The organism is Dyadobacter sp. CY343, assembly GCF_021390335.1.
Lineage (GTDB): Bacteria > Bacteroidota > Bacteroidia > Cytophagales > Spirosomataceae > Dyadobacter.
In genome coordinates this window covers 1-57,671 of sequence record NZ_JAJUXK010000003.1, presented here as the reverse complement: position 1 = coordinate 57,671, position 57,671 = coordinate 1, and the positions used below count along the sequence as shown (strand labels likewise).

The window sequence follows — 57,671 nt, the reverse complement described above, 5'->3', positions numbered from 1 at the left end:
CAAGCATTATCGCCGCACACGGGGAAACGAAATACAATGATATGATCGCGCATTTAAACGATCCTGACAAAATATCGATGACGGAATCCGTTATTCTTCCTGCGTTTTTGAAAAATGCGCTGAACAAATCTTTCGCTCTCGCCTATGCATAAGCTAGCCCGGGAAGCATTCAATCAATCATTTTCTGAAAAGAAATACCAGGATTTTGCGGCTTACATCGAATCCTCTTTTCCGGGGCAACTGGAATTTCGCATAGCTGAAACGCCGGTTTTTGTGCCTGCGGACCTGAAAGAAAAGATATTGCGAACTTCCGACCAGATTATTGAAACGCTCCGTTCGCCGGATTTTGTGGCGAAAACGGATCGCGCAGTTCCTGGTAATCAATACGTTCCGGGTGAAAACGCACATACTTCCTTTCTGGCGATCGACTACGCAATTTGCAAAAACGAAAATGGAGAGCTCGAACCTCAATTAATTGAATTACAAGGTTTTCCATCGGTTTTTGGCTATCAGGCATTCTTGTCAGAAGCTTTTAAGACGCATTTTGATATTCCACAAGATCTTGAATATCTTTTCGGTTTGGCGAATTACAGTGAATACGCCGCCAAATTGAAATCGCTTATTCTCGCCGGCGAAGATCCGGAATCAGTTATCCTTCTTGAAATTTTTCCGGACAAACAAAAGACAAGGATTGATTTCGCAGTTACGGAGCAAATGCTCGGCATTAAAGCTGTTTGCTATACCAAGTTGATTCGGGAAGGAAGAGAACTATTTTACGAAAAGGATGGGCGGAAGATCAGGATTAAAAGGATCTATAACAGGCTCATTTTTGATGACCTGCTGAATTATCCGGATCTGATTACAAATTATCATTTCACGGACGAAGTGGACGTTACCTGGGTCGGACATCCTAATTGGTTTTTTCGGATCAGTAAATTCTCAATGCCCTTTTTGCAGGGTCCATACATTCCTGAGACGAGATTTGTAAGTGATTACCGGGGAGAATTTCCGTCGGATCTGGAAAATTTCGTTTTAAAACCGCTTTTCTCCTTTGCAGGCTCAGGCGTGAAATTGCACATCACCCAGGCTTATCTGGAAGAACTTGCTGATCCTGAGAACTACATTTTACAGCGCAAAGTGGTGTACGAACCTGTTATTCAGGCGCCCGACGGGCTTGTGAAATGTGAGATCCGAATGATGTACGCCTGGAATGACGACTCCGAAAAGCCAGAACTGCTAATTAGTCTGAGCCGGCTCAGCCGGGGTGAAATGATCGGTGTGCGGTTCAACAAGGATTTCACGTGGGTAGGAAGCAGCGCAACTTTTTTTGAATAATCAGCTCAACGTAAAAGTAAGATACTGCAAAAAAGTATTAATAGTATATAATGTATATTACACATAGGCAGCAGTTCTTTGACCATCTGGCCCAAACTTCGGACTACCCATTGGCACTTGAAATAGAGAAAGCGGAGGGTGTGTACATGTTTGGCGCAGACGGAAAACAGTATATTGACCTGATTTCAGGTATTGCGGTAAGTAACGTCGGCCATCGGCACCCGAAGGTTATCGCTGCGATTCATGAGCAGTTAGAAAAACATATGCATTTGCTGGTTTATGGCGAATTCGTGCAGAGTGCGCAGGTGAGATTGGCGAGCACATTGGCTAAAACACTCGATTTGTCCCCTCCTAACCCCTCGCCCTTTGGCAAAATTGACAATGTGTATTTCACGAACTCTGGAACGGAAGCGACCGAGGGAGCGATGAAACTGTCAAAACGATTTACCGGACGTAGCGAATTTGTTTCCTGCTTCAATGCATATCACGGCGCTACTCAAGGCGCTTTGAGTCTGGTCGGCGCCGAACCTTTTAAACAGAACTTCCGTCCGCTTCTGCCAGGAATCAGACATATTCGGCATGGAGTACTTGCTGATATTGAACAAATTACGGGTAAAACAGCCGCAGTTGTGATCGAGGTGATCGGCGGTGAGTCGGGCATAAGCGTTCCGGAGATTGAATATATGATCCAGCTTCGCAAGCGCTGCTCGGAAGTTGGCGCACTGCTGATCCTGGACGAGATACAAACGGGCTTTGGCCGCACGGGCTCTTTCTGGGCTTTTGAACAATTTGATATTTACCCGGATATTTTACTGAGCGCGAAGGGAATGGGCGGCGGAATGCCGATCGGCGCTTTTATGGCATCACAGGAAGTAATGAGCGTTTTTAAAAATAATCCTATTCTCGGACACATTACGACGTTTGGTGGCCACCCGGTAAGCTGCGCTTCGTCGCTCGCTGCGTTGGAAGTAGTATTGGAGGAAAACCTGCATACCACTGCAATTGCGAAGGGTAGCCTTTTTAAATCCCTATTACAACATTCCGAAATTAGCGAAGTAAGAGGGAAAGGATTGATGTTAGCTGCTCAGATGGCATCTTTTGAAAAACTAAAAAATACAATCGACCGATGCATTGAAAACGGAGTGGTGACCGACTGGTTTCTTTTCTGCGACAACGCAATGCGAATCGCCCCTCCGCTCACCATTACGGAGGAGCAGATTCGGAAAGCGTGCTCGGTGATCATTGATGTTTTGAACAACTAAACCTTGACTTATGGAATATTCGATAGAAAATGACAGTCTTAAAATCAGCGTGAAAGAGACCGGCGCTGAACTGTGCCGCATTCAGTCAAAAGTTACGGGAAAGGATTTTTTGTGGGACGCCGACCCGGCCGTTTGGTCGAGCTATGCACCGGTCTTATTTCCTGTAATAGGCGCGATTAAAAATGGTTTTGTTAAATACAAGGGTCAGGAATATGCAGTACCTCGTCACGGGATTGTTCGCAATAACGACAATGTGAAGCTTGTCGATCGCTCTGAGACAAGTCTTACTTTTGGTTTGAAATACTCCGATGAAACGCTGGCTATCTACCCTTTTGAATTTGAGTTCAGGATAACATATAGTTTGTCAGCGCATAAGCTAATTGTAAATCACGAAATTACAAATCAGGGAACCGGAGAAATGCTTTTTTCCCTCGGCGGCCACCCAGCGTTCAAATGCCCGATGAATGCCGGCGAAACTTATGAAGATTATTACCTTGAATTTGAAGCTATTGAAAATGATTCTACGTGGTTACTAACCAAAGATGGACTGGTAGGAACTGAAACCAAAAAGATATTCGATAACACCAATATCCTGCATTTGAATCACCATTTGTTCGATAATGATGCATTGATCTTCAAGCATTTGGTATCCAAACAGGTAAGTTTGCGAAGTACCGTATCCCCACAGGTAATAACCGTCCATTACGATGACTTCGCCTATCTCGGCATCTGGGCCAAGCCGAACGGAAATTTTGTCTGCATAGAGCCCTGGCTTGGAATAGCAGATAGTGCGGATTCCGATCAGAATTTCGAGACGAAAGAGGGAATATTAAAGTTGCCGGCTGGACAAGATTTTAAGGCGGGTTTCACTATCGAGATAAACGAATAGGCTAGAGTTGAACTGCCAGCAGCTCGCTTCCTAGTTGGTGAAGCGCAGCTTCAATGCGCTTTGCCTGAGCCGGACGCGGCTTTTTCAGTCCGGAAGCATAATGGTTGAGCAATTTCTCGTTTATCCCAGTCAGTTTCGCTATCCCGGTTTGGTTAAAAATTCCCTTATAGTATTGCAAAAAGCTACCAACATCCAATTTCCAAACGAGTTCGTACTCGCCCTTCAACGCTGATGGGATGTTTTTATCGTCAAAAGATTTGACGATCTCAATGCATTCGAGAATAGATTGCTTTACTTCCTCAATTGTGTCCCCACCGCCGTATATCTTGGCAACGTTCTCAGCATATGCTCCGAAATGATCTTTACTACGCCCGATATTTATTTTAATCTTTTTCATAACCGATCTTATTTTTTCAACTTCATATCTTTAACAATCCTCTTACGAAGCATTTCAAACATTTCCTTACCTCCGTGAAACGGAACAGAATAGTTTACACCATCTTTATGATAAGTATAGTGGCTTCCATTTGACCTAATGCAAACCCAGCCATTCCTTCGAATGAGTCTGTGAAACTCCGAGCTTTTCATTGATATAGTGTGCGTGTTAGGTGGATAAAAGTATACAATAATATACCTTTTCGCAAACACTCACAAAAAAAGCCCCCAATCGGGAGCTTTCATTTATCTATCGGTAGAAGGCTGTTTATACAGTAGCTTCGATTTGTGCATTCAACTTGTCTTCAAGCGTTGTCTTAGGAACAACACCTACAACTTTATCAACTAACTGGCCGTTCTTGAAGATCATCAGGGTTGGGATGCTGCGAATACCGAATTTCGCTGGTACCGAAGAGTTCATATCCACATCCATTTTACCGATCACCGCTTTGCCTTCATATTCTCCGGCAAGTTGTTCTACAACCGGCCCGATCATCTTACAAGGTCCGCACCATTCTGCCCAGAAATCAACAAGTACTGGCTTGTCGCTTTGGATCAGTTCTTCAAAGGTGCTATCGGTAATTTCAAGTGCTTTTCCCATGTTACAAAATGTCTAATGTTTTTTTATAAATCTGATATAATAAGGATTTTTAGTATCTAAAAGTTCCTCATTTACTTCCAATACAACTTAGTTCAAAAAGAATTGTACCCCGTGAAATCCGCGCAATACTTTGAAGAGATCATTGGTAGGCGCGACCCTGTAACCGCGCGAAAGCATCTCCACTTCCAAACGCGTATCCGGATCCACAACTGTCATATTCACAGCGCATTGACCTGGGTGACTACTGAATGTATCATTGAGTAAATGAATGAACTGGGCATCAATCTGGTCGAGCGTGAGATTGATCCGAATCTTCCTGCACATTTTCCCCATAATCTCCGGAAGCAGCTGTATTTGTGTAATCTTGAATTCAAACTGGTCTTCCTGTTTCCAGCGATTCTGCACTTTCCCTTTGATATATAGGAACTGCCCGACCTGTAAATAGTTCTTAAATCGAATGTAATCCTCGCCACCCAAAAGCATTTCAATTGAACCTTTATAATCTTCCAATTTGAAAATCATAAAGTAGCTTCCGTTTTTGGACATTCTTTCCTGCGCACTGGTCACAATTCCCGCCACATTTACTTCTTTCCCGAAATACCTCGGCGACCGTTCGCCCTCAGGGATTTCCATTAATTTATCTACGGTACAATTGCAAAAATTATCCATCTCGACACGGAAAGTATCCAGTGGATGCCCGGAAATGTAAAATCCTACTACTTCCTGTTCATAACGCAATTTCGCCAGATCGTCCCAGGGACCTACATCTGCCGCCTTTGGCTTTGCTAACATGGAACCGCCGTCGCCGAGCATTCCAAATAGCGATGCTTGTGCTGACGATTTTTCTGCATGAAAATTGTTGGCATAACGGATCAATTTCTCAATAAAAGTCCCGTTTTCACCTGATTCAACCGCAAAGTAATGCGCGCGATGGTATTCCTCAAAACAATCAAAACCGCCCGCATAAGCCAGACTTTCAATGGTTTTCTTATTAACCGTTCTTAAATTGACCCTCGTTATAAAATCGAAAACATCGGCAAATGCGCCTCCGGCAGCGCGCTCTTCAATAATCGACTCCACGGCTGCGTCGCCACTACCTTTTACACCCGCCAATCCAAAGCGGATTTCACCCCGGCTATTGACGTTAAACTGCCTGTCTGATTCATTAATATCCGGCCCCAATACGGTTATTCCCAGAGCTTTACATTCTTCCATAAAGAATGTGATCTTGTCAATGTTACCCAGCGAACTAGTCAAAACTGCCGCCATATATTCAGCAGGGTAATGCGCTTTGAGGTAAGCAGTCTGGTAAGCGACAAATGCGTAACACGTTGAGTGTGACTTGTTAAATGCATAAGATGCAAATGCCTCCCAGTCGGTCCAGATCTTTTCCAGCTTTTTAGCGTCCAATCCTCTCTCCGCACCGCCTTTCATGAAATCGCCTTTCATCTTGTTTAGCGTCTCAATCTGCTTCTTACCCATCGCTTTCCGCAACGTATCGGCCTGGCCTTTTGTAAAACCGGCGAGCTTTTGCGAAAGAAGCATTACCTGCTCCTGGTAAACTGTAATCCCGTAAGTATCAGACAAATACTCTTCCAACTCAGGCAAATCGTAGGTGATTTCCTCGTGCCCGTTTTTACGACGGATAAAGTTCGGAATGTACGCGATCGGGCCCGGCCGGTACAATGCATTCATCGCGATTAAGTGCTCAAAACGGTCGGGAATGAGGTCGCGCATGTGCTTTTTCATTCCGTCGGATTCGAACTGGAAAATCGCATTCGTTTCTCCTCTTTGAAACAGTTCAAAAACCTTGGGATCATCGAGCGGCACATCGTCGATGATGATCTCAATATTATGGTTCTGCTTGATAAGGCGCAGCGCTTCCTTGATAATAGTAAGGTTACGCAGCCCCAGAAAGTCCATCTTAATAACACCCGCATCTTCAATGATCTTCCCCTGATATTGGGTGATCAGAAAGTCGGAGTCTTTGGAAGTACTAACCGGAATAATTTCTGTCAAATCACTTGGCGCAATGATGATACCAGCCGCGTGAATACCCGTATTCCTTACTGTACCTTCGAGTCGCCGTGCTTCCTGTAAAACGCTGGCCTGCAAATCTTTACCAAGTGCTATCTGCCGCATTTTCTTGACATTATCAAGTTCTTCCGGCGCAATACCTTCTTTCTTTGTCAAACTACCCTCTCCTTCCAGCGGCGCTGTAAAGATCCGGTTTAGCGTCATATTATAGGTAGGCTTATCCGGAACTAGCTTGGCCAGTGCGTTCGCATCTGCCAGAGGAAGATCCATCACGCGGGCCACGTCTTTTATAGCCGATTTTGCGGCCATTGTACCATAAGTAACAATTTGCGCTACCTGGTTATACCCGTATTTTTTAACCACATAATCAATCACTTTCTGCCGGCCTTCATCATCGAAGTCCGTATCAATATCGGGAAGTGAAATACGGTCAGGATTCAGGAAACGCTCGAAAAGCAGGTCATATTTAATTGGGTCGATATTGGTGATACCAGTCGCGTAAGCTACCACAGAGCCGGCAGCAGAACCACGGCCCGGACCGATAAATACGCCCATTTTACGCCCGGCATCAATAAAATCCGCCACGATCAGGAAGTAACCGGGGAATCCCATATTTCGGATCACATTCAACTCAAAGTTCAGCCGGTCCTCGATCTCAGGGGTTATCGTACCGTATTTGAACTTCGCCCCTTCGAAAGTAAGGTGTTTTAAGTATTCCCACTGATTGAGCACATCAGCCGTAAGCTCCTTCTTTCCAGCCATTTCCGACAAAGTATGTGTCTTGAACTCGTCGGGAATCGGGAAGTTGGGAAGCAGAATATCTTTTCTGAGATCAAGTGTTTTGATCTTGTCAACGATCTCATTGGTATTGTCCAGCGACTCGGGTAAGTCGTTGAACAGCTGCATCATTTCACTGGTTTTCTTGAAATAAAACTGATCATTAAAGAATGCAAAACGGGAACCCTTGGGAATACCTTTGTCGTCGTCAAAATCCTTTGCGGAAGGTGTACTTTGCTTGTCTCCGGTATTGATACACAGCAAGATATCGTGTGCATTCCAATCTTCCTGATCCACATAATGCGAATCGTTTGAGCAGATCACTTTTACATTGTATTTCTTGGCTAATTTTAAAAGCGCCTCATTGACAATGTACTGATCGCGGATTTCGTGACGCTGTAACTCCACGTAAAAATCATCACCGAAAAGATCCAGCCACCATTTAAATTCCTTTTCCGCAGCCTCTTCTCCCTGTCTTATAATCGTTTTCGGAATAATCGCCCCGATACAACAGGTAGTCGCGATCAGTCCTTTGTGATATTTGACAATCAACTCTTTATCGATCCGTGGATATTTACCATACATTCCCTCAATAAAACCCAGCGAACACATTTTAACCAGATTTTTATACCCTATCTCATCTTTCGCAAGCAGCAGCTGGTGAAAGCGTACGTCTTTTTTATCCTTGGTAAATTGCCTGATATGCCGGTCTTCGACAACATAAAATTCACAGCCGACAATCGGTTTGATCCCCTGCTTGTTCCCCTCGGCCACAAACTCGAAAACACCGAACATATTACCGTGATCGGTAATCGCGACGGCGGGCATGTTGTCTTCTTTGGCCTTTTTGAAAAGCTTCTTAATATCAGCCGCACCGTCGAGAAGTGAAAATTGGGTGTGGCAGTGTAAGTGGGAAAATTGCATCTGGAATGGGTTGTATTAGATCGGATTGGCTGTGCACGAAATCAGTAAACGGTCAATGCTCCGTAGGCTGTTCATACAATACATAATTCATATAATCGGCAAAAGGTTTAAGGAGTTCGATACCTTTTAAAACCTGCTTTCCGAAATCCCTGGAAGCCACTTCTTTATCTGTAAAACGATGCACGAAAAAAAGTTGCTTGCGTTTGAGCAGCTCTATTTCCGGGTGTTCTTTGGAGTAACCTTTCGGTACAGTCTTCAAAGTGTCACCTTGTATTTCCGGGAAATAGGTCCTGAATTTTTCATCTTCGATGATCGCTTTCAGTTCGTCGGCATTATAATCGATTTCCTGTCGGTACCGGGCAAGCTGCTCAGAGGTAGTCTCCCACATTCCGCCTCCCAGAAAGGTCTGGTCGCCGGGCTGGATCTGTAAATAGTAATCGATCTTTCCCGCACTTTTGCCGCCCGGACCAATGCCGGCTGAAAGGTTATTTTTATAAGGAGCCTTATTTTTCGAGAAACGAATATCCCTGTTGATCCGAAGCAGACATTCTTTCACCTGTAAATTTCCAAGGTCCTGAAATTTCCCGACTTCTTCGATCAGGTAACCCACAAGCTTCTCCATATCCGCCTTCGCAGCATCATAATGCTTTCTGTTTTCCTGAAACCAATCCCTGTTATTGTTTGCTGCTAATTGACTGAGAAAGTGAAGCGTTGCGGATTCCATTATCTGTTTTTGAAGGTATATTATTCGACTTTACTACGATTTCTGATCCAATTTAACGAATTTTGGTATGTTGTAAAAGGCAAAGTTCACTAACCTGTCGAAAACCATGAATGTCCAGTATGTGTCCAATGAGAAGGGAGAACAGACCGGTGTCTTTATCCCAATGAAGGATTGGAAGGAGATCCAAAGCAAATTAAAGAGCACTGATTTCTGGGAAGACACACCTGACCATGTGAAAGATAGCATTGATCGCGGTCAGAAACAGTCCGCCGCAGGTCAGACTAAATCACATCAGGATGTAATGGACAAGTACACCAAGTACCTATGACGTTAACAGTCCAATGGACAGCAGAAGCGGAAAGCAGCTTCGCCGAAATAATCACACACCTGGAACGAAACTGGTCAGAAAAAGAGATCAGCAGATTTATCCAAAAAACGAATAGCGTCCTTAAACAGATAGCTGAATTTCCTTACATGTATGAGGCTTCACAATCAAGGCCCGGTGTGCGGAAAGGATTTATAACAAAACAGTGTGCACTCTTTTATGAGGTTAAGCAAGATCATATTGCGCTGCTCTCGTTTTGGGACAATCGCCGTAAACCTCGAATAAGTAACTAAGAATATCTATTAAATGGCCAGAATCCTTACAGGCATTCAAAGTAGCGGAAGACCGCATTTAGGTAATATCCTGGGCGCTATTGCCCCTGCTATTGAGCTTTCAAAAGACCCAAAAAACGAGTCGTTCTTTTTTATAGCCGACCTGCACTCCCTTACTTCTTTAAAGGACGGCGGCGAACGTCGGGCCTTCGTAAGAGCGATCGCTGCTACCTGGCTCGCTTTCGGTTTTGACTACAAGAAAAATGTGTTTTGGAGACAATCCAGGGTGCAGGAACATACCGAACTGGCCTGGTACCTGAGCTGCTTTACGCCATTTCCAATGCTGGCAAATGCAACTTCTTTTAAAGAAAAATCCGAAAAACTCGCCGATGTAAACGCCGGACTATTCACTTATCCGGTATTACAGGCAGCTGATATCTTACTATATAATGCGAATATCATCCCCGTAGGAAAGGATCAGAAGCAACATCTGGAAATGACCAAGGATATTGCCAGCCGCTTCAATCAACTGGCCGGCGAGGATATATTGGTGCTGCCCGAGCCGCAGATCGACGAGCGGATCATGACAATCCCTGGGCTCGACGGTCAGAAAATGAGCAAATCTTACCATAATTATATCGATATTTTTCTGCCAGAGAATGAATTGAAGAAAGTGATCAAGAAGATCGTTTCTGATTCCACTCCGCTGGAAGAACCCAAGGACCCGGATACAGATATTACTTTCAAATTGTACAGCCTGATCGCATCGCCCACCGAAATTGAAACGATGCGTACCAACTACCTGAATGGCGGCTACGGTTACGGTCACGCCAAACAGGCTTTGCTGGAATGCATGCTGGAAAAATTTGCGGAGCCAAGACGGATATTCAACTATTATATGGAGAATGATCCGGAACTCGAATTGATCCTGGCAGAAGGTGAAGAAAAAGCGCGCGCTATTGCACAGGAAACGATCGTGAAAGTGCGTAAAGTACTAGGTTTCAACTCATGACGGAAACAGTCGAGATGCTCATTCGTTCCGACCAGGAACTTTTCCTCTGGCTGAATGGCTGGCATACACCCTGGCTTGATACGCTTATGGCGTGGATCACATACAAATACACCTGGTTCCCGATGTATGTTGTTTTGATCGCATTCACGCTGGCCTCTGACAGGAAAAAGGGTTTGGCGGAGTTGATCTTTGTTTTACTAGCAGTCGTGATCGCCGACCAGATTACTTCCGGACTGATGAAACCCTATTTTATTCGTTTCCGTCCCTGCCACGAACCTGCCCTGGATGGAATGGTGCATGAAGTAACAGGTTGCGGCGGACTCTATGGTTTCGCATCTTCGCACGCTTCTACCAGTTTCGCACTGGCAATTAGCTGGTTTACGTTTTTGAGAACCAAAGTGAAATATGCCGGCCTGCTGTTTGTGTGGGCTGGTTTGTACGCTTACAGCCGCATTTACGTAGGTGTCCACTACCCTGCCGATATATTCATTGGCGCGCTGGTCGGGTTGCTGGTTGGCTGGCTTTGCGTCCGGTTGTATTACATTTTTTCGAATAAATTCTATCTTAATTAATTGATTTTGCTTAATTTTGCGCAAATTTTAGTCCACCCATGGGTTCATTCAATACGGTAAAAATATTCTCAGGAAGTCAGTCAGAATACTTGGCAAAAGACATTGCCAGATATTACGGAAAAGAACTTGGCGGATATAATTTACGGAAGTTCGCCGATGGTGAGTTGTCGCCAAGCTTTGAGGAATCCGTCAGAGGTTGTGATGTTTTTTTAATTCAATCTACTTTCCCTCCGGCTGATAACCTGATGGAGCTCCTCCTGATGGTCGACGCTGCTCGGAGAGCCTCAGCGCATTACGTTACCGTTGTTATTCCTTATTTCGGATACGCGCGCCAGGACAGGAAAGATAAGCCCAGGGTTGCTATTGCAGCGAAAGTAGTTGCCAATTTACTTACATCTGTGGGTGTAGATCGCTTGATGACGATTGATCTGCACGCGGGACAGATCCAGGGATTTTTCGATTTGCCCGTTGATCACCTTGAAGGAACATCGATTTTTGTTCCCTACATCAAATCACTTGGCCTGAAAAACCTGTTGATCGCTTCCCCCGATATGGGCGGAGCCGCTCGCGCCAGAAACTTTGCCAAATTCCTGAATGTAGATATGATCCTTTGCGATAAACATCGTAAACGGGCCAACGAAATCGCCAGTATGCAGGTAATTGGTGACGTTGAAGGCATGGATGTAGTGCTCGTTGATGATTTGATTGACACTGGCGGAACACTTTGTAAAGCCGCCGAACTGATCCTTGATAAAGGGGCAAGTTCTGTGAGAGCGATCAGTACCCATGCTATTATGTCGGGTAAGGCGCACGAAAACATTGCCAATTCTGTTCTTGAGGAATTGATCATCACAGACACTATTCCTTTAAAGCAGCAAAACGAAAAAATCCGAGTATTGTCGGTTGCAGAGATATTTGCAAAGGCGATCGGGCGGATCAGAGATCATGAATCTATTAGTTCATTATTTATAAATTATCAGTAAATTTTATTTTTTTTAACTTTCTTAATTAATATTCTTATGAAAAAGCATGAGATTGTAGGGTTTAAAAGAGCGAATCTCGGCAAGACGGAAGCCCAGGAACTACGTTTACAAGGTTATGTTCCGTCAGTGCTGTACGGAGGAAACGAGCAGGTACATTTTTACGCACCGGCGATGTTGTTCCGCGAATTGCTTTTCACACCGGATATTTTTGATGTGACTCTCAACATTGAGGGGACGATATACAATGCGATTCTTCAGGAAAAGCAATTCCACCCTGTTAACGATTCGTTGATCCACGCGGATTTCTTACAAATTGTTGACGGCAAGGAAATTAAAGTTGATGTACCGGTTAAATTGACAGGTACTTCCACCGGCGTAATGAAGGGTGGAAAAATGAACCAAAAATTGCGTAAATTGCGCGTACAAGGTCTGGCTGAAAATATTCCTGACTATGTAGATGTAGACGTGACTGACCTGGATTTAGGAAAATCTGTTAAGGTTGGTGCAGTAAAAGCTGAAAATTTTGTTATATTGACAGCTGCAAGCAACCCGATCGCCTCAGTAGAGATACCACGTGCGCTTCGCGGTACGCTTAAATAAGTATTTTATTTTTCATGGCTAATAGATGCAAACGTGCCGACCATTGGTCGGCATATTTGTTTTATAACCATTCTTCAATTTGCTGCACCAGCACTTCATTGATCCGAACGTAGCTTTCGTGCGTCCAGCCTCCGATGTGCGGCGTGAGTACAACATGATCCGAAGCCCGGAGATAATCAAAAGCTTCCTGCTGCGCAGAGGTCAGTTTACCGATTTTCTCATTTTCCAGCACATCCAGGCACGCGCCGCGGATCTTGCCACTTTGCAAACCTTTCACCACCGCATCCAATTTCACGATCTCGCCCCTCGACAAATTCACTAAAAAGAAAGGTTTAGCGCATTTTGCAATAAAATCATCATCGATCAGGTAGCGGCTCAGGTCAGTCAACGGAACGTGCAGGCTGAAAATATCTGCCTTTTGCGTGATTTCTTCCATAGAAGATTCAGTAGCATACTGATCGCCGTAGTGATCACGGTACTTATCATACGCAAGCACTTCGCAGCCAAACCCGCTCAGTCGCTTCGCAGTGGCACTTCCATTGTTGCCGTAACCGATCAGTCCGACAGTTTTACCCATTAATTCTATACCCCGGTTCCCCTCGCGATCCCAGATCCCCTGTCGCACTTCCCTATCGGCTTTCAGCAAATTATTAAACAAACTCAGCAGCATTCCCAGCGCCTGCTCAGCTACTGCGTCACGATTCCCTTTCCCGGCATGAAAAACCTCTATCCGCATTTCTTTGACTACTTTCAGGTCGATCAGATCGAGCCCGGCGCCGGCCCTGGCGATAAAGCGCAGCTTTTTACCAGCAGCAAGCAGTTCCTGATCGAGGAGTGTTTTACTTCGGATAAACAGGCCTTCGTACTCCAGCAACGCGGCTTTAATGTCTTCCCGACGGTATTCAGGATGGTAAGCATATTCCCAGCCACGCGTTTCGAGCATATCAAAAAGAGACGGGTGCATGGAGTCTGCAATGAGGATTTTCATAGGAGCAAAGGATTTTTTGTAACTTGGCGGTTTAAGGCGCTGGCAAAAATAACAGAGATTTGGTCAGCAGAATAGATTCAACCGCATTAAACGTACATGAGCGATCAACACAGCGATAAACCCGTCATAGGAATCACAATCGGGGATTATAATGGAATTGGGCCGGAAGTAATACTTAAAGCATTAGAAGGAAATCAGTTAGCCAAATTATGTACGCCGGTCATTTACGGTTCACTGAAAGTTTTGAACCAATACCGCAACCTGCTCGATATGAAAGACTGGGCATTGCACGGGATTCAAAAAGTGGATCAGGTCAATCCCAAACTGACCAATGTGATCACCTGCTGGCAGGATAACCAGACGGAGGCGCAGCCGGGCCAGGTTACTGCAGAAGCCGGACAAGGTTCGCTTGCTGCTTTGAAACGCGCCGTCGAAGATCTGAAAGAGGGCAGAATCGATGCACTCGTTACCGGCCCGATCAATAAGGATAATATCCAAAGTGAAGAATTCAAATTTCCGGGTCACACAGAATTTTTGGCGCAGGCTTTTGAAAAAGAAGATGCATTGATGTTCATGGTGGCCGGCGAGTTGCGAGTAGGTGTATTAACGGGACATATTCCGCTCGACAAAGTGAAGTCGCAGATCACGCCTGAGAAGCTTTCCGCCAAGATCGAGCAGATATTGCTGTCTCTCAAAGGTGATTTTGGAATAAAGAAACCTAAACTGGCTGTGCTCGGCCTTAATCCGCACGCAGGAGAAAATGGCTTGCTAGGCACAGAAGAGCAGGAAGTGATCCAGCCGGTGATCAAGGCATTTAAAGAAAAAGGAAACCTGGTAGTGGGTCCTTTCCCGGCAGACGGATTTTTTGCCGCAGGCACTTACAAACAATATGACGCCGTACTGGCGATGTACCACGATCAGGGATTGATACCGTTCAAAACGCTTGCATTCAATGAAGGCGTGAATTTCACGGCGGGGCTGTCGGCTGTGCGTACTTCTCCCGATCACGGAACCGCTTATAATATCGCCGGAAAAAACCTGGCGGAACCCGGCTCGCTTTTACAGGCAATTTACCTGGCGTGCGATATAGCTCGTTTTCGGACTTTTAATGGTGAAATGGAGAAGAATGCATTGATATCCAAACCACAACAATCCGAAAGCCAGCACCCGGCGAAATCAGGAGGTAAGCAGAGGTTTAATTAGCCATTAGCTGTTAGCTATTAGCCGTTAGCTGTTAGCTATTAGGTTTTAGCTATGAAATGGGAAGTTGATAACACGTTACTAAATATACAGAAATGCTAAAATCCATGACCGGATATGGTGTATCCAACATCGAGTCCGACTCAATTAATGTAACCGTCGAAATAAAGACGCTTAATTCTAAATTCCTGGATATCTATTGCCGGATTCCCAGAAATTACTCCGAAAAAGAAATCGAGATCAGAAACCTGATCACACAATCGATGGAGAGAGGGAAAGTGGAATTCACGCTGACAGTGCAACCTGTGGGTAAAACGATCGCTTCTACGTCGGTTAACAGGCCACTGATCAATGCATATTACCAGGATCTGATCGCGACTGCGAACGAGCTGCAATTTTCACCCGATCTGACCGAGCTTTTCCGCATTGCGCTGCAAATGCCGAATGCGTACAACAATGAAACGGTCGACGAAACGAGCCGTGAAAACGATTGGACGCAGATTAAAGTAGCGGTAATGAATGCCTTGCACAAGTGTACCGTTTTCAGGGAGCAGGAAGGGAAAATGACCGCTGACAAGTTTACCGACTATATTAAAAATATCGAAAATCTGCTTGCCGGAGTTACCGAGCAGGATAAGCAACGCATTCCGAATGTCCGCGAGCGGCTTGAAAAGCAGGTGCGCGAGTTGCTGTCGGATGACAATTTTGATTCGAACCGGTTTGAGCAGGAATTGATCTATTATGTCGAGAAATTTGATATTTCCGAAGAAAAAATACGTTTGGCGAATCACCTTACCTATTTCATCGAAACGATGAAAGCTTCCGAAAGCAATGGTAAGAAGCTTAATTTTATCGCGCAGGAAATCGGCCGCGAGATCAATACGATTGGTTCAAAAGCGAACGATGTGGCGATCCAGCATTTGGTTGTGCAAATGAAGGATGAGCTCGAAAAGATCAAGGAACAAACTATGAATATCATTTAGCAATATGCAGGAAAGCAAGCTCCCGCTTTCTTTTTATCAGTCAAACGATACGCTCGCGCTTGCCGAAAAATTGCTGGGCTGTGAGCTTGTTCACGAAAGTCCCGAAGGAATTACCTCCGGGATTATCGTGGAAACCGAGGCTTACCTGCGTGACGATCCCGCCTGCCACGCATTCAACCGCCGTACTCCCCGCACTGAGCCCATGTATGGAGAACCTGGTACCATTTATGTGTATCTGATTTATGGTATGTATCAGTGTTTCAATATAGTAAGTAATGTCGTCGGCGTGGGAGAAGCTGTTTTGATCCGCGCTTTGCAGCCAACTGCCGGACTGGACCTGATGCAGCTAAGGCGCCAGGTAGTCCCAAAAACTCCGGTATTGCCCGCAAAACCACAAAAGGAATTTGCAGTGAAAGAGCTTTGTCGCGGACCCGGAAAGTTGGTGAAAGCAATGGGAATTGATCGCACATTGCACAATAATCTTACTTTGACTGACGGCCCGATTTATCTTACAGCTCCTGCCGTAGCCGATTTCGAGGTTACAGTTACTACCCGCATTGGAATCAATGTCGGCGCTACTCTGCCCTATCGGTTTTTTATCAAAAACAATCCTTTTGTTAGTAAAGGGTAGGATAAAAATGCAAATAAAAGAGTATAAAATTCTACTCTGACCGGTCTACAACCCCTGACTTTACAATTGATTTTTTATCTTTGAGTTGCGCAACCCGTTACTCAACGAATACCATGAAATTCTCCCACTCTTTCCTGATTCCCTGGAAGCCTTGCCGGCATGGTATTACATCGTTATGAGGGTAATTTTGAAATTGCTTCCCTTTCTTTCCGTTATACTATTACTGGCGGGAAGTCAATGCAGCCGGGATAAGAGTATCGTGTCGCTGGCCGAAGGGACTATTTTAGAAAAGGAAGATTTTGCGGAAGACACTGTTTTAATACTAAAATATCACAAACTCGGTGCCTCTTATTTATTCCTCGACGCCGACAAATCAATGCTTTACGCAAAACACGTATTGCGCCTCTCTCAAAAACACGATTGGAAAAAAGGTAAAATACTTGCTTACAATTTGTTAAGCACATATTACCTGCTCGACGGAAGTTATGACGTGCTCCGGGAGCTTTCAAATGAGACGATGATATTGTCACAACAGCTGGGACTTCCTTATTACACGGCACATGCACAGCGCTTTATGGCTGAAAGCTATTCCGAGTTCCGGCAGTGGGATTCGGCCAGGATCAATTACAACCAGGCTATTCAGGTATTTGCCCGGCTCGGAGCCGACAGCGCAAGAGCATTGACCATGGTAAACCTGGGCAACTGCTATCGCGAAAAAAAGCTGAACGATCAGGCCAAGCAGCATTATAAGCAGGCTTATGAAGTGTTTGATAAACTGAATTCCGATTGGGGCAGAGCTGTGGTTTTGCAGGAAGAGGGGTACTTGAATGTCAGGGAGCTGAACTTTACAGCCGCAGTAAAGTACTTTCAAAGAAGTCTCGCACTTTCACAAAAAAACAAGAACCGATACGGTGAGCTAAATACGCTGAATGACCTGAGTAACGCATATTATCATCGGAGAGAATATGACAAATCCGTTCAGACCTGTCTGAAAGCGCTGGAACATTCCAAGATCTACCATTCTACCCAGCAAACGAATTGGGCGCTAACTACGCTTTCCCGGGCTTATAAAGCTAAAAATATGCCCGATAGCGCGCTGTTTTACAATGAACAAGTGAACAACAACAGGCGGATGGTGCACGATGAAACGGTGAAACGCCAGTACACCATGTACCAGCTGATGTACGATAACCAGGTAATGGGTTCGGAAATCCAGCAGCGGATTATCAATCAGCAGCGGAGCATTCAGCGGTTTTTGATTGGCTTTTCAGCTCTGATCATCGCGTTTGCCGCATTTCTCTGGTTTAATAACAAAAAGCTCCGACGCAAAAATGCGGCGATCCAGGAAGCCTTGATAAAAGGACAAACCATTGAGCGAAAGCGCGTTGCGGCTGAACTACACGACCATTTGGGTGGCACGCTGGCATCGCTGAACTGGTATATGTATGGTATTGATAAAAAACTGCTCTCGCCGGAAGAGCAAAAAATTTATGATAGTGTTCATCAAATGGTCGGATCGGCTTACCGGGAAGTACGCAGCCTTTCGCACAATCTGATGCCCGCGGAGCTGGAAGAACACGGATTGATCACGGCGCTCGACAGGCTGATCAGCAAGTTGAACGAAAACAAAAACATTCAGTTTGAATTCAATCTGACCGGTTTGAGCGACCGGCTGAACAATAAGATCGAGTTTGAACTTTACAGCATCGTACTTGAATTGACCAACAATATTATCAAGCATTCAGGCGCGACCGCGGCAACGATTGAATTGACTGAAAATGCCAGGAGCATATCTTTAAGAGTAAGAGACAATGGCAGTGGAATGATAGAGCCCGGCCGCCAGGGGACCGGTTTGCGGAATGTGAAAAGTCGCGTTGAGAGTCTTCATGGCAAGATTAATATACATAATGAAGCCTCCAAGGGAACGAGCATAGAGATAGAGATACCAAGTAAAAAAAGCGTGTATGAGTAATCCTGAAAAGGTAACAGAATTTACGAACGAAATAGAGAAAAGTCTCGCTGAACAGGATTTCAGCAAACTGTCACTGGGGAATTACCAGGGCGCGAAAGAAAGCCTCAAGAATATCTACCTCAAAAGGGTTTTGATCAAACAGGAAGAAAAACTGAGCTTCACCTACCGGTACAAAACCCGGGATATCACAAAAAATTTCAGCTTTCAGGAGGCGCTGGAAATATTGAGAAACGTAATCGGAACTGACTTTCTCACAGCCACTCTCCAAACCACCAGCTTCGACCTGCAACTGGATATTCAAAAAAATGGTAAAGTGCAGCTGAGGAAGAAGGAAACTGTATTGCGCGAGGTGCCTTCGCTCGAACATGATAAATCGAAAAAAAGGCTGATCCAGGCGGCGGAAAAACCCTATCTGCATGAGTTGGGCATTACCGACGAGCAGGGAAACGTGCTGAAAAATGCCCAGGATAAATACAGGCAGATTAATCACTACATCGAGCTTCTGAGCGGCCTGATCAGGGAAATCCCTAAAAAGGAGCAGCTGAAAGTGGCCGATATGGGCTCTGGAAAGGGGTATCTCACATTCGGGCTTTACGATTATTTGCACCATGTACTTCACCAGCAGGCTGTGGTAACAGGCGTGGAATTTCGCGACGATCTGGTTACACTCTGCAATTCGATCGCACGAAAATCGGGTTTCGGGCAGCTACAATTTGAGGAAGGGACGATTGAAGGTTTTAATACCGGGCCCATTGACATATTGATCGCCCTGCACGCATGCGACACCGCCACAGACGATGCAATTTGGAAAGGGATTTCTTCCGAGGCCAGCCTGATCGTGGTTGCGCCCTGCTGCCACAAGCAGATTCGCCGGGAAATAGAGGCGCACAAAACGACCAATGATGTCCAGTTTCTTACCCGGTACGGTATTTTTCTGGAAAGACAGGCGGAGATGGTAACCGACGGGCTGCGCGCGCTGATCCTGGAATATTTCGGGTACAAAACAAAAGTGTTCGAATTCATTTCCGATGCACATACTCCCAAGAATGTTATGATCGTGGGAATCAGGGATACCAGGAACAAATCCGACGAAGAACTGATCCTGAAAAAGATAAAAGAGGCCAAAGATTATTTCGGTATCAGCTACCATCACCTGGAAAGAATAGCTGGTATAGAACGATAAAAATGCCCTCATTTACTTCCCTGTGCCTATATTGCGACTTTTTTTAACCTGACGAAATAAATATGTGGAATAAAATAGCGACTTACATTATCCGTTACCGGTTTGTGTGGGTTGCGCTCGTGCTGGTGTCAACAGTCTTCATGGCTTTCGAGGCCAGTAAAATTGAACTCTCCTATAACTTTGCAAGAATTCTCCCTTCCAACGATCCCGTAGAAAAGGAATATCAAGATTTCCGGAAATTATTCGGGGAAGATGGCAGCGTAATGGTAATAGGCTGGCAGGATCCGGAGCTATTTAACATCGATAAATTTCGCGATTGGTACAAGCTCTCGGAAGAGATCAAGGCTTCCGCAGGTATTAAAAGCGTGCTGTCGCTCGCCAACGTTTACAAAATCGTCCGAAATGATAGTCTGACCAGGTTTGACTTCGCGCCGGTGATCAGGCAAATGCCCGAAACGCAGGCGGAGGCGGATAGTCTGAAAAAGGAAATTACAAATCTGCCTATCTATGAGGGACTTGTGATCAATACCAAGACGAATGCGACCTTGATCGTCGTGACTTTCAATGATAAAGAACTGAATTCGAAGCGCCGCCTGACGATCGTAGATGATATCGAGCAAATGGCGGAAACCTTCGCTACGAAATATAACACCGACCTGCATTATTCGGGGATGCCCTACATCAGGACGGTCAACATGAAGAAGATATCGGGCGAAATGCAGCTGTTCATGGGACTGGCCGTTTTCGTGACCTTACTTATTCTGTGGGCGTTTTTCCGTTCCCTCCGGCTCACATTACTTTCCATTGTAGTGGTATTGATCGGTGTTGTCTTCTCTGTGGGGATATTGCATTTATTTAATTACAAGATCACGGCACTCACCGGATTGATCCCGCCGCTGCTGATTGTGATCGGTGTGCCGAATTGTGTTTTCCTGATCAACAAATACCAGTCAGAGCTGATCTCGCACAACAACAAGGATGAAGCGCTGATGCAAATGATCCGGCAGATCGGCCTTTCCACCTTTCTCGCCAATATGACCACGGCGATCGGATTTGGGGTGTTTTACTTCACCAATAGCAGCCTTTTGGTTGAATTCGGCATCGTCGCCGCGATCAGCGTTATGGTCACTTATGTGCTTTGTCTGCTGCTGCTGCCTATTACGCTGCACTATATGAGCACGCCGAAAGCGCGTCACCTCAAACATCTGGAAGGTAGATGGGCAATCGGGTTTTTGCGTAAAATCGATTATCTCGTACACAATCGCCGTAAAGAGATCTACATGGCGATGGTCGTGATGATCATCGTTTCGGTTTTTGGAATGCAGAAAATAAAAACCATCGGTTATGTGGTCGACGATCTTCCTAAGAAAGATGTGGTGTATACCGACCTCCGGTTTTTCGAGAAAAACTTCAATGGTGTGCTTCCTTTCGAGGTAATGATCAATACGAAGCAGCCCAACGGCGTTTTCGGCGACCAGGCAGAGGCACTTTATAAGATTAAGGCATTTCAAAACGAAATGGCGAAGTTTCCCGAGTTTTCGAAACCACTTTCCATTGTGGAAGCGTCCCGCTTTTTGTACCAGGCTTACCGCGGCGGCGATGCTAAATACTTTGCATTGCCGGGCGTTTTGGAATTAAATAAACTGACTAACTACGTTCAGGGACAGCAGGGAGCGGCCAAACAGCTGAACTCTTTTCTGAATGAGGACAAGAGCGTGACCCGGGTAAGCTTTCAAATGGCCGACGTAGGTTCGGAGCGGATTAAGGAACTGATGAACCAGATCCGCCCGAAAGTGGACTCTATTTTTAGTCCCGAGAAATACAAGGTAAGTCTTACCGGACACAGTCTGGTATTTCTCAAAAGCAACGATTATCTGCTCAGTAACCTCTATGAAAGCCTTCTGATCGCAATCGTGCTAATAGCGATTGTTGGTATGGTACTGTTTCGGTCAATACCTATTATCTTATTGTCAAAATTGCCCTGTCTGATTCCGCTGGCATTGACGGCCGGAATTATGGGTTACTTTGATATCTATTTTAAACCGACTACGATCCTGATTTTCAGTATCACCTTCGGAATTGCATCGGACGGTACCGTGTACTTTCTTACCCGTTATCGGGAAGAGCTTATGAACGGACTATCGCCTTCGAATGCAGTCACGAAATCGATTTTCGGTACCGGGCTTAGCATGATCTACACGGCGGTAATCTTGTTTTGCGGCTTTTCGATATTTGCCGCTTCGAGCTTTGGGGGAACTGCTGCTATGGGTGTGATGGTGTCTATTACCCTGCTTGTGGCAATGTGTACCAACCTGATTTTGCTGCCTGCATTACTATTGTCAATCGCGAAGAGGCAGGGCAAAGATGTAATGCCAAGCTGATATAAAAAGATCGGCTCAGGATGCATGAAGCATTCTGAGCCGATCATAATATATAGACTAGGCCAAAGCCCCGGAATCGTTAAACGGTTCCGGGGCTTGGAATTTTTTCGAAGCTTTGGTCCATCCATTCCTCCGGAATATCGTCAAGCGCATCTTTCAATTTATCAGCCCACATTTCGGAGATCACCTGCAAATCTTTCTGCTCATAGCGGTGCTCTACAATTGCGAAACTGTCTTTTTTATACAAAACCACATCAATTGGGAAGTCCACATCATTGTTACTGACGCGCGTGGAATCGAAAGAGAGAAACCCGGCTTTCAGCGCCTGTTTCATGGTTGATTCCTGGTTCAATACCCTGTTCAAAATAGCCTTTCCCTGGCCGGAATTTCCTATGATCACGTAAGGCGAGCCCTCGTCGAGCTCCACCCAGTTTCCTTCTGAATACAATAAAAACAACTTGTGCTCCTTATCATCTTTCAGCTGCCCGCCTACGATGGTATTCAGGTTGAATTTGAAGCCAGACTTTTCAAGATTGGCCCTATCTTCTTCGGCAACGCGCTTAATTTGCTCGCCGAATGCATTTACAGCTTTATAAAGCTTATTGTAAACCACGCCCTCATTGATCAGCTCCTCAAAATAATGCACCGCCTTATCCCGCACCGACCGCAGCCCGCTCGTCATGATGAACATCGAATAGTTGTCGTGCTGAGTGACGTACATTTTCTTTTTGACCGTCGTATTCGTGCCTGCGGTAATGCGCGTATCCGCCAGTGCGACAAGTCCTTCCTTTACTTTTATTCCTAAACAATAAGTCATTTCAATTTGCTTAAATGGGCCGGACAATTGGTGTCGGGGTAACTGGTTAATTCGTCCGGCAGAACCTTAAACCGGCGTCAAAAGTACCAAATTGACGGATGAACCAGACAAAAAATACGTTTTTTCGTGACAATTTTTTGAAAATTACATTTAAAAGAACCGCACCTTCTACATCGAAAAAAGCCACTTATGAAAGCGATTATTGAAACCAGACACCTGTTTCCGGCGCTGGATGAAAAATTGATAGAGCTCCTCAGATCATTATCGACAGCGGATTGGCAAAAACCAACCGTGGCCCGGCTCTGGACAGTTAAAGACGTTGCATCCCATTTGCTCGATGGAAACTTACGGATGATCTCACTGCTGCGCGACGGACATTCCGCACCACCAGATCGGGAAATCAATTCGTATGCTGACCTGATCGCCTATCTAAATTTACTCAATGCAGACTGGGTCAAGGCGACCAAAAGGTTGAGCCCGGAAGTAATGATCGACCTGCTTGAAAGTACCGGCCGGCAGTATTCAGCATTAATTGCAGCCGAGGAGTTGCATTCAGATGCTATATTTCCCGTGGCCTGGGCTGGTGAGGCAGTTTCCAAAAACTGGTTTCACATTGCAAGGGAATACACGGAGAAGTGGCACCACCAGCAACAGATCAGGGAAGCGACGGACAGGCAGGGGATCATAACCGACGCGCTGTTTTATCCTTTCATGGCCACATCACTGCGCGGCCTTCCGCACACCTATCGGAATACAGATGCGCCGACTGGGACTGTGATTAGCATTACCATTCGCATCGAAAGAGAATTCAAGTGGTTTTTGACCAAGAATGAGAACAGCTGGGAAATCACAACTTCGCACTCGGGAATACAGGACGCGGGCGTTCTTATCCCTGCGGAAATAGCCTGGAAACTTTTTACAAAAGCAATATCTCCAACAGAGGCGAGGGAGAATATAGATTTGACAGGTGATGAAAAGCTCGCGGAAGTGACATTACAACTTATTGCCGTCATGGCGTGAATGCATTAACTGCACTATCCAGAAAATTTAACACCGTTAAAAATTATCCTTATCGATCCATAATGTACTTTTTGAGGTATATTAGATATGAGATCGATATTCAAAATCATATGCATTGCCTTGATGCTGGCGGCCTGCGGAGACAAAACTCCCGTGGCAGGAAATCCAGGCGGCGATCAAACAGGCAGGCGTTACCTCGCACTTGGCGATTCCTATACGATCGGGGAAAGTGTGGAGGAAAGAGACAGGTGGCCGGTTCTGTTTGCCCAAGCTATGAATAACAGAGGCAGGCCCGTGCAGAATCCCTACATCATCGCCCGCACCGGCTGGACAACGGGCGATCTGCTTCTTGCACTTACCAATTTTAACCCAAAGGAAAACTACGATATTGTTTCACTTCTGATTGGCGTCAATAATCAATATCAGGGACGTAGCCTCGAAGAGTATCGCGTGGAGTTTCGGGAGTTACTGCTCAAAAGTATCGCTTACGCGGGAGGAGAACCTGGTCAGGTTTTCGTGCTTTCAACGCCGGATTGGGGCGTTACTCCGTTTGGGATCGAAAATCGGGAAACCGTCGAAAAGGAAATCGACGAACTGAACGCTGTTGCGAAGGCGGAATGCGACAAAGAAAAAGTGCTGTTCATTGATATTACCCCGATTTCCCGCCGCGCATTAAATGATCCCACGCTCATTGCGAGGGATAACCTTCACTTTTCAGGAAAAATGCATCAGCTCTGGGTAGACGAAGTTTTCAAGAACACCAAATTCAGGTTCTAGCATTCAGGTTACTTCTCGGCAAGTAAGAATTCGAGCATTGACGGCATTACCTGGATATTGATTTTCGCGAGCTTAGCTGCCTTGATCCGCTCATCGTCGACGTGCGCGTCTTTCCAGTCACACGTGATCTGCACCCGCCTGGCACGGATCGTTTTGAATTTAAATTCCTGTCCGGCTTCGTCTATTTCATTTTTTAGGCGCGATTCCAATTTTTTCCGGTCCACATCTTCAACCAGCACGAGTTCCAATATCCCATCGCCTGGGTCCGCGTCGGGCGCGAGGATCAGATTGGGGCCGATGGAGCGGATATTCATTACTTCTATCATGATATAGTGCCCAGAATATTCCTTTTCATCGGCTATAATCTGGCAGTGATGAGCTTCATACGTCTGAATAATTTCAAGCATTGCCCTCTTGGCCGCATCCAGCTTTTCCTCGGCGCTGTCGCCGATTTCAGGTTCCAGCTTACTCATCACTTTCATCAGCTTTGGAAAAATCCCCAGCCCAAAAGCTTCAAGAAAGAATACCTCTTCCCCAAAACCCTCCACTTTGCCGATATCGAACGGTTTCAGGCTCTGGTGATGCCACTGCCGGATAATATCCTTTGCGTCACCTTCAATACCCAGCGCACAGGCCACATTGTTGGCGGTTCCGTGAGGGAGTAGCGCGAGCGGGAATTCCTTTTGAAGTCGCGTTCTGTTCATCAATGCTTTTGCCACGCGCCGCACAGTTCCGTCTCCTCCTGCAATTGCCAGAAAATCCGAATCTTCCTGAAAGTTATCCCAATCATCCTCCTTAACGGAGGCGTAAGCGCACTCAAAACCTTCTTTTTTAATCAACTTGGTCAGTTCTTTCTTGCTGAAATCGTTGTCCCCCGCGGTGGGGTTATGTAAAAGAGTGGTTTTTTTCATAAAATCAATTTAGGACTATACAGAATGTTCAAAAAACATACCAGGCACAATTTTATTAAAACAAACGTAAAAATGATATACGTATGAAAATCCTGGTAACAAACGACGATGGAATTTACAGTCCCGGAATCGCAGCACTAGCGAAAATAGCAGCGAGATTTGGCGAAGTCAAAATAGTAGCCCCCGATGTAGAGCAATCTTCAATGGGTCACGCAATAACTGCATCACGCCCACTATCTTATAAAAAATCGCCGATCGATTTCGGCGGAATCGACGCTTACCGCGTGAATGGTACCCCGGCAGACTGTGTGGCGCTCGGCCAGCATTTGTGGGATAAGCCGGACGTGGTTCTTTCCGGAATCAACCTCGGCCCCAACCTGGGCAACGCCATGTGGCATTCGGGTACACTTGCAGCAGCCAAGCAGGCGGTGCTGTTCGGGATCAAAGGTATTGCACTGAGTACCCCAACTGATATTGAGCCCGATTTCGATGCGCTGGACCCATTCGTGGAAAAGGCACTGGATCTTTTATTTAAAAATCCTCACCTTAATCTGGTTAACGTCAATTTCCCGCACAAACCGCAAGGCGTGCGCTGGACCAGACAATCGGTGCGGCTGTATGATAACAATATCGTCCCCGGCCTGGATCCCATGGGCCGGAAGCATTACTGGTTTACAGTTGTTCCGCTCGAACCCGCCGAAGAAGGCACCGACCGCTGGGCGATTGAAAATCACTTCGTATCTATCACCCCGTTGCGCCTCGATCTTACGAACGAAGCCGAGCTGATCAAAGCGCAACTCGCTTATCCGATTACCTGATCTGCCCTGGAATATGCATTTATACGAATCCTGCCGGTCACCTGGCGGGATTCTTTTTTTGAAGTCTTTGCCGTTCCGGTAAGGGGTAGAATGCTGAAACAACAGTCTTATCCGAGACAATAGTTTTTAAACCATTCCCGAATCCAAGAACAAGTACCTTATTATGGAACAACCCAAAATTGGCAATTACCGCTGGATTATTTGTGCGCTCCTATTTTTTGCAACCACCATTAATTACATCGACAGACAGATTCTTGGGCTGCTAAAACCCACACTGGAAGTCGAGTTCAACTGGACCGAATCGGACTACGCCAATATTGTCATGATCTTTGCGGCCTGCTACGCGCTGGGTTACATTGTTTTCGGGAATATTATTGACAAGATCGGCTCTAAAATGGGCTACGCAGTTTCTATTGTAGTGTGGAGTATTGCTGCGATCCTGCATGCATTTGTGAAAACCACGTTTGGTTTCGGCGCTGTTCGGGCACTTTTGGGGCTTGGCGAATCAGGTAACTTTCCGGCCGCGGTAAAAGCGACTGCGGAATGGTTTCCTAAACGCGAACGTGCATTGGCCACAGGTATATTCAACTCCGGTACCAGCATTGGGGCAGTTGCCGCGCCTATCCTGGTTCCCTGGCTGCTCGGCGCTTACGGCTGGCAGGAAGCGTTTCTGATCACCGGTGCCCTGGGTTTTGTCTGGCTGATTTTCTGGTGGTTATTCTACGAAATCCCGTCCCGCCACAAAAAAGTATCTCCCGAAGAATATGCGTACATTCATATTGATAATGAAGTGGTTGAAGGTGAAGATCAATCCCCTATTCACTGGACAAAATTGCTGAAACTGCGTCAGTCGTGGGTTTTTATTGTAGGTAAATTCCTGACCGACCCCATCTGGTGGTTCTTCCTTTTCTGGCTACCCTCCTACTTTGCGACTACATTCGATCTGGACCTTAAAAAGCCAAGTCTGCATCTCGCGATCGTTTATACAGCTACCACCTTTGGTAGTATCGGCGGGGGTTACCTTTCTTCTTATTTGATTAAAAAAGGCTGGCAGCCGCTGAGAGCGCGGAAAATGGCACTACTGATCGTTGCATTCGCCGTATTGCCTATCATTTTGGCGCAGTTTGCCAGCAATGTGTGGGTTGTGGTTGGGATTATCAGTATTGCAGCGGCAGCGCACCAGGCTTGGAGCGCGAATATTTTTACAGTTGTTTCCGACATGTTCCCCAAACGTGCAGTTAGCTCGGTGGTGGGTATTGGTGGAATGGCGGGCTCACTGGGATCCACTTTCTTCCCGCTGGTGGTGGGTGCATTGCTTGACTATTACAAGGGCGTCGGCAATATCGGCGCGGGTTACAATGTACTGTTCGTGATCTGCGGACTGGCGTACTTTCTCGCCTGGATCATCATACATTTTCTGACCAAGAATATGAAACCCGTCGAAGAAGCGTTAAGAGATTGATTTTTAGATAAAACACCATTGAACCGCAGGAATAACTTCTTGAAATGAAAAAGTACCGATATCCGTTCCTCTTCCTGGCCCTCTCGTTTTCGCTGGTCTACTGCAAAACCAACAAGCAGACCACAACCGGGACTACTGCAAGTAATACCGTTGAAACAGCGAAAGAGGAAGCTCCGGCTAAAAAACCGTCAGGATCTCCATTTATTGCGCCTGAAAAAACTATTGGTCTGATGCAGATTGAGGAGGGTTTTGAAGTGAAGCTGGTTGCAGCTGAGCCGCTGGTAAGTGCGCCGGTCGCCATGCAGTTTGACGATCAGGCGAGAATGTGGGTGGTGGAAATGACCGGTTACATGCCCGATACCATCGGTACCGGTGAGGAAATTCCTAATGGTAATATTGTTATTCTGGAAGACAAAAATAAAGACGGTGTTTACGACGATCGGAAAGTTATAATCGATTCCCTGATCCTGCCAAGAGCGATTTGCCTGATCGAAAACGGTATTCTGGTAGCTGAGCCGACGAATCTTTGGTTTTATGAATTGAAGAATGACAAAGCTGGAAAACGGGTATTGGTTGATCCTAAATACACAGAAGGCGGCAATGTGGAGCACCAGCCAAACGGCCTGCTCCGCGCGATGGACAACTGGATATACAATGCGAAATCAGACAAACGTTATCGCAAACAAGGTAACAAATGGCTGATCGAACGGACGCATTTTCGTGGTCAATGGGGCATTTGTCAGGATAATTATGGCAGACTTTACTACAACAATAACTCTCAAAACCTGATCGGAGACTATTTTCCGGCGGGTGTGGGCGCTTCTAACAAAAACCAGAAGGGTGTGGCTGGCTACAATGAAAAATCGGTAGCCAACAATAAAGTATACCCTCTTCACCCCACTCCGGGCGTGAATCGCGGTTACATGAAAAATATCCTCGATGACAGTTTGCGTCTCAACGATTTTACCGCCGCAGCCGGTCCTGTTGTGTACCGCGGCGATCTTTTTGGTCAGGCTTATGAATTCAATGCATTTGTCCCTGAACCTTCGGCGAATCTGATCAAACGCAATATTCTGGCTCAGAAAGGATATGTAGTCAAAGGCGAGCAGGCGTATAAAGGAAAAGAATTCCTGGCAAGCACCGACGAACGTTTTCGGCCTGTAAGCTTGTATAATGCACCCGACGGCGCGATGTATATTCTCGATATGTACCGCGGTATTATCCAGCACAAAACGTATTTGACTCCTTACCTGAAAGAGCAGATCGGCAAGAGGGAGCTGACGCAGCCACTTTCAAGCGGACGGATTTATAAAGTTGTCCCGAAAAAATCGCCGGCGAAACCGGTCATGATCCCAAGCGAAGCGGGCGAGCTGGTGAAGTTGTTGGGCCACGCAAACGGCTGGGTACGCGACCGGGCGCAGCAAAAACTCGTCGATGGGAAATATAACCAGACGGTTTCGGCATTGCGCGACGCTGTGAAGCAAACTGCGAATCCACTGCTCGCGATTCATGCACTATGGACATTGGAAGGATTAAATTCACTCAAAACCGAAGAGGTACTCGCCTGGCTGAGACGCCCGGACTGGACTTACAGAATGCAGGCTTTGGCAGTAGCCCCGGCAATTATGACGCCAGGTTCTTACCAGCAGCTGACTACGGTATTCGATGATCTGATTACTAACAACGATACGCTTTCCGCGCCTTATGTGGCATTTTTGTGTAAAAACATTTCAAAATTCGATACGGTCATATCGAAAAATTTGCTGACCAAACTGGCTACCAAATACCCGAACAACCGCTTCGTCGCTGACGCGGTGATCAGTAATCTGGAAGGTCAGGAAGAAATTTTCCAAACCGAGTTGACCGCTTCACTGAACGACCAGAATCTGGTTATCAACAAACAGCTTCAAAAAGTCATCACCGGAGTGAGAAGTGCGCAGGGTAACCGCGATCCTGCTATGCTGAAAAGGCAGTTTCCAAAGGGAGAAGCACTGTTTACGTCCATTTGCCAGACCTGCCACGGCGCAGATGGCGGCGGCGTAAAATCACTCGCGCCACCATTGAACCAATCGGAATGGGTAACTGGCAGCAAAGACAAGCTGATCTCCATTATCCTGTTCGGTCTTACCGGCCCGGTGCGTGTAAACGGTCACATTTACCAAACGCCGGAGGTAAGCGGCGATATGCCGGGAATCGGCTACGACAAGGATATGCCCAACGAAGACATCGCGCAACTCCTGAGCTTCATCCGCAAATCGTGGCGCAACAATGCCGACAATGTGACCACGGAAGAAGTTACCCGCGTAAGACAAAAACTTACCGGCCGCGAAAAAGCATTCACGGAAGCGGAGTTGAACGGGATTTGAGACACTTCTTTATACTAGAAGCAATCCTTTTCCGCATTCGCAATTGATCTATCTATCGTACCGTCCTTGCCTGCCTGGATGGGATAGTAGCATCCGGTTTTTGTTTTAAAAACCTCCGATTCACTTCCACAGATGAGAGCACATGCCTGACCTGCCACAATGTGTTTCGTTGCTTCTATGTCATCCACACGCATTTTATATTTAAACAGCCCTTTATACCGCGAACCGTCAGGCCTTAATCCATCTCAACCATACTCAGCAATTGCCATTTTTGAATTGAAATAAGGTTTTTGATAAAGTATTGTATCACCGAGAGCACTGTATATGGTAAAGCCCCACACATCGGTAACAATATCATTCACAAATGGTACGAAATAATCATTCACGCCATCGTTATTAGGTGTAAAAACATTGGGCACATAAATTCGCTTCTTCTGATAAGAAAATTCAACCGGCTGTGTACCGCAACAGGATTCGTATTCCTGGCTGACTGGCTTTGGTTGGTCTTGAGAAGAGCAGGTTTGTGCGGTGCAAATGGATAAGAGGATAAATATGGTTAGTGTGTTTTTCATTTAATTACTGTTTAAATATGCTGATTGTATGAAATAGTGCCAAGACCCGAAGAAGATTGTCAATAGCTAATTTTTCTCGCCTTCCATAATACATAGCCAAAGACTATCAGTAACAGTGACATTCCGCATAAAACGAAGCCACCATTTTTTGAGAAATCTGTTCGCTTGAAGTACAATCTGCCATCTTTTTCTAGATACTGAACATGTCGATTTAATTCTCTGATATAGTATTTTCGTTCTCATAGAAGTAAATTGTTACATTTTCACCTAAGCTAAGTTTGTCTATTTTCGCACCCTGCTTATCAGCATAAGTTACTCATCGTTGTAATAACCTTACCAGTCGTTTGATTTTTAATTTCTGCATTAAAATTACCTGGTGTCACTTCGTGTAAAATACTTTTTCTCCATCTGCTTGCGAAAATGTTTTACCGAATAATATCTCCTGAATAAGTCCTAACTTCTATTATCATCCGGCATAAAATATATCTATCAATTCCTCTAATATTTTACCTTCGTAATTCAATTCGTAGTTGATATCAAATCCGATTTTCTGTAATTGTTCGCCTGCCCAGTCTCTTATTGCATCTGCCGAATCATCATCAACTTCAAAAATGACAGAAGGAATTTCGTCACTAATCTGTATTAGTATATTCTTGAACGATTCTTGTTCTTGATAGAGATTATTAATAAGATAACTTATGTGATTTTTACCTAATTTAACTTTCATTCCTTTAATTTTTTAAGAAGTTGCCGATTTAGATGAAGATGTTGGATTGGTGGATATAATTTTCCCTGTTTGAGGATTGACAACTACCTCGCCAAATTGGCCGATAAAGCGTTGATCTGTCGTCCTAACGGGTCAGTTACAATATTTCCAGTTTTCAAAGGATTTTTTATTGCATCCAAAATAGCATTGGGCTTAACTCCTCTCTATATAGTTCTATTTAGGCCATGTTTAGCGAATCCGGTAATTTCTGTCCCTTCTGCTGTTGTAATGCTCTTTTTTACAGCAGCATTACCCAACCACTGCGCCCTGACCAACCCAACAAGCGGCTTAACCAGCCATTCTAACGGTTTAGCAATAGGAATGATCGTGAAGTCAATCGTATGATCACTTTCAATACCATCTATAACTGGCAGCTGCTGACCCGGCTGCAAGTTGGTCGCCTTTATTCTTGAAGTTACCTATCAAGTTTCTTTTTGCTCCAATACCTAAGTAAATCTAACAGGTATTGGCCTAGTGCTCCATTAGATTTCAATTCCTCTTTAACGTTTGTATCTAACAAGGCATGCTTAGCATAGAGAATCATTTTTTCCACATTGCTAGAATCCCGCATATCTAAATCACAGCACTTAGCCCATTTGTAAAGAATACTATCAGGTTCAAGCTCTGATGCCTTTTCCATCATACTTTGAGCATCTGAAATTTCAATATTGAAATACCATTCAGACATTCTAGCTATATGTGCGATATAGAAAAGATATTTTGGGTCATAAGAAAATTTATCATAAGATTCGATAAAATATTTCTTTAATAATCCAGCATAGTAATCATGATCATTGGAGTCGTATTCTTCTTCGACTAACAAATTCATAAGTAAGTAGTTGAAACTCAAATACGCTTCTATACTGCTACCATTTATATTAATAGTTTCTTGCATTAAAGAAATTGCAGATTTCCCATTATTTGTTTCTTCAAATTTCGACAACTGTTCTTTCCAATTTATTATTTTCTCGATACATTCCATAAACATTACCCTACAAAAGTCCGCTTTTGTTGTTTGCCCCAATATTTATGCCACTTTTATGGTTATACCTACTTATAGCTTTGCTCTAACTCGATTTTTCTTTTGAAATAAAGACGTAGTACCTCCTCATCTCTTTCTATTAATTGGTCATGAAAGTCCTCATTTCTTACCAATTCATCAAATCCAAGCAAACTGTTCACGTTGCTAGTTTCGCTTCCGCTATAAATGTTTATAAACCAATCATTTGGTAATGAATGGTCTAATATTTCAAACAACTGGGACGGAAACCAATATGGTTTTCCATAGGTATCTATTAAATAATATATTGTGTTGGAATCTTTGTAAGATACGACTCCCATTACAAGATATGTATTACCTAATTCCAATCCATAACCTCCGAATGTATAATCCACAATATTTAAGTGAACCATGTCCATATTGTTTTGATCAGATCTCTTCCAGGTCGTTGCTTTACAAGTTATTTTCATGTTATTTGAATTTGAAATCATCAACTGCTTTTAAAACGCCATTAGACCACTGTCCGACGTAGTGTATTTCAACTCCTGCGTTATTCCATGACATCTTCCTCCAACCGTCTGCCTGGGGCCATCTAGTATCCGTCATTCCTTTTTTTAGGTTCACAATATTACCAATTGCGGGGTTTGATATTATTTCCTTCATAGCCAGTTGTTCTGTTAGATTTGCCGCCTCTGCCCTGCCGGTAGAACCTAGCCCCATGGGTTTCAGTAGGCTTGTTCCTTCCTTCGCTCCAACCCTCCCCAACCACTGCGCCCGCACCAACCCAACAAGCGGCTTAACCAGCCATTCTAATGGCTTAGCAATCGGAATGATCGTGAAGTCAATCGTATGATCACTCTCAATCCCATCCACAACCGGCAAACTCTGCCCAGGCTCCCAGCCGGTCGCCTTCATGCGCGCCAACAACCCAAACGGTTTGTCCTTCTCAGCCCGCTTCTTCTCGCGGTCTTCCTGATCCCGCTGCTCCTGCCGGAACATTTCCTCGGCCGCCTTTCCTTCGAAGTGCCAGCTTTGCATGCCGTCCGGGTCGATGAAGATAAGCGGATTATCGTTGCCGTAGGTGTATGGGCTAAAACGTCTTGCTGCCTCGCTCATTGGGTCGGTTGTGCCCCACCGGCCGACTTCCGGCATGTACATCCGCGCGCCATAGTCCAGGTAGCCTGTGCCAACTTGCCGCTCTTTGCCGTTGTACAGATAGCGGCTCGCCCAATCCTGCACCTTTGGTGCCGCCCCGTCGCGGTTGATGCTCAGCCCGAAAGGATAGTAATCCGTCCGTTGCAAGGTGCTGCCTTTTTCATTGAAAACCAGCCTGGTGCTGCCCAGATGGTCTTTTAATGCATAATGAAAAACAGGTTTGCCGGCCACTATGGCTGCTTGTCCAGCCGCGAGCTGCACCCGGTACAAGCTACTGACATTGCCTGCTTTTCGGTACTCGAAGATCCCTGCGTATTGCAGCGTGATCGTGTCGGCGACATATTGCAGCTTCCTTCCTGTCGCATCGTAGTCGTAGGTAAATGTCTTTGCCCCGATCTTGACTGTTTTGGCAAGGTCCAACTGGTTGTAGTTGATGGTCGCATTGCGCCCGCCGTCGGTGGTCATATTGCCGCTTGCGTCGTAGGCGTAGCTACTTAGCCCCGCTTTTAGCCCGGTATTGCTGGCTGAATTGTCGGTGACTGAGGTGAGCCTGTTGCCTGAGTAGGCGTAAGCCAGCTGGTCCTGGGCTGAGCCGGCGCGGGTGAGGGTTTTCAGGTTGCCGTTTGCATCGTAACTAATCGATTGCTCGGTGTCGGTATAGCCGTTGATCCCGGTCGAGGCGGTCAGCCGGTTTGCGCCGTCATAGGTGAAACTCAGCCCTTTTGCAGGCAGGGTTTTGTCCTGCCAGTCCATTTGACTGATGTTTCCGTTTGTATAGCTGTTCCCTTTCAGGTAAGCCAGTCCGTAGCCGAAGATGGGAAGCTCTGGGCCATCGTTTTGCTTTTTGTAGACAGTTTTGGCCGAGGTCTGCCAGCTGCGGATGTTGTGGGTATAAGCGGTTTTTCTCAGAAAGTAGCTCCCATCTTTGGAATGCAACCACTGCGTGTAAAGCTGGCCAAGCTGGTTGTACCGCCTGGCGACCGTGTTGGCTTCGTGCGAACCAGTGGGCGCGCTCACCTTTTCATGCGTGCTTAAAAGACGGTCTGCATGGTCGTAGGTGTAGGTGGCAACGTGCGTGTTGGTATTGTTGCCACCTAGAATCTGCTCGGTTTTCTGCTCGGCTACTACCGGCGCCAGATCGTACAGGTATTGGGTGGATATTCTTTCAATTGCGCCGACACCCAGTCCGTATAGCTCGCGACTTGTTTGCAGGGGCCGGTACTCGGCATCGTAGTAGTTGACCGTAGTCAGCCAACCGCCGGTGCCACCTGCTCCGGGAAGTACCCTGGCGCGGCTGCCTGTCGAGTAGCCTTTTACATTGGCATTGTTTGCGGGATAGTATACTGGACTATAATCCAGATTGGCTCCTTTGGAAAAAGCGTAATCATCGTAAAAGGTAAGGGTGAGCAGACTGGCTTCTGTCGCATTTTTCGGCGCTGTTTTGTCCAGGGTATAGCCCGCTGTTTGTGCGTTATTGCGCTCTTCGTGGTGAAGTATTCCGACATCCACTGCTGCTGCCCAGTCTGCGCGGTTTAATGCAGAGGCGATCTCGCCAGTGGCAATTGGCCGGTTTCTTCCATCGTATTTGGTAAAACCCCAAACCCCATGCGCGGCCTGGCCTGCATTCCGCGAAAGTGCTGGCCTGTTAAAGCGGTCATAAACCAGCTCGGTTGTGCCAGCGCCGGGGATGGTTTTGGTGATATTCCTGCCGCGCTCGTCGTAGTTGTAAGTGAAAGCCTGCTCGGAAAGTGAGGGGTTATCCTGATAGCCCGGCTGTAAAACCGCCCGCAATAGCCCCAGATCATCGTGAACATAGTAGGTCGAAAGAGTCTGCTGGGCGGAGGCGACTATCTGTTTGCAAACCATTTGGCCGAGCTTATCAGTAAAGGTATTGGTCACATTCCCCGCCTCGTCGGTCTCATTGAGCCAGTACAGGCTTCCTGCCGCGTAGTGGCCAGCCTGCGATAAAGTATTGTTACTTAGGTCGAAATCGTAGCGTTTGACCTGATTGGCTGCATTGACCTTGTGTTTGATAACCGAAGCTGCGCTCTTACTGCCCGCAGCCTGCTGGCCGGTAACCCTGCCCAGGGGCGACTTTTCATAGAAAGTTTGCTGGTAAGGTTTGCCCACATCCGAAGCATCCAACCCAGCCGGTGCCGATTGATAAAAGCTTGCAGAAGCCGCGGCTGCATTTGCCTGAAAAGCGCCGCTGCCCGCTGCCGGGTAAGGCAAATGCTTTTGAGATAGCCTTCCCAAAACGTAGCTGGAAGCGCCTATCAAATCGGAACCCGACGGACTTTGGCACACCTCGACATTTTGAACCAGTCTTCCCAGCCCGTCAAAGTACTGGACCTGGGTCGATACTTTGCCCACATCGCCCGCCGCCGCGCCGGTTTGTTTGTAGGTGCGCGTCAGGATGTAGTTTTGCGTGCTGGTAGGCTGGGCGGCAAGCTGATTTACCCAAATGGTAAAAAGCAGTAATAGTTTCTTCATCAGAAGTCTGGCTAAACAAGTTGAATTCTTGTTTAGACGTCAGTCTTATGATTCGGTCACATTAATTTTTACATAACAAAATAATATGTCCCACATTTGAGACATATTACTTACATTTGCAAAAAAGAAAAACAACCTTGAAAGACACCGAGCAAAGTATCATTGAAGCGGCGATCCTTATTTTCAATGAGGACCTTTCTGCGCCTTTGGAAAAGGTGGCAGAAAAGGCGCAGATAACGCGGCGGACACTCCACAGGTATTTTAAGGATCGGAACGAGCTGATGCTGAAATGCAAAACGGAGATCAGAAAAGCTTGTCACAAGGCTATGCAGAAAGCGTATGACAGTACCGAAGATCCCGTAAAGCGACTTGAATATATGTTTTATGCAGGGGTAGAATGCGGTACCAAAGACACTTTTCTACACAAACTACACACTTTACATGACCACGATCATCGTGCACATGACAAGGAATGTGCAGAATATGATGATACTTTCTCGGTCTGGAAATCGCATTTGCAATATCTTCAAAAGGAAGGGCTGATCAGCTCGATGATGACAGTGGAATGGATGCACCAGTTGTTCCAGGGTATTGTAGGTGCTTCCGTTTCTTCCAGAAATAATCCGAAAAACGATTTAGAAGTAGTTAAGAAGCTAGGCTGGTTTTCATTCAGCCGGGGAATAGGACTGTAAATTTTTTTATCCATGCATGTCTCACATTTGAGACATTTAAACAAAAAAACAAATGATATCTGAACAGGATTTTGATGTAGTGATCGTCGGCGGTAGCTATGCCGGATTATCCGCTGGCATGGCGCTCGGCCGCTCGTTGTGGAAAGTGGCAATTATCGACAGCGGTAAACCCTGCAATGCACAAACCCCGCATTCACACAATTTTATCACCCACGACGGCGACACGCCAGCCGCCATTACCGCCTCTGCAAAGGAGCAGGTACTCGCCTACCCGACCGTTCATTTTATAGAAGATCTGGTGGTAAATGCTTCCGGCACCGACAATGATTTTACGATCGGCACGCAAAAAGGACAGCAGCTGAAAGCCAAAAAACTGCTCTTCGCGACCGGCGTGAAAGATCTGATGCCCGACCTGCCCGGCCATTCCGAATGCTGGGGGATTAGTGTGATACATTGCCCGTTTTGCCACGGATACGAGTACCGCGACGAAGAAACAGGAATTTTGACGAATGGTGAAATGACGCTTGACTTTGCAAAACTAATCCGGAACTGGACACCGAAACTGACCATTTTCACAAACGGCCCGGCCACATTTGACGATCATACAAGAGCAACTTTAACTCGAATCGGTGTCGCCCTCAACGAGAAAATCATCACAAAAATCGAGCATGAAAATGGGTACATCAGCCAGCTCGTATTCGCCGATCAGGAAACACACCAATTGAATGCACTGTATTCGCGACCACCATTTGCACAACATTGCCAGCTTCCGGAACAGCTCGGATGCGCATTAAACCCGCAAGGTTACATTGTTGTGGATCCAACTCAGAAGACCAATATAGCCGGCATTTTTGCAGCTGGTGATAACACCGCAATGGCAAGATCCGTCTCCGGCGCAGTTGCTGCGGGCGGTATGGCGGGCGCCCGGATCTGTCACGAGTTGATCAGCCAGCAATATTCTTAGTATGTTTGCAGGCCATTAACGCTCATAATTTCCGATGTCAATATATAATACCCCGGCCAATGTCATTATCACCTGCTACCGTCGCCTGGCTCCTTTTCTGGAACAGGAAGTAAAGGAACTCGGCTATGAGGTAGAAGAAACGTTTGCGACCGGCATTCGCATTACAGGTACAGTAAATGACTGTATCAGATTGAATATCAACCTATACTGTGCAAGTCAGGTGTTGTATAGTCTGGGTAAATTCACTTCCAGGAATGCGACCGACGTGTACCGCTTTTTATCCGAAATACCCTGGGAAGATCTTTTGCCGGAAGACGGTTTTTTTTCGGTAACCAGCAATGTTCACAATGAAACTGTGAACAACTCGATGTTTGTGAATGTGAAGGTCAAAGATGCGATCGTTGACCGGATCAGGGCGAAAAAGGGCATTCGGCCTTCGTCGGGTTCTGAAATGGACCGGGCTGTGGTACATCTTTTCTGGAAAGAAGACCAGGCAGAGATCTTTATCGATACATCGGGAGAAACGATCGCCCGCCACGGTTACCGCAAAATCCCAGGACAGGCGCCTATGCTCGAATCACTTGCCTCAGCTACAATCCTGGCGAGTAAGTGGGACAGGAAATCTGCATTCATTAATCCAATGTGCGGCGCGGGCACACTGGCGATAGAAGCTGCATTGATCGCTACCAACAGCAAACCTGGCCTTTTCAGGAATAATTACTCTTTCATGTATTTCCACGGTTACGACAAAGAGTTTTATTATGCAGAACAGGACAAAGTGGAAGCTCAGATTACCGAGGCTCCCGGTTTGAGGATCATTGCAACCGACCATAGCGAGAAAGCGATTGAAAATGCTAAGAAGAACGCAATTGCTGCCGGAGTGGCAAATATGATCGAGTTTTCGGTTTGCGATTTTGCTGATACAGAGATTTCACAAGAAAATAAGGGGGTCTTTTTTGTCAATCCCGAATACGGCGAGCGGTTGGGCGAAGAGCAGGAACTTGAAGAAACTTATGGACGAATTGGTGATTTTATGAAACAAAAGTGTGGAGGATATTCCGGGTACATCTTTACCGGCAACCTGGATCTGGCCAAGAAAATTGGCTTGAAAGCCAAACGCAGAATTGAGCTCTATTCTGGTAAAATCGACTGTCGCTTACTGGAATACGAGCTTTATGAAGGTACCAGACGCACAATTGCACCGACGGAATAGAAGTATTATAATCTTTTGACTGGAATCTCTGGCACGATAATTAGATTATTAAGAGCATAATCAAACAAACAGTTGTCATGAAACAGTCACAGAATTCGGGGACGATGAGTCAAAGCCAGAATCCCCGGGCAAGGCCTGAAAACAAAGACAATTTGGACAGTAGGCACAAGGAAGAGGAAATGGTGAAAGGTAATCACATTACCAACAATCAGAAGGATCACCATAGCCTTAATAAGCAAAGTGAAAATTAGAGTGTAAGTCTTTGTGTTTATTGTGATTAGACCGAGAGCCGGGTTCAGAATTTCTGAATCCGGCTCTCTTTTTGTATTGATATGGGTATAAATAGAGATATAGGTTCAACTAGCAAACTATCCTCGTCTCAATACCAAGTAACTGTCCCAACTTGCTGATTTTAGAGCTGATATGCCCTATTCCTACTGCACAATGGTGAGCCGGGCCGTGACCGTTCCAGCATGCGACAAATTTCCGGGCGCCCAAAGAGAAACGATAGCGGCTGTTGGTATTACCAATTTCGAGGATCGGACCAGCGACTGATTCTCCCTCCGCGACGAGCAGAATCACCTTTCCATCCACTGTTTCTACCACCGAGAGCAATGTAACCGGCCCGTGCTTTACGCTCATTTCGACAGACAGCCCATTCCCGACTTTTCCATGATACACATACAGCGGCCGCACTTTTGTTTTACCTTCTGCAATCGCAATATGTCCCGGTCCGTCGTGGCCCATTAATACAATATCATCGTTAAAATCCATTGCATAATATTCTGTAAATGAACCGCCTGCCCAGAAACTATCCATAATTTTCATCGCCTGCGCATTCTTGATTTCGTATTCGCCGGCGACCGGAATGCCGCGGGCTGTTAGCAGGGAATTGCCTAATATTACAGAGCTCATCGTATTTTCATTCCATGAATTGCCGGTACCTTTATGGTAGTACGCCATCGAACCCAGCTGGTATTTTTCAACGAGTTTGTCCAGGGCCACAGCTGTTTTTGCGGCTCTTTCAAGTTCATTCTCAGCGCAGTCTTCTTCAATCTCAAAAGTCGAGTGAAACGTTGCCAGCATTTGTGCGACTTCTGTTTCATTTACCTGCTCGCGCAATGCAGAAAGTTCGTCTACTTCAATCACTTCAATATGTCCGCCGAAATTGGCAGTTTGCAAAGTCAGGTCAGAATAAATATCGAGCATTCCTCCATAATAATTGCCCATTACCCCCAGCCTATTGTGCGCCATTGTATGGGCTACCTGCGCCGCTTCGATCCATTCTCTGGCCTCATCCCACGCAAGCGGATCGTCGTGGAGCATTCCGGTAATCTGGCAGAATGGGACCTTAGCGCGGTTGAATACGTTCGCAATCTCGGGCACCGGGCACGCGGAGCAGTAAGCCAGCCACTCGCCAGTCATTTTGGTCCTGTCGCCGAGCTGGTTAAACCACTTGTAGTCGATAGCGGCTTCGGGCGCCAGGTTTAGTACGATCACGGGCACTTTTGCACGGCGGACTACCGGAAGTACCGTAGCGGAAAGTGCGTAAGTGGTCACGTATAGAAACAGCAGGTCTACGTCGGCACGCCGGAACTCGTGCCCGGCATCGAGCGCCTTTTCGGGCGAATCGATCAACCCGAGGTTGACGATCTCAGCGCCAAAGCCGCCCAGCTTTTCGGAAACGATTTCGAGATAGCCTTTGAGCCTTTCTTCGAGCCCGTCAAACTGTTCCCAGTAGGCTTGTAATCCGATGCCGAAAAGCCCGACTTTCAGCGGGTAGCTGCTGTGACTTGCCATATCAAAAAATACAAATTCGAAATAATAAAGGTAGATTCCGCAGCTCAGCTTGTTTGAATTAAAAACTGCATTTAGTAGATTTGAGCCTGCTAAATGAAACTTTGGTTCGCAAAAATAGGACATAAATAAGATCGCAGTCAATGAATAAAGTGATTCATTATTTGCACATATTGATATGGAACTGTACAGAAAGTATTTCAGCACCGAACAACTTGAAGAGCTGGCCGACTCGGAACCGAACTGGGGAGTCTCAATCCTGAATGTCGGTCACAACCTGCACCCAGCCGGAAAACTGTACCCCGACAATAATCACCCGGACAGCTATTATTTTGACTGGGAAAAGGGCAGGGTAATCCAGGAATTTCAGCTTGTGTATATTTCGAGTGGCAGCGGCGTATTTGAAACGGAGACCATCCCGCCGACCCTCGTAGAAGCCGGTACCGCATTTCTGCTTTTCCCGAATGTTTGGCACCGCTACATGCCTTCGCAGGAAACGGGCTGGGAGGAATTCTGGGTAGGTTTTGGCGGACATTACTCCGAATATTTAATGCGCCAGGAATGCTTCAAACCTGACAGTCCGCTCATCCGAATCGGTTTTAATTCTGAGCTGCTCAATGTATTTATCAGGCTCGTTCAAACGCTCAAATTTGAAGGAATAGCATTCAAACAAATATCGTCCTGCCTGGTGATCCAGCTGCTCGGGCTCGTTTACGCGTCGGCTTTGATGACCGACCGGTCGCGGTCCCATAAAGAAAAGCTGGTTCACCGGATGCGCTACCAGATCCATGAACACAGTACGGATATCATCGATATGGAGAAATTGGCTGCCCAGCACGGAGTGAGTTACGGCTGGTTCAGGAAAGCATTTAAAGAAGTGATAGGCACATCTCCGGGTCAATATCATTTGAATTTGAAAATAGAAAAAGCTTGTCAGATGCTGCGGGAATCGTCTTTATCAGTTTCCGAAATTGCATTCAAAACCGGCTTTGAATCCGAGTTTTATTTTTCCAGGATATTCAAGAAAAAAATGACCGTGCCTCCTACTTCTTACAGGGAAGGATAACAGTAAAGGTAATTTAAGGGCCCTACTTTCGTTGATATGGTGGTTTTGATAAATACCAGCAACCACATATCCTGAAAATACTTCCGATGAAATATATCGCTTTCTTACTGATCATCATCGGCCTGAGCTCCTGCGAGTGGATCGGCAACGCACCAAGTTTTGGTGACGATTTTGTCACTTATACGATCCGCGAAGGCCGTCACGAGGTGGAGAACAATCTGAATACACCTTTCACTTCCTCTTCCATGAATTTCCAGGCGGTATTCGACAGCAGCTGCGTTTACCAGAATGCAATACCTGAAAATCAAAACGATATCAATAAGTTGTACGGGTTTTCAGATTGCAGCTCGGGCCACCAAAGCAACAGTGCCCGCTTCGGCTGGAATTGGCGCGAAGGGGCACTGCGTATTTATGCTTATGTATATGTGAACGGCACGCGGCAGGAAAAAGAACTTGGTACCGCCGAACTGAATGAGCCGGCCAGCTTCAAGATCGCACTGCGCGACAATTCTTACCTATTCACATTCCGCGGAATGGAAACCAGTATGCCGCGACACTGCACAGGCGGGGTCGGCGTTGCTTACAAGCTGCTGCCCTACTTCGGTGGAGACGAGCCCGCACCTCAGGATATCAGGATCAAAATCCGCAATTTATAACGCTGCGAATAATGAAAAAGATTCTGCCGCAACAGTCAGCTTACCTTCCGTTTTCTCAGGTAAAGTTTGTTTCCCATTCCATTCTTCATCCGACGAAGCGATCAGCTTCCGCCAATTATGACCCGCAGGCAAAGTAACTTCCTCCGTATTTTTAGAAAAATTAAGAACACCTAAAATGAGCTGCCCGCCGGTATTTCGCTCCAAAATGATCGTTTCTGAACCTTCCGGCACGGTAACCTCCAATCCTGACCTGTCCGCAGACCGTAATGCTGGTTGCTCTTTCCTTAATTTAATCAGCGCTTTGTAATAGCGGAACATGGTCTGGTGCGGCTCTTGTTCGAGCAGGTTCCATTGCAATGTGGAGTTATTAAATGTTTCCTCTCCAACCGGATCAGGCGCGTCGCCCTCGATATGAAAAGCGGCAAACTCACTTTTCCGGCCTTTCCTCACTGCCTCAGCCAGCTCGGGATCTGTGTGGCTCACAAAGTATTGGAAAGGGTTGCTTTCGCTATATTCTTCCCCCATAAACAGCAGCGGCAAAAACGGGCTCACCATAACGGTTCCGGCCAGCAGCTTCTGCATTTCAAAACTCACCAGCTGGCTCGTCCGCTCGCCGAGCATCCGGTTTCCTACGTGGTCATGATTTTGGGAGAAAACGATAAACTGGTGTCCTGGAAAACCTTCGGCTTTTACTCCAAACGTCCGTTTCCGGTGTTCGGAATAAATTCCGTCGAACACATAAGCGTCGCGGAAAGATTTAGCCAGCGAGGTAATCGGGTCGAAGTCGGAATAATAGCCGCTTTTTTCCTGGCCGGAAGATACCCTTAATGCGTGGTGAAATTCATCCACCCATTGCGCATCCATTCCGTAACCGTTTTCTGAGCCTGGTTTGATATAGCGGGTATCGTTCAAATCCATTTCCACGATCAGGTAATGCTGCTTTCCGGTGGATTTACTCAGCTCTTCCGTGCGCATTTTCATCTCTGCCAATAAATGCACCGGACTAAAATCCTTGATTGCATGAACCGCATCGAGGCGCAAACCATCAATATGAAAGTCGCGGAACCACATCAATACATTTTCAACAAAATAGTGCCGCACAGCATCGCTCCATGCATCGTCAAAGTTGATCGCCTCTCCCCACGGTGTATTATACTTTTTGGTAAAATAAGGCCCGAACTGCCCGAATATATTGCCGTCCGGTCCCATGTGGTTGTAAACCATATCGAGGATTACAGCGATTCCTTTAGCGTGGCAGGCATTTACAAAGCTTTGCATTGCCTGCGGCCCGCCGTACGAATCCTGAACACTATATGGAAAAACGCCGTCGTAACCCCAGTTGCGCGGACCGGCAAACTGGGAAACGGGCATTAGTTCGATAGCGGTTATGCCCAATTCTACCAGATAATCCAGGCGCGTTTCCATGGCAGCGAGCGTGCCTTCGGAAGTGAATGTCCCGATATGCGCTTCGTAGATAATGTAATCCGGAAGCGAAGGGTTTGCCCAATGCGCATCGGTCCACTGAAATGCATCCAGGTCAACTGCCTCCGATGCGCCGTGTACACCTTTTGACTGAAAAAGTGAAGCGGGATCAGGCAACAGCTTACCATCACCCAAATCAAACTGGTAAGAATCGCCCGGCTTTACTTCCTCGGTTTTGGAATTCCAATATCCATATTCCAGCTTTTCCAGAGCGACCTTTTTGCCAGACGTTTCAATTGACAAAGTCACTTCCTTGGCCTCCGGTGCCCAGACCAGAACTTCGGCTTCTCCCTGATGATTGAATCTGATACCAGGAATTCCTGGTTTCGTATTGATGAGCTTCATATTTTTTGTTCTTCCAAAGCATGTTCAAAAATAATAATCGAGCGGCTCTCCACAGTCACAGCAGTATCAGGCATAAACGTTTCGCCATTTTCACTGACTCGACTTTCACTGGTATCGATCACTTTCCGCCACTCACTTCCGTATTTTTCGGGCGGCAACATATATTGAACCGGTTCGTAATGAGCATTGAAAACCATATAAAAGCTATCATCATAAATCGGTTCGCCTTTCGGGTTCATGTGACGTATTCCTTTACCGTTCAGGAATATACCGAGCGACTTTGCATAATCGTGGTTCCAGTTCTCCTCGGGCATTTCCTGTCCGTCGGGTAAAAACCAGGCAATATCCTCCAACCCTATTCCCTTGATCGGCATACCACGGAACCAGTGTTTCCGGCGGAATGTCGGGTGAGCTTTACAGAACGCGATCAGTTTTTGGGTAAAGCCAAGTAAGTCCTGATCCACTTTATCCCAATTGAGCCACGAAATTTCATTATCCTGGCAATACGCATTGTTATTTCCACCCTGCGTTCTGCCCCATTCATCCCCTGCCACCAGCATAGGAACACCTTGTGACAAAAATAATGTAGTCAGGAAATTGCGCTTTTGCCTGTCGCGAAGTTTGAGTACTTCTGGATCGTCTGACGGACCTTCATGCCCGCAGTTCCACGATTGATTGTGGCTTTCCCCATCCATGCTATTCTCGCCATTCTCTGAGTTACGCTTCTCATTATACGATACGAGGTCATTCAAAGTAAAACCGTCGTGCGCCGTAATGAAGTTGATACTGGCTGTCGGGTGGCGATCTTCTCCTTTGTATAAATCAGAACTTCCCGTAAAGCGTTCTGCGAATTCGGCCAGCATACTATCTGCTCCCCGCCAGTAATCGCGCATACAATCCCGGTAGCGGCCGTTCCACTCTGCCCAGCCTATTGGAAACTTACCTACCTGATATCCATCCTGACCAATATCCCAGGGCTCGGCGATCAGCTTAACCTGTGAAATAATAGGATCCTGGTGAATAATATCGAAAAACGCGCTCAAACGGTCCACTTCGTGCAGCTCGCGCGCCAGTGTGGAGGCGAGGTCGAAACGGAAACCGTCGACATGCATTTCTGTGATCCAGTAGCGCAAACTATCCATGATCAACCGCAATACATTCGGCAGGCGCGCATTCAATGTATTACCGGTACCGGTGTAATCCATATAGTAGCGGCCGTCCATTAACCGGTAGTATGCCATATTATCAATACCCCTGAAAGAAAGCGTCGGTCCCATTTGGTTGCCCTCTCCGGTGTGATTGTACACCACATCAAGGATCACTTCGATTCCCGCCTTATGCATTTCCTTCACCATATTCTTAAATTCGAGTACCTGCTCTCCGTGGGTACCCGAACTGCTGTAACGCACATCCGGTGCAAAAAAACCTATTGAGTTATATCCCCAGTAATTGGTAAGACTTCTTTCTTTCAAATGCCTGTCGGATACGAAATGGTGCACAGGCATCAATTCAAGCGCATTAATGCCCAGCTTTTTCAGATAGTTGATACTTGCCGGGTGCGCCAGACCCGCGTAGGTCCCGCGAATATCTTCGGGAATATCAGGGTGAAGGTTGGTAAAACCCTTCACGTGCGCCTCATAAATAATAGTATCGTGATACGGGATTTCGGGCCCTTTTACATCTTCCCAGTCAAAGGTGTGATCTATAACAACAGACTTCGGAATATAGCAGGCACTGTCCAGATCGCTGAAACTCAGGTCTTCTTCTGGATCACCGATCTTGTAACCGAAAAGCGCATCGTGCCACTGGATCGTTCCCGAGATAGCTTTGGCGTAAGGATCTATTAAAAGTTTGTTTGGGTTAAATCGCAGCCCGACTGTCGGCTCGTAAGGACCGTGTACGCGGTAGCCATAAAGCTGTCCGGGTTTCAGGCCGGGAACGTATACATGCCACACGTGATGCGAAACTTCCCTGATCTGGATCTTTACATTTTCTGAAAGACTATCGGGCGAATCAAACAAACACAATTCAACGCCGGTCGCATTTTCCGAGTATAGGGCAAAATTCACCCCTTTTTCATCCCACGTCGCGCCAAGGGGATAAGGTTCCCCTGGATACACGACAACATTGTCCAATTTCGATTGGTCAATTAATTTTTTATTGGCAATTTTTCTCATTTTGCAAAATTTATTTTCCCGCTTAAATTCCTCTGACAGGCCAGCTGCACAGCTTTTGCGGAATGGATTACAGTATGAAAAATGGCCTGCCGGATCGTTAGTACGCCATTTGCTATAAAATTATGCCAACCGGGCTCGCCCGTGGACGGGAGATATTTCCCCATTTGCCATATTTAACACAACCTTAATGCGATGACAGATCAACAGCTCTTATTGGAAATGCAGCAATTCTTGGAAGAAGTATCCGCTACGAATGAGGATACTACTTTTGATCCTGACCATGATTACCTCGTAGAAGCACTGATCACGCTGGTGCGGGAAGAAGAGAAAACTTCTATTGTTGAGGATTTTGATACACCTTATCTGCATCCCATGCTTACTGTGCAGAAATGGGTGGAAGAGCTAAAATTGCTGGTTGCCGAAAAGCTGCGGGACGAAAGTGTTGGTTCAGAGTAAGAAAATGCCTTATTTGCGCAAATAAACGGGTTTTTGGTATGATTTTTATAGGTAAAAATCATACACACACTCCTTTTTGTTCCTTTACCAACGCTTATGATCCTGATTGTCGACGACAGGCCGGAAAACATTCTACCTCTAAAAAAAATCCTGGAATTACACGGTTTTAACACGGACACTGCGGAGTCCGGTGAAGAGGCACTGAAGAAAGTTCTGAATACCAGCTACTCCGTCATTATCCTGGACGTGCAAATGCCCGGTATGGATGGATTTGAAGTAGCCGAAGCAATCGCAGGGTTCAGCCGGGCGAAAGACACGCCAATTATCTTCCTTTCGGCTGTTAATACCGATAAACGCTTTATTACCAAAGGGTATACTTCTGGCGGGATCGATTATCTGACCAAGCCGGTTGATCCTGATATTCTGCTGCTTAAAGTCAAAACGTTCATTCGGCTCTACGAGCAGCAGCAGCAGCTGAAAGCGATCCAGGAATCGCTGCGGCAGGAAATTGATACCCGGAAACATGCGCAGGAAGAACTCGCTTTGAGAATGCAGGAACTCCGGTTTATCCTCGAATCCTTGCCGCAGATCGCATTTACGATCAAAACCGACGGGAAAATAGAATTTGTCAACGAACACTGGTTCCAGTTTTCAACGGAATCCGGCGTGTTCCCGGAAACCCATCCTGACGACGATTTTTACGACCGGTGGGAAGCGCATTTCAAAAGCGGCAGTGAGTTTACCAGCGAGGCGAGGCTTAAACATCTTGAAACAAACGATTACCGGTATTTTCTGTTAAAGATCATCCCGATATTTCAGAATAGCGAAATTGTCCGCTGGGTAGGTACATTCACAGATATTCACCAGCAAAAAATAGTCAACGAGCTGCTTGAACATAAGGTAGAGCTGCGCACCCGGGAGCTTCTCGACAAAAATTCGGAACTTGAAATTACTAACCACGAATTACAACAATTTGCCTGGGTGGTTTCTCACGATTTGAAAGAGCCGCTCCGCAAGATCCAGACATTCAGCCATTTAATAAAAGATAAGTACCTGAGCGATAACATGGAGGCGACTTCTTATCTGAACCGCTCTATCAACTCCTCCGCCAGAATGTCGCGCCTGATCAGCGATCTGCTCGACTACTCGCGCCTGTCGGTCAAGGCGTTTTTCCAGCCTACTGATTTGAACCAGCTGATTTCCGAGCTGCTTATGGATTTTGATGAAAGTATCCTGGAAAAGAACGCGACGGTGCAGGTAGGTAAGTTGCCGATCATCGACACCATTCCGAGCCAGATCAGGCAGGTGTTCCAGAACCTGATCAGCAATGCGCTGAAATTTTCCAAAAAGGATGTACCGCCCGTTATCCATATCACTGCCGATCTGATCGATAGCAAAGACGTTTCCGCAAATATTTCGCCTGACGGAAAATTTGTCAGGATTACGATCGCCGACAACGGGATCGGCTTTAATGAGAAATTCCTGGACCGGATCTTTGTTATTTTTCAGCGGCTCAATAACCTGAGCAACTATGAAGGCACAGGTATTGGACTGGCGATCGCCAAGAAGATCATGGACAAACATAACGGGCTGATCTCCGCGCAAAGCATTGAGAATGAAGGCGCTAAATTTATCCTGGTAATGCCGCTCGTGCAGGACCGGATTTCCCAGGAAACGACATCAGACATATAAGGTAAAAAGCTTCTATGAAAAAAACCTCTAACTCAATTATACAGCAACTTCAGATTGTATTCTCTTTCTCAATCCTGCTTCTCATTTTCAGTCTGCTGGCCTCCTATTACAGCACCCAAAAGCTGATCAATAATTCGGAGCTGGTTAATCACACCAACGAAGTGCTCCTGGAAGCAGAAGCGATCATTTCACACATGAAAGACGCCGAAACCGGGCAGCGCGGCTTCCTGGTCACGCACGATCCTGAATTTCTTACACCGTATAACGGAGCTTACGAAAAAACGACGAATAGCTACAACCGTCTTACCGAGCTGACTGCCGATAACCCGGAGCAGCAACGGTACCTGCGGGAAGTGAAGGCTTTGTATGAAGCTAAATTCGGGCAGATGCAAAATATCATCGATATGGCGCGGAAAAGTCAGAATATGGTGGAGGATACCGAGGCCAGACTTCGGGAAATGGTGAGAGGAAAGAAGGTAATGGACGATCTGCGGCTGGCAGTGCAGCAGATCAAGGAACAGGAAAAAGCAATCCTGGCAACCCGGCTGGAACAGCAGCAGATTTATATTCAATATACTCCTATCCTGCTGGTAGTAGCAGCATTGGTCTCGATTCTGATCACACTGTTCGCCTATTTGAGGATCAAAAACGATATGGACAAAAGGATCGTCCAGCAGCAGATTGAGACTGACAAATATGCAGAAACACAGCGAAGAATCGCTCATATTGAGGAAGTTACACAAGACGTTTCCGATGGCGACTATTCGGTTAGAGCTGTGGAAGATAGTGAGGATGAATTGGGCCGAATTGCGATTGCGCTCAATAAAATGGCCGGCTCACTCGAACAGACCTTTAATGATCTGAACAGTAAAAACTGGTTGCAGGCCGGTGCAGTGCGGGTGAGCGACGCGATCAGAGGCGAGCGGATCCTGAAAAAACTGACCAGTAATCTCCTCAATACCTTGATCGAATATAGCGGCGCGCAGTTGGGTACCATATATATTTTGGATAGTGACTGGAACTTCAGACTGAGCAGTAGCCACGCAGTCCGGAATCCGTCCGAGTTCCTGGTTTCGGGTGAAGGGTTGGCGGGACAGGTTATTGAAAGTAAAAAACCGCTGATTATCAGTAATGTACCTGATAACTATCTGCGGGTTTCGTCTTCTCTGGGCGAAAGTAACCCGGCGGCCCTTGCTATTCTGCCGCTTACCTATTCCTACGAATCTATCGGGGTAATAGAACTCGCATTCCTGGCAGAACCGAACGAATTGCAAATTCGCTTTTTACAGGAAAACCTGGAATCGATGGCGACAGGCGTGAATTCCGCTTTGGATTATCTCAAACTTCAAAACTTCCTGGAAGAAACGCAGGCGCAGTCGGAAGAGCTGCAAACGCAACATAACGAGCTCGAAAACCTGAATGCGGAACTGGAAGCGCAGTCGCAAAAATTGCAGGCTTCGGAAGAAGAGCTTCGGGTACAGCAGGAAGAATTGCAGCAAACCAATGAAGAGCTGGAAGAAAGAAGCGGGTTGCTGGAAGAGAAGAATATCGAGATCGTTAAAAAAGCCGAAGAGCTTGAACTGACAACGCGGTACAAATCTGAGTTCCTGGCCAATATGTCGCACGAGCTGCGAACTCCGTTGAACTCTATTTTACTATTGAGCAGGCTTTTATCCGAAAATGATGATCAGAATCTGACAGACGAGCAAATTGAATATGCGACGGTTATCCAATCTTCCGGCAACGGTTTGCTGGGACTTATCGACGAGATACTTGACCTTTCCAAGATCGAGGCGGGCAAGATGGAGCTCGATTATGTGAATGTGGCTGTGAAGGAGATCACCGAAGATTTGAAAGGTCTGTTCTCCCCTGTTGCGCGCGAAAAGAATCTGGAATTTGAGATTAACATTGCCCCAGACGTACCGGCGGTCATTGAAACTGATAAAATGCGTTTGGAGCAGATCCTTAAAAACCTGATCTCGAATGCATTGAAGTTTACTTCCGTCGGTTCCGTGCAGGTCAATATCAAGTTGCAGGAAGGAAACGATCGCATGCTTTGCTTCTCTGTACGCGATACCGGAATTGGCGTAGCTCCTGAAAAACAGCAGCAAATTTTCGAAGCATTTCAGCAAGCCGACGGATCTACCAAACGCAAATACGGCGGAACCGGCCTGGGGCTTTCCATCAGCCGGGAACTGGTGAAACTGCTGGGTGGGGAAATATCGCTGACCAGCATTGTGAACAAAGGAAGTGAGTTTACCCTATTCATTCCGATCGATGCAAACGATACGGTTGAACAACCCGAAAACCAGAATTTCTTTAAAAGTACCCCCGATGAACCTGTGGTACGTAAAGCCGAGCCCGACTACCGGTTTATCAGCACAGTAATCCCCGAAAGCATTCCCGACGACCGCAATACGATAATCAGCACGGATAAGACCATATTGATCGTCGAGGACGACACTTACTTTGCCAAATCGCTGCTCGAATACACGCGTCGGCAGGGCTATAAGGGAATTGTTTCGGTACGCGGCGATGAAGGCTTGCAACTGGCCAAAACCTTTAAACCGATGGGGATATTGCTGGATATTCAGCTGCCCGTGGTTAGCGGCTGGGAGGTGATGGACCAACTGAAATCCGACCCCGAGACGCGGCATATTCCGGTACATATTATGTCGTCGCACCGATTGAAAAACGAAAGTCTGATGAAAGGCGCGGTTGATTTTATCGATAAACCTGTCGCGATCGACAAGATGCAGGAAGTGTTTAAAAAGATTGAATATGTGATCAGCAAAAAATCTAAAAAAGTACTGATCCTGGAAGATAACTCGATGCATGCCAAGGCGCTAGCGTACTTCCTGGCCACATTCCAGATTAATTCAGAATTGAAAAGTGACCTCGCCGAAGGAATACAGGCATTGAAAGAAAATCAGGTAGATTGTGTGATCCTGGATATGGGTATCCCCGATAAAAAGGCTTACGAGGCGCTGGAAGAGGCGAAGAAAAACCCTGGTTTTGAGAATATCCCGATTATTATTTTTACGGGAAAAAGTCTGTCGATGTCCGAGGAGCTGCGGATTAAGCAATATGCAGATTCTATCATCGTCAAAACGGCGCATTCTTACCAGCGGATGCTGGATGAAGTTTCGCTGTTCCTGCATGTGGTGGAGGAAAACAAAAAGAATCCTCAGAAACTGATCGACCAGAAGAAGCTCGGCGGCCTGAGCGAGATATTGAGCAACAAAACGGTATTGATCGCCGACGATGATGTGCGGAATATATTTTCGCTGTCCAAGTCGCTCGAAAACTACAAAATGAATGTGATCACCGCGCTCGACGGTAAGGAGGCGCTGGCCAAGCTGGAAGAAAATCCTTCGGTGGATGTGGTGCTGCTGGATATGATGATGCCGCAAATGGACGGTTACGAAACGGCGCGGCGCATTCGGGAGAATATCAAATGGCGGAACCTGCCCGTAATCGCAGTTACCGCCAAAGCAATGACCGGCGACCGCGAGAAGTGCATCAACGCAGGCGCGTCGGATTACATTACAAAGCCGGTAGATATCGACCAGTTGATGTCGCTGCTGAGGGTTTGGCTTTATGAGAGGTATTGATTAATTAGTGAATGAGTGAATGAGTGAATGAGTGAATGAGTGAATGAGTGAATAAAGAATTTTGAATTAGTGAATGAGTGAAGAATTTTGAGTAACTGAATGAATGAAGAATTTTGAATGAGTGAATGAGTGAATGTGGATAAAAAATCTCGAATGAATGAATAATGAATGACCTCCATGAAACGGGGAATAACGTATTAACTCATTGACTCATAAATAATTCACTCATTCACTCATTCACTAATTCACTCATTCAACATTAAAGATACTATGAGTAAGAAACGGGTTTTGATTATTGATGATGATTCGCGGAATATATTCGCGCTGAAAGCTACTTTGAAGGCGAAAGGATTTGACTGCGTTTCTAGTTCTGGTGCGCTGGATGCTTTGGATCTGTTGCGGACCAATGAAGCAATAGATGCAGTGCTGATTGATATGATGATGCCGGAAATGGATGGTTATGAGGCGATTCCGATCATGAAGGCGATCGAGCACCGGGCTGGTATCCCTGTTATCGCTGTCACCGCGCAGGCGATGGTGGGCGATCGGGAAAAATGTTTGCAGGCGGGTGCCGATGGCTATATTTCAAAACCGATCGACGTGGATAAGTTGCTGGGATTGCTGGCGGGTATTTAAGTGTGAAAAATGATTGAAGATGAAGATATCGACCTGCTGCTGAATGACTTATTCGATTTATACGGATATGATTTCATGAGCTATTCCCGGGCGTCGCTCCGGAGGCGGATCGAGCGGCTGTGCATGCTCGACAAGTTTCCCAGCTTCGCCGAGCTAAGGTACCGCGTACGAAACGATCCTGAATACCTGAAAAGATTTGTGGAAGAAATTACGGTGAATGTGACCGAAATGTTCCGTGATCCTTCATTTTACAAATCCCTTCGCGATGATATTCTTCCCGTTTTGGGCACCAAGCCTTTTATCCGCATCTGGCACGCGGGCTGCTCAACGGGCGAGGAGGTATATTCGATGGCAATTTTGCTGAAAGAGGCTAACCTGCTTCGCAAATCGCTTTTGTATGCAACAGATCTGAACCCTACTGTGCTGGAAAAAGTACGAAAAGGAATTTTTCCACTCACCCAAATGAAGCAGTATTCCGAAAGCTATATTTCCTCCGGCGGGACGCGCGACTTTTCGAGTTATTACACAGCAAATTATGGTCAGGCGAAATTTGACAGTGAGCTTTCCGAGAAGATTATTATCTCGACACATAACCTCGTTTCTGACAGCTCCTTCAATGAATTTGACCTGATACTCTGCCGAAATGTGCTGATTTACTTTGATAAAAAATTGCAAGACAGGGTATTGCAGCTTTTTGACGCAAGCCTGGGTACACTGAGCTACCTGGCGCTGGGCACGAAGGAAACGCTGAAATTTTCGGTGGTCCAGAACAAGTTCAAGCAATTGAACCGTGAAAAAATATGGAAGAAAATAGAATAGCGCCGCATTGTGAACTGTTGCTGATCGGAGGGTCGGCGGGTAGCCTGGAAGTACTCTTCAAACTCCTGCCGCTGCTCAAAGGCCATTTGCCGTTTCCGGTGGTACTGGTGCTGCACCGGCGCAATTCGGGTGATTCTTCGCTGACGGAGCTGCTGGCGAGCAAAAGTTCGCTGTTTACTTCCGAAGTGGAAGACAAGGATCCGATCCTGGCTGGCAATATCTACCTCGCTCCTGCCGACTACCACTTACTAATTGAAAGCGACCGCTCGTTCTCGCTCGACTACTCTGAAAAAATTAATTACAGCCGCCCGAGTATTGACGTCACATTCGAATCAGCAGCGAACATTTACGGATCTTCGGTCGTAGCCGCGCTTTTATCGGGCGCGAATGAAGACGGTACCAGGGGACTTCTGGCTATTCAGAAAGCAGGCGGGCGCACAGTTGCACAGCTTCCGGCTACCGCGCAAATGCCTTTTATGCCGCAGCACGCGATCACTTCCAACGCCGCCGGGCTCGTGCTGGACATTCCGGGAATGGCGCAGTTCTTCAATACACTGGAATAGATTTTATAATCGTTGATTTTTACCACAAAAGGTATCTTTTGTCATTTTTCCCAACCGCTTTTTTGAGGAGATTTGTCTAAATCCTAATAAAAGGCACCGCCTCTCACATAAACGGATTGATCATGGCCAAGCACAGCAGAATATACAGCGTACTATTTAATAAATGCCCGCGATGCGGGGAAGGTGATTTTTTTGTGAGCAAAAGCGCTTACGACCTCAGGAACTTTGAAAAAATGCACAAACACTGTCCGCATTGCGGCGAGAACCTGGTACCAGAGCCCGGCTTTTACCAGGGTGCCCTGTACATGAGCTATGCATTTTACGTAGCCTTCATGGTGATCGTTTTTCTGATCGTGGTCAACTTTTTCGAGCAATACCTCGACTATTTCCTCTACGGCATCATCCCGATCCTGATCATCCTAACCCCCTGGTTCTACCGCCTAGCAAGACGCGCCTGGCTGGCGATTTTTATCAAGCCAGCGGCGGGGGAGGGTTAATGGTGAATGACCGGGTCGCCGGTGCGATGAATGATTGAATTAGTGAATGAGTGAATGAGTGAATGAGTGAATGAGTGAATGAGTGATTTATCGACTTGTCACCCTGAGCGCAGTCGAAGGGCAGGCGTTATCGCTCCTCCCTTCGACCGCCCGGCGGCCCGGTCCGCTCAGGCTGACAAAGTTTCATCCTACCTTCCTCCTTCCCCCCTTTTATTCACTCATTCACTCATTCACTAATTCACTAATTAGATTATTCAATCATTCATCGCACCGGCGACCCGGTCATTCAAAATTCCTCCTTTCCTCCTTCCTCCCTTCCTCCCTCCTCCCCTAACTACCCCTTCAAAACCCCCTCCCTCCACCCCTCCGGCGTCACTCCTGTCTCCTTTTTAAAGTACTTCGTAAAATAAGAGTTGTCGCTGAAATTCAAGGCGTAGCTGATTTGGGAGATGGTTAGGTCGGCGTTGGTGAGTAGTCTTTTTGCTTCCAGGGTGATGCGGTTGCGGATGAGGGCGCCGGCTTGCATTCCGAGGTGTTCTTTGCAGAGTGCATTGAGGTGGTTGGGGGTAATGTGCAGCAGCGGCGCGTACTCACCGGGTAGCCGTAGCGTGGTATAATGCTGGCTGATCAGCTTCTGAAAATCCCTGATTATCTGCGGCTTGTGTGCCCTGCGCTTTTGTTCGGCACTAATTGCTTCACTTTGCTCTATTGTCAGGAAAAGCTGTAAAAGCAGGACGCGGATCAGGTCGGCTTGCTGGGAAGTGATAGGCAGCGGGTATTTTAGCAATTCTTCAAAAAGCCCCACGATTTTTCCTTGCATTGTTTCCGGAAGTTGTACCACCGCGTGACTGCTGTCTCCGTCGAAAAATGAAAATGAATCCAGGTAATCGGATTGCAGGAGGAACGAGCGGAAGAATGATTCTGAGAAATTGACCACATAACCCTCCGTTTCGCCCTCAAACTCCCAGGTATGGATCTGTCCGGGGACCATAAAATACATCTGGAATGCCCGTACATCGAAGCTATTGAAATCAATGGTATGCGAACCGGCTCCGCTGGTAAACAGCACAAGCTGGTAGAAGCTATGCCGATGCGGAAAAACAAGGTTCTGATGCGCACGCAAGTACTGCGCGAAACGGCTGATCATAATATCATCCGCCCGGTACTCCGACAAAGGCCCGATTTCAAGTCTGGGAAAATGGGAATGCATAAAGGTAAAAGGCTATTCCCTCAAATGTAAAAACTTCCCCCCAATTCCCCCATCCTACCTTCCTCCATCCTCCTTCCTCCCCCTTTCACTTACCGCTAAATCGTTAACACCCGCCGCTTACTTATCCATTTTCCCTTCCCGGATTACTCAGTGCATATTGAGTGAGCTTTAAAACTCACTTTTAAACCAGACTAGCTATGAGATCGGGATTTTATCAAAACACACTAGGCAGGATACCTGCTTTTAAGAAGAGATTTGAATTGATGTTTTTGTTATGCAGCATTTTGCTTTGCGGGCTGGATGTGCGCGGGCAGGTGCCGAAGATGTTTCAATTTCAGGGAGTAGCCAGAAACGCTGACGGGAAAATTGTTGCCAACAAAGCGATTTTAGTAAATGCCTTTATTGAAAATCCTGATGATGGACAGTTTGTATTTGGTGGGCTATATCAATCTACAAGCAACGCACAAGGGATATTTACGATAGCAATAGGTGGTGTAGATTTATCTAATGGAAATTCCCTTGATATGTCGCTTAACGACTGGGTGCATAAACATTACCTATTGAAACTATTTATAGATACTGTGGGTGACGGTTTGCACTATAACGAGCTGGAAAGTGTGCCGCTATTAAGTGTCCCCTATGCTTTCGTTTCTAATCATGCGGCTTATGCAGAAAAGGCAGGTAGCGTAAACAACTTAACACACGATCTTCCAATCATCCAAACTGGTACAACTAATGGACCTGCATTACCTGCTGTGGGTATTGGGAATAAGCTAATTTGGTATCCGAAGAAGGCATCATTTAGAGTTGGTCAGGTAACTGGAACACAATGGGAAGATACTCAGATTGGCAACAACTCTTTCGCTTCTGGTTTGGATGTAGTCGCATCGGGATCGCAATCTACATCAATCGGTACGGGACTTGTATCTAAAGCAAGTGGGGGAACTGTTCTTGGAACTTTCAATAACGTAGAGGATAATCCGAACGGGGGAGGTAACGATAGGATCTTACAAATCGGAAACGGGAGCGGAACTAATGATTTAGAACGATCTAATGCAATAACCGTATTAAGAAATGGGCGGGTCGGAATAGGCAACTTTGCGAGAAATCCATACTATTTGCTAGATGTTGCTGGACGAATGCGCATCCAACATCAAGATGGAGAAACCGCTGGAATTCACTTAAATACTGCAACAAACGCGTTGGGTAGCTTCATAGGAATGAAGACTGATGATCAAGTTGGCCTATTTATTGGTGACAACTGGCGCTTCTGGGTAAATGCGCAGGGCAACGGCTACCTCAACGGCAATATCCTGCAAACCTCCGACCGCCGCCTGAAACGCAACTTCTCTCCTGTTGCAAACAGCCTTTCCAAATTAACCAACCTGACTGGCCAGCATTATTTCTGGAAAGACACTACCAAAAGCCAGGAGCTGCAAACGGGGCTGATCGCCCAGGAAGTGGAGCAATACTTCCCTGAGCTGGTCACCACGGACGATAAGGGTTTCAAAGCAGTCAACTACATCGGCCTGATCCCGCATTTGATCGA

At 46.3% G+C, this 57,671-nt stretch carries 52 protein-coding genes (1 of these 52 running past the window's edge); 35 read left to right on the top strand and 17 right to left on the bottom strand.

Annotated elements, in window-relative coordinates:
- The 4 genes in view from LZG94_RS08580 to LZG94_RS08565 are tightly spaced (at most 50 nt apart) and all read left to right on the top strand, a layout consistent with a single transcriptional unit that may run on beyond the window.
- Positions 1 to 152, top strand: partial view of a type 1 glutamine amidotransferase gene (locus LZG94_RS08580; RefSeq protein ID WP_233791511.1) — the 3' portion only. The gene continues 691 nt to the left of window position 1, outside the view; only the last 152 of its 843 coding nucleotides appear in the window; its start codon lies beyond the left edge, outside the window; it ends in the stop codon at positions 150 to 152.
- Positions 145 to 1,335 (top strand): hypothetical protein, encoded by a 1,191-nt coding sequence (locus LZG94_RS08575; protein ID WP_233791510.1) that lies wholly within the window; start codon positions 145 to 147, stop codon positions 1,333 to 1,335. Before LZG94_RS08580 ends, LZG94_RS08575 begins: the two co-directional genes overlap by 8 nt.
- 50 nt (positions 1,336 to 1,385) lie before the next feature.
- Positions 1,386 to 2,597, top strand: a complete 1,212-nt coding sequence (locus LZG94_RS08570; protein ID WP_233791509.1) for an aspartate aminotransferase family protein — start codon at positions 1,386 to 1,388, stop codon at positions 2,595 to 2,597.
- A gap of 10 nt (positions 2,598 to 2,607) precedes the next feature.
- On the top strand, positions 2,608 to 3,486 hold the full coding sequence (locus LZG94_RS08565; protein WP_233791508.1) for an aldose 1-epimerase family protein: 879 nt from the start codon (positions 2,608 to 2,610) through the stop codon (positions 3,484 to 3,486).
- 1 nt (position 3,487) lies between these two features.
- Here LZG94_RS08565 and LZG94_RS08560 read toward each other — a convergent pair whose 3' ends face one another.
- From LZG94_RS08560 to LZG94_RS08545, 5 genes are all read right to left on the bottom strand, one after another.
- Positions 3,488 to 3,883, bottom strand: a complete 396-nt coding sequence (locus LZG94_RS08560) for a type II toxin-antitoxin system HicB family antitoxin (RefSeq protein WP_233791507.1) — start codon at positions 3,881 to 3,883, stop codon at positions 3,488 to 3,490.
- A gap of 8 nt (positions 3,884 to 3,891) precedes the next feature.
- Positions 3,892 to 4,074: a type II toxin-antitoxin system HicA family toxin gene (locus tag LZG94_RS26535; RefSeq protein ID WP_409013248.1), complete on the bottom strand. Its 183-nt coding sequence runs from the start codon at positions 4,072 to 4,074 to the stop codon at positions 3,892 to 3,894.
- A 115-nt stretch (positions 4,075 to 4,189) separates the two neighbouring features.
- A complete protein-coding gene (trxA, locus tag LZG94_RS08555) occupies positions 4,190 to 4,522 on the bottom strand; it encodes a thioredoxin (protein ID WP_215233017.1) in 333 nt (110 codons plus the stop codon).
- An 87-nt stretch (positions 4,523 to 4,609) separates the two neighbouring features.
- Complete coding sequence (dnaE, locus tag LZG94_RS08550; RefSeq protein ID WP_233791506.1) at positions 4,610 to 8,260, bottom strand: DNA polymerase III subunit alpha; 3,651 nt, start codon at positions 8,258 to 8,260, stop codon at positions 4,610 to 4,612.
- Positions 8,261 to 8,312: 52 nt separating this feature from the next.
- A complete protein-coding gene (locus LZG94_RS08545; protein WP_233791505.1) occupies positions 8,313 to 8,984 on the bottom strand; it encodes a DUF2461 domain-containing protein in 672 nt (223 codons plus the stop codon).
- A gap of 106 nt (positions 8,985 to 9,090) precedes the next feature.
- Between LZG94_RS08545 and LZG94_RS08540 the strand changes: the two genes are divergently transcribed.
- The 6 genes from LZG94_RS08540 to LZG94_RS08520 are packed head-to-tail and all read left to right on the top strand — an operon-like array spanning position 9,091 to position 12,748.
- The gene (locus tag LZG94_RS08540; protein ID WP_233791504.1) at positions 9,091 to 9,312 is read left to right on the top strand and encodes a hypothetical protein; all 222 of its coding nucleotides are present in this window, start codon (positions 9,091 to 9,093) and stop codon (positions 9,310 to 9,312) included.
- Positions 9,309 to 9,602, top strand: coding sequence for a type II toxin-antitoxin system RelE/ParE family toxin (locus LZG94_RS26530; protein WP_409013246.1), 294 nt, complete (start codon positions 9,309 to 9,311; stop codon positions 9,600 to 9,602). The genes LZG94_RS08540 and LZG94_RS26530 overlap by 4 nt, the downstream gene beginning before the upstream one ends.
- A gap of 13 nt (positions 9,603 to 9,615) precedes the next feature.
- A complete protein-coding gene (gene trpS / locus LZG94_RS08535) occupies positions 9,616 to 10,593 on the top strand; it encodes a tryptophan--tRNA ligase (RefSeq protein ID WP_233791503.1) in 978 nt (325 codons plus the stop codon).
- The gene (locus tag LZG94_RS08530) at positions 10,590 to 11,165 is read left to right on the top strand and encodes a phosphatase PAP2 family protein (RefSeq protein WP_233791502.1); all 576 of its coding nucleotides are present in this window, start codon (positions 10,590 to 10,592) and stop codon (positions 11,163 to 11,165) included. The genes trpS and LZG94_RS08530 overlap by 4 nt, the downstream gene beginning before the upstream one ends.
- A 38-nt stretch (positions 11,166 to 11,203) precedes the next feature.
- Complete coding sequence (locus tag LZG94_RS08525) at positions 11,204 to 12,148, top strand: ribose-phosphate pyrophosphokinase (RefSeq protein WP_215233010.1); 945 nt, start codon at positions 11,204 to 11,206, stop codon at positions 12,146 to 12,148.
- A 36-nt stretch (positions 12,149 to 12,184) separates the two neighbouring features.
- The gene (locus LZG94_RS08520) at positions 12,185 to 12,748 is read left to right on the top strand and encodes a 50S ribosomal protein L25/general stress protein Ctc (RefSeq protein ID WP_233791501.1); all 564 of its coding nucleotides are present in this window, start codon (positions 12,185 to 12,187) and stop codon (positions 12,746 to 12,748) included.
- 61 nt (positions 12,749 to 12,809) lie between these two features.
- Here the strand turns inward: LZG94_RS08520 and LZG94_RS08515 are convergent, their stop codons facing one another.
- Complete coding sequence (locus tag LZG94_RS08515) at positions 12,810 to 13,736, bottom strand: 2-hydroxyacid dehydrogenase (protein ID WP_233791500.1); 927 nt, start codon at positions 13,734 to 13,736, stop codon at positions 12,810 to 12,812.
- A 96-nt stretch (positions 13,737 to 13,832) separates the two neighbouring features.
- Here LZG94_RS08515 and pdxA point away from each other — a divergent pair, with 96 nt between their 5' ends.
- The 6 genes from pdxA to LZG94_RS08485 all read left to right on the top strand — a co-directional run bounded on the left by pdxA (position 13,833) and on the right by LZG94_RS08485 (position 22,086).
- The gene (gene pdxA, locus LZG94_RS08510) at positions 13,833 to 14,939 is read left to right on the top strand and encodes a 4-hydroxythreonine-4-phosphate dehydrogenase PdxA (RefSeq protein ID WP_233791499.1); all 1,107 of its coding nucleotides are present in this window, start codon (positions 13,833 to 13,835) and stop codon (positions 14,937 to 14,939) included.
- 92 nt (positions 14,940 to 15,031) lie between these two features.
- Positions 15,032 to 15,919: a YicC/YloC family endoribonuclease gene (locus tag LZG94_RS08505; RefSeq protein ID WP_233791498.1), complete on the top strand. Its 888-nt coding sequence runs from the start codon at positions 15,032 to 15,034 to the stop codon at positions 15,917 to 15,919.
- 4 nt (positions 15,920 to 15,923) lie between these two features.
- Complete coding sequence (locus tag LZG94_RS08500; protein WP_233791497.1) at positions 15,924 to 16,550, top strand: DNA-3-methyladenine glycosylase; 627 nt, start codon at positions 15,924 to 15,926, stop codon at positions 16,548 to 16,550.
- Between the two features lie 175 nt (positions 16,551 to 16,725).
- Positions 16,726 to 18,522 (top strand): sensor histidine kinase, encoded by a 1,797-nt coding sequence (locus LZG94_RS08495; RefSeq protein WP_233791496.1) that lies wholly within the window; start codon positions 16,726 to 16,728, stop codon positions 18,520 to 18,522.
- Positions 18,515 to 19,705 carry an SAM-dependent methyltransferase gene (locus LZG94_RS08490; RefSeq protein WP_233791495.1) on the top strand — a complete coding sequence of 397 codons (1,191 nt, stop codon included), beginning with the start codon at positions 18,515 to 18,517 and terminating at the stop codon, positions 19,703 to 19,705. The genes LZG94_RS08495 and LZG94_RS08490 overlap by 8 nt, the downstream gene beginning before the upstream one ends.
- Before the next feature lie 62 nt (positions 19,706 to 19,767).
- Complete coding sequence (locus LZG94_RS08485; protein ID WP_233791494.1) at positions 19,768 to 22,086, top strand: RND family transporter; 2,319 nt, start codon at positions 19,768 to 19,770, stop codon at positions 22,084 to 22,086.
- Positions 22,087 to 22,165: 79 nt separating this feature from the next.
- Here LZG94_RS08485 and LZG94_RS08480 read toward each other — a convergent pair whose 3' ends face one another.
- Positions 22,166 to 22,903 (bottom strand): peptidase, encoded by a 738-nt coding sequence (locus tag LZG94_RS08480; RefSeq protein WP_215233001.1) that lies wholly within the window; start codon positions 22,901 to 22,903, stop codon positions 22,166 to 22,168.
- Positions 22,904 to 23,092: 189 nt separating this feature from the next.
- Between LZG94_RS08480 and LZG94_RS08475 the strand changes: the two genes are divergently transcribed.
- Together LZG94_RS08475 and LZG94_RS08470 are read left to right on the top strand one after the other, a co-directional pair.
- Positions 23,093 to 23,923 (top strand): maleylpyruvate isomerase N-terminal domain-containing protein, encoded by an 831-nt coding sequence (locus tag LZG94_RS08475; RefSeq protein ID WP_233791493.1) that lies wholly within the window; start codon positions 23,093 to 23,095, stop codon positions 23,921 to 23,923.
- A gap of 87 nt (positions 23,924 to 24,010) precedes the next feature.
- Positions 24,011 to 24,700, top strand: a complete 690-nt coding sequence (locus tag LZG94_RS08470; RefSeq protein ID WP_233791492.1) for an SGNH/GDSL hydrolase family protein — start codon at positions 24,011 to 24,013, stop codon at positions 24,698 to 24,700.
- Positions 24,701 to 24,708: 8 nt separating this feature from the next.
- Here the strand turns inward: LZG94_RS08470 and LZG94_RS08465 are convergent, their stop codons facing one another.
- On the bottom strand, positions 24,709 to 25,611 hold the full coding sequence (locus LZG94_RS08465) for a diacylglycerol kinase family protein (protein ID WP_233791491.1): 903 nt from the start codon (positions 25,609 to 25,611) through the stop codon (positions 24,709 to 24,711).
- 83 nt (positions 25,612 to 25,694) lie between these two features.
- Between LZG94_RS08465 and surE the strand changes: the two genes are divergently transcribed.
- From surE to LZG94_RS08450, 3 genes are all read left to right on the top strand, one after another.
- A complete protein-coding gene (gene surE / locus LZG94_RS08460; protein ID WP_233791490.1) occupies positions 25,695 to 26,429 on the top strand; it encodes a 5'/3'-nucleotidase SurE in 735 nt (244 codons plus the stop codon).
- Positions 26,430 to 26,592: 163 nt separating this feature from the next.
- Positions 26,593 to 27,891 carry an MFS transporter gene (locus LZG94_RS08455; RefSeq protein ID WP_233791489.1) on the top strand — a complete coding sequence of 433 codons (1,299 nt, stop codon included), beginning with the start codon at positions 26,593 to 26,595 and terminating at the stop codon, positions 27,889 to 27,891.
- 44 nt (positions 27,892 to 27,935) lie between these two features.
- Complete coding sequence (locus LZG94_RS08450) at positions 27,936 to 30,257, top strand: c-type cytochrome (protein ID WP_233791488.1); 2,322 nt, start codon at positions 27,936 to 27,938, stop codon at positions 30,255 to 30,257.
- A 245-nt stretch (positions 30,258 to 30,502) separates the two neighbouring features.
- Here LZG94_RS08450 and LZG94_RS08445 read toward each other — a convergent pair whose 3' ends face one another.
- From LZG94_RS08445 to LZG94_RS08425, 5 genes are all read right to left on the bottom strand, one after another.
- Complete coding sequence (locus LZG94_RS08445) at positions 30,503 to 30,829, bottom strand: gliding motility-associated C-terminal domain-containing protein (RefSeq protein ID WP_233791487.1); 327 nt, start codon at positions 30,827 to 30,829, stop codon at positions 30,503 to 30,505.
- 466 nt (positions 30,830 to 31,295) lie between these two features.
- Complete coding sequence (locus LZG94_RS08440; protein WP_233791486.1) at positions 31,296 to 31,556, bottom strand: hypothetical protein; 261 nt, start codon at positions 31,554 to 31,556, stop codon at positions 31,296 to 31,298.
- Positions 31,557 to 32,010: 454 nt separating this feature from the next.
- Positions 32,011 to 32,619: a hypothetical protein gene (locus LZG94_RS08435; RefSeq protein WP_233791485.1), complete on the bottom strand. Its 609-nt coding sequence runs from the start codon at positions 32,617 to 32,619 to the stop codon at positions 32,011 to 32,013.
- Positions 32,620 to 32,645: 26 nt separating this feature from the next.
- Positions 32,646 to 33,086, bottom strand: coding sequence for a hypothetical protein (locus LZG94_RS08430; RefSeq protein WP_233791484.1), 441 nt, complete (start codon positions 33,084 to 33,086; stop codon positions 32,646 to 32,648).
- On the bottom strand, positions 33,067 to 36,243 hold the full coding sequence (locus tag LZG94_RS08425; protein ID WP_233791483.1) for an RHS repeat domain-containing protein: 3,177 nt from the start codon (positions 36,241 to 36,243) through the stop codon (positions 33,067 to 33,069). The genes LZG94_RS08430 and LZG94_RS08425 overlap by 20 nt, the downstream gene beginning before the upstream one ends.
- 137 nt (positions 36,244 to 36,380) lie before the next feature.
- Here LZG94_RS08425 and LZG94_RS08420 point away from each other — a divergent pair, with 137 nt between their 5' ends.
- The 4 genes from LZG94_RS08420 (at position 36,381) to LZG94_RS08405 (ending at position 39,363) form a co-directional block, all read left to right on the top strand.
- Positions 36,381 to 36,935, top strand: a complete 555-nt coding sequence (locus tag LZG94_RS08420) for a TetR/AcrR family transcriptional regulator (RefSeq protein ID WP_233791482.1) — start codon at positions 36,381 to 36,383, stop codon at positions 36,933 to 36,935.
- Positions 36,936 to 36,987: 52 nt separating this feature from the next.
- On the top strand, positions 36,988 to 37,899 hold the full coding sequence (locus tag LZG94_RS08415) for an NAD(P)/FAD-dependent oxidoreductase (RefSeq protein ID WP_233791481.1): 912 nt from the start codon (positions 36,988 to 36,990) through the stop codon (positions 37,897 to 37,899).
- A 34-nt stretch (positions 37,900 to 37,933) separates the two neighbouring features.
- The gene (locus LZG94_RS08410) at positions 37,934 to 39,112 is read left to right on the top strand and encodes a class I SAM-dependent RNA methyltransferase (protein WP_233791480.1); all 1,179 of its coding nucleotides are present in this window, start codon (positions 37,934 to 37,936) and stop codon (positions 39,110 to 39,112) included.
- Between the two features lie 77 nt (positions 39,113 to 39,189).
- Positions 39,190 to 39,363, top strand: coding sequence for a hypothetical protein (locus tag LZG94_RS08405; protein WP_233791479.1), 174 nt, complete (start codon positions 39,190 to 39,192; stop codon positions 39,361 to 39,363).
- A 109-nt stretch (positions 39,364 to 39,472) separates the two neighbouring features.
- On the opposite strand, the gene LZG94_RS08400 is transcribed toward LZG94_RS08405, so the two are convergent.
- Positions 39,473 to 40,912 carry an arabinose isomerase gene (locus LZG94_RS08400; protein ID WP_233791478.1) on the bottom strand — a complete coding sequence of 480 codons (1,440 nt, stop codon included), beginning with the start codon at positions 40,910 to 40,912 and terminating at the stop codon, positions 39,473 to 39,475.
- 175 nt (positions 40,913 to 41,087) lie between these two features.
- On the opposite strand from LZG94_RS08400, the gene LZG94_RS08395 reads away from it, so the two are divergent.
- Both LZG94_RS08395 and LZG94_RS08390 read left to right on the top strand, forming a co-directional pair.
- On the top strand, positions 41,088 to 41,975 hold the full coding sequence (locus LZG94_RS08395) for an AraC family transcriptional regulator (protein WP_233791477.1): 888 nt from the start codon (positions 41,088 to 41,090) through the stop codon (positions 41,973 to 41,975).
- 86 nt (positions 41,976 to 42,061) lie between these two features.
- Entirely contained in the window at positions 42,062 to 42,631 is a 570-nt protein-coding gene (locus tag LZG94_RS08390) for a hypothetical protein (RefSeq protein ID WP_215232983.1), read from the top strand.
- On the opposite strand, the gene treZ is transcribed toward LZG94_RS08390, so the two are convergent.
- Both treZ and glgX read right to left on the bottom strand, forming a co-directional pair.
- Positions 42,626 to 44,458, bottom strand: a complete 1,833-nt coding sequence (gene treZ / locus LZG94_RS08385) for a malto-oligosyltrehalose trehalohydrolase (protein ID WP_233791476.1) — start codon at positions 44,456 to 44,458, stop codon at positions 42,626 to 42,628. The two genes, LZG94_RS08390 and treZ, sit on opposite strands and share 6 nt — an antisense overlap.
- A complete protein-coding gene (gene glgX / locus LZG94_RS08380; protein ID WP_233791475.1) occupies positions 44,455 to 46,635 on the bottom strand; it encodes a glycogen debranching protein GlgX in 2,181 nt (726 codons plus the stop codon). The genes treZ and glgX overlap by 4 nt, the downstream gene beginning before the upstream one ends.
- Before the next feature lie 192 nt (positions 46,636 to 46,827).
- On the opposite strand from glgX, the gene LZG94_RS08375 reads away from it, so the two are divergent.
- The 7 genes from LZG94_RS08375 (at position 46,828) to LZG94_RS08345 (ending at position 54,912) form a co-directional block, all read left to right on the top strand.
- Positions 46,828 to 47,091 (top strand): hypothetical protein, encoded by a 264-nt coding sequence (locus LZG94_RS08375; RefSeq protein ID WP_233791474.1) that lies wholly within the window; start codon positions 46,828 to 46,830, stop codon positions 47,089 to 47,091.
- 96 nt (positions 47,092 to 47,187) lie between these two features.
- Positions 47,188 to 48,783: a response regulator gene (locus tag LZG94_RS08370; RefSeq protein ID WP_233791473.1), complete on the top strand. Its 1,596-nt coding sequence runs from the start codon at positions 47,188 to 47,190 to the stop codon at positions 48,781 to 48,783.
- A gap of 14 nt (positions 48,784 to 48,797) precedes the next feature.
- Complete coding sequence (locus tag LZG94_RS08365) at positions 48,798 to 52,397, top strand: response regulator (RefSeq protein ID WP_233791472.1); 3,600 nt, start codon at positions 48,798 to 48,800, stop codon at positions 52,395 to 52,397.
- A 270-nt stretch (positions 52,398 to 52,667) separates the two neighbouring features.
- Positions 52,668 to 53,033 carry a response regulator gene (locus tag LZG94_RS08360; RefSeq protein WP_215232977.1) on the top strand — a complete coding sequence of 122 codons (366 nt, stop codon included), beginning with the start codon at positions 52,668 to 52,670 and terminating at the stop codon, positions 53,031 to 53,033.
- A gap of 9 nt (positions 53,034 to 53,042) precedes the next feature.
- Complete coding sequence (locus LZG94_RS08355; RefSeq protein ID WP_233791471.1) at positions 53,043 to 53,852, top strand: protein-glutamate O-methyltransferase CheR; 810 nt, start codon at positions 53,043 to 53,045, stop codon at positions 53,850 to 53,852.
- Complete coding sequence (locus LZG94_RS08350) at positions 53,834 to 54,415, top strand: chemotaxis protein CheB (protein WP_233791470.1); 582 nt, start codon at positions 53,834 to 53,836, stop codon at positions 54,413 to 54,415. Before LZG94_RS08355 ends, LZG94_RS08350 begins: the two co-directional genes overlap by 19 nt.
- A 122-nt stretch (positions 54,416 to 54,537) precedes the next feature.
- Positions 54,538 to 54,912 carry a DUF983 domain-containing protein gene (locus LZG94_RS08345; protein WP_233791469.1) on the top strand — a complete coding sequence of 125 codons (375 nt, stop codon included), beginning with the start codon at positions 54,538 to 54,540 and terminating at the stop codon, positions 54,910 to 54,912.
- Between the two features lie 334 nt (positions 54,913 to 55,246).
- Here LZG94_RS08345 and LZG94_RS08340 read toward each other — a convergent pair whose 3' ends face one another.
- Positions 55,247 to 56,122, bottom strand: coding sequence for a helix-turn-helix domain-containing protein (locus tag LZG94_RS08340; protein ID WP_233791468.1), 876 nt, complete (start codon positions 56,120 to 56,122; stop codon positions 55,247 to 55,249).
- A gap of 197 nt (positions 56,123 to 56,319) precedes the next feature.
- Here LZG94_RS08340 and LZG94_RS08335 point away from each other — a divergent pair.
- The coding region (locus LZG94_RS08335) for a tail fiber domain-containing protein (RefSeq protein WP_233791467.1) at positions 56,320 to 57,671 on the top strand (1,352 nt) is incomplete at its 3' end.

Excerpts from the sequence above, each read along its gene's own strand:
- LZG94_RS08440 (WP_233791486.1), bottom strand. The coding sequence starts at position 31,556 with ATGAAAGTTAAATTAGGTAAAAATCACATAAGTTATCTTATTAATAAT.
- LZG94_RS08455 (WP_233791489.1), top strand. The coding sequence starts at position 26,593 with ATGGAACAACCCAAAATTGGCAATTACCGCTGGATTATTTGTGCGCTC.
- treZ (WP_233791476.1), bottom strand. The coding sequence starts at position 44,458 with ATGAAGCTCATCAATACGAAACCAGGAATTCCTGGTATCAGATTCAAT.
- LZG94_RS08565 (WP_233791508.1), top strand. The coding sequence starts at position 2,608 with ATGGAATATTCGATAGAAAATGACAGTCTTAAAATCAGCGTGAAAGAG.
- surE (WP_233791490.1), top strand. The coding sequence starts at position 25,695 with ATGAAAATCCTGGTAACAAACGACGATGGAATTTACAGTCCCGGAATC.
- LZG94_RS08560 (WP_233791507.1), bottom strand. The coding sequence starts at position 3,883 with ATGAAAAAGATTAAAATAAATATCGGGCGTAGTAAAGATCATTTCGGA.
- LZG94_RS08425 (WP_233791483.1), bottom strand. The coding sequence starts at position 36,243 with ATGAAGAAACTATTACTGCTTTTTACCATTTGGGTAAATCAGCTTGCC.
- LZG94_RS26535 (WP_409013248.1), bottom strand. The coding sequence starts at position 4,074 with ATGAAAAGCTCGGAGTTTCACAGACTCATTCGAAGGAATGGCTGGGTT.
- LZG94_RS08345 (WP_233791469.1), top strand. The coding sequence starts at position 54,538 with ATGGCCAAGCACAGCAGAATATACAGCGTACTATTTAATAAATGCCCG.
- LZG94_RS08410 (WP_233791480.1), top strand. The coding sequence starts at position 37,934 with ATGTCAATATATAATACCCCGGCCAATGTCATTATCACCTGCTACCGT.
- LZG94_RS08470 (WP_233791492.1), top strand. The coding sequence starts at position 24,011 with ATGAGATCGATATTCAAAATCATATGCATTGCCTTGATGCTGGCGGCC.
- LZG94_RS08350 (WP_233791470.1), top strand. The coding sequence starts at position 53,834 with ATGGAAGAAAATAGAATAGCGCCGCATTGTGAACTGTTGCTGATCGGA.
- LZG94_RS08540 (WP_233791504.1), top strand. The coding sequence starts at position 9,091 with ATGAATGTCCAGTATGTGTCCAATGAGAAGGGAGAACAGACCGGTGTC.
- pdxA (WP_233791499.1), top strand. The coding sequence starts at position 13,833 with ATGAGCGATCAACACAGCGATAAACCCGTCATAGGAATCACAATCGGG.
- LZG94_RS08495 (WP_233791496.1), top strand. The coding sequence starts at position 16,726 with ATGAGGGTAATTTTGAAATTGCTTCCCTTTCTTTCCGTTATACTATTA.
- LZG94_RS08355 (WP_233791471.1), top strand. The coding sequence starts at position 53,043 with ATGATTGAAGATGAAGATATCGACCTGCTGCTGAATGACTTATTCGAT.
- glgX (WP_233791475.1), bottom strand. The coding sequence starts at position 46,635 with ATGAGAAAAATTGCCAATAAAAAATTAATTGACCAATCGAAATTGGAC.
- LZG94_RS08500 (WP_233791497.1), top strand. The coding sequence starts at position 15,924 with ATGCAGGAAAGCAAGCTCCCGCTTTCTTTTTATCAGTCAAACGATACG.
- LZG94_RS08405 (WP_233791479.1), top strand. The coding sequence starts at position 39,190 with ATGAAACAGTCACAGAATTCGGGGACGATGAGTCAAAGCCAGAATCCC.
- LZG94_RS08390 (WP_215232983.1), top strand. The coding sequence starts at position 42,062 with ATGAAATATATCGCTTTCTTACTGATCATCATCGGCCTGAGCTCCTGC.
- LZG94_RS08520 (WP_233791501.1), top strand. The coding sequence starts at position 12,185 with ATGAAAAAGCATGAGATTGTAGGGTTTAAAAGAGCGAATCTCGGCAAG.
- LZG94_RS08475 (WP_233791493.1), top strand. The coding sequence starts at position 23,093 with ATGAAAGCGATTATTGAAACCAGACACCTGTTTCCGGCGCTGGATGAA.
- LZG94_RS08365 (WP_233791472.1), top strand. The coding sequence starts at position 48,798 with ATGAAAAAAACCTCTAACTCAATTATACAGCAACTTCAGATTGTATTC.
- LZG94_RS08395 (WP_233791477.1), top strand. The coding sequence starts at position 41,088 with ATGGAACTGTACAGAAAGTATTTCAGCACCGAACAACTTGAAGAGCTG.
- LZG94_RS08370 (WP_233791473.1), top strand. The coding sequence starts at position 47,188 with ATGATCCTGATTGTCGACGACAGGCCGGAAAACATTCTACCTCTAAAA.
- LZG94_RS08485 (WP_233791494.1), top strand. The coding sequence starts at position 19,768 with ATGTGGAATAAAATAGCGACTTACATTATCCGTTACCGGTTTGTGTGG.
- LZG94_RS08505 (WP_233791498.1), top strand. The coding sequence starts at position 15,032 with ATGCTAAAATCCATGACCGGATATGGTGTATCCAACATCGAGTCCGAC.
- LZG94_RS08525 (WP_215233010.1), top strand. The coding sequence starts at position 11,204 with ATGGGTTCATTCAATACGGTAAAAATATTCTCAGGAAGTCAGTCAGAA.
- trxA (WP_215233017.1), bottom strand. The coding sequence starts at position 4,522 with ATGGGAAAAGCACTTGAAATTACCGATAGCACCTTTGAAGAACTGATC.
- LZG94_RS08490 (WP_233791495.1), top strand. The coding sequence starts at position 18,515 with ATGAGTAATCCTGAAAAGGTAACAGAATTTACGAACGAAATAGAGAAA.
- LZG94_RS08570 (WP_233791509.1), top strand. The coding sequence starts at position 1,386 with ATGTATATTACACATAGGCAGCAGTTCTTTGACCATCTGGCCCAAACT.
- LZG94_RS08515 (WP_233791500.1), bottom strand. The coding sequence starts at position 13,736 with ATGAAAATCCTCATTGCAGACTCCATGCACCCGTCTCTTTTTGATATG.
- LZG94_RS08530 (WP_233791502.1), top strand. The coding sequence starts at position 10,590 with ATGACGGAAACAGTCGAGATGCTCATTCGTTCCGACCAGGAACTTTTC.
- trpS (WP_233791503.1), top strand. The coding sequence starts at position 9,616 with ATGGCCAGAATCCTTACAGGCATTCAAAGTAGCGGAAGACCGCATTTA.
- LZG94_RS08445 (WP_233791487.1), bottom strand. The coding sequence starts at position 30,829 with ATGAAAAACACACTAACCATATTTATCCTCTTATCCATTTGCACCGCA.
- LZG94_RS08415 (WP_233791481.1), top strand. The coding sequence starts at position 36,988 with ATGATATCTGAACAGGATTTTGATGTAGTGATCGTCGGCGGTAGCTAT.
- LZG94_RS08450 (WP_233791488.1), top strand. The coding sequence starts at position 27,936 with ATGAAAAAGTACCGATATCCGTTCCTCTTCCTGGCCCTCTCGTTTTCG.
- LZG94_RS08360 (WP_215232977.1), top strand. The coding sequence starts at position 52,668 with ATGAGTAAGAAACGGGTTTTGATTATTGATGATGATTCGCGGAATATA.
- LZG94_RS08340 (WP_233791468.1), bottom strand. The coding sequence starts at position 56,122 with ATGCATTCCCATTTTCCCAGACTTGAAATCGGGCCTTTGTCGGAGTAC.
- LZG94_RS26530 (WP_409013246.1), top strand. The coding sequence starts at position 9,309 with ATGACGTTAACAGTCCAATGGACAGCAGAAGCGGAAAGCAGCTTCGCC.
- dnaE (WP_233791506.1), bottom strand. The coding sequence starts at position 8,260 with ATGCAATTTTCCCACTTACACTGCCACACCCAATTTTCACTTCTCGAC.
- LZG94_RS08545 (WP_233791505.1), bottom strand. The coding sequence starts at position 8,984 with ATGGAATCCGCAACGCTTCACTTTCTCAGTCAATTAGCAGCAAACAAT.
- LZG94_RS08465 (WP_233791491.1), bottom strand. The coding sequence starts at position 25,611 with ATGAAAAAAACCACTCTTTTACATAACCCCACCGCGGGGGACAACGAT.
- LZG94_RS08375 (WP_233791474.1), top strand. The coding sequence starts at position 46,828 with ATGACAGATCAACAGCTCTTATTGGAAATGCAGCAATTCTTGGAAGAA.
- LZG94_RS08480 (WP_215233001.1), bottom strand. The coding sequence starts at position 22,903 with ATGACTTATTGTTTAGGAATAAAAGTAAAGGAAGGACTTGTCGCACTG.
- LZG94_RS08575 (WP_233791510.1), top strand. The coding sequence starts at position 145 with ATGCATAAGCTAGCCCGGGAAGCATTCAATCAATCATTTTCTGAAAAG.
- LZG94_RS08400 (WP_233791478.1), bottom strand. The coding sequence starts at position 40,912 with ATGGCAAGTCACAGCAGCTACCCGCTGAAAGTCGGGCTTTTCGGCATC.
- LZG94_RS08430 (WP_233791484.1), bottom strand. The coding sequence starts at position 33,086 with ATGATTTCAAATTCAAATAACATGAAAATAACTTGTAAAGCAACGACC.